At 48.0% G+C, this 54,314-nt stretch carries 43 protein-coding genes (1 of these 43 only partly in view); 28 read left to right on the forward strand and 15 right to left on the reverse strand.

Annotated elements, in window-relative coordinates; genetic code table 11:
* Nucleotides 1–628, forward strand: the 3' portion of a protein-coding gene (gene opuAB / locus AR442_RS00560) for a glycine/proline betaine ABC transporter permease subunit OpuAB (protein WP_003156639.1). Its footprint begins 221 nt before the window's first position; the window shows 628 of its 849 coding nt (coding positions 222–849); its start codon lies off the left edge, out of view; its stop codon occupies nucleotides 626–628.
* The gene (locus tag AR442_RS00565; protein WP_014416846.1) at nucleotides 628–1,509 is read left to right on the forward strand and encodes a glycine betaine ABC transporter substrate-binding protein; all 882 of its coding nucleotides are present in this window, start codon (nucleotides 628–630) and stop codon (nucleotides 1,507–1,509) included. Before opuAB ends, AR442_RS00565 begins: the two co-directional genes overlap by 1 nt.
* Nucleotides 1,510–1,544: 35 nt before the next feature.
* Here the strand turns inward: AR442_RS00565 and AR442_RS00570 are convergent, their stop codons facing one another.
* The gene (locus AR442_RS00570; protein WP_053285442.1) at nucleotides 1,545–2,666 is read right to left on the reverse strand and encodes a M20 peptidase aminoacylase family protein; all 1,122 of its coding nucleotides are present in this window, start codon (nucleotides 2,664–2,666) and stop codon (nucleotides 1,545–1,547) included.
* Between the two features lie 135 nt (nucleotides 2,667–2,801).
* On the opposite strand from AR442_RS00570, the gene AR442_RS00575 reads away from it, so the two are divergent.
* The 4 genes from AR442_RS00575 (at nucleotide 2,802) to AR442_RS00590 (ending at nucleotide 8,251) form a co-directional block, all read left to right on the forward strand.
* On the forward strand, nucleotides 2,802–4,235 hold the full coding sequence (locus AR442_RS00575) for a YfcC family protein (RefSeq protein ID WP_014416848.1): 1,434 nt from the start codon (nucleotides 2,802–2,804) through the stop codon (nucleotides 4,233–4,235).
* A gap of 91 nt (nucleotides 4,236–4,326) precedes the next feature.
* A complete protein-coding gene (locus AR442_RS00580; protein ID WP_014416849.1) occupies nucleotides 4,327–4,815 on the forward strand; it encodes a DUF6773 family protein in 489 nt (162 codons plus the stop codon).
* Between the two features lie 232 nt (nucleotides 4,816–5,047).
* A complete protein-coding gene (gene amyE / locus AR442_RS00585) occupies nucleotides 5,048–7,027 on the forward strand; it encodes an alpha-amylase (protein WP_014416850.1) in 1,980 nt (659 codons plus the stop codon).
* 270 nt (nucleotides 7,028–7,297) lie between these two features.
* Nucleotides 7,298–8,251: an L-lactate dehydrogenase gene (locus AR442_RS00590; protein ID WP_014416851.1), complete on the forward strand. Its 954-nt coding sequence runs from the start codon at nucleotides 7,298–7,300 to the stop codon at nucleotides 8,249–8,251.
* Between the two features lie 41 nt (nucleotides 8,252–8,292).
* On the opposite strand, the gene AR442_RS00595 is transcribed toward AR442_RS00590, so the two are convergent.
* Nucleotides 8,293–9,825 (reverse strand): MDR family MFS transporter, encoded by a 1,533-nt coding sequence (locus tag AR442_RS00595; protein WP_003156627.1) that lies wholly within the window; start codon nucleotides 9,823–9,825, stop codon nucleotides 8,293–8,295.
* 113 nt (nucleotides 9,826–9,938) lie between these two features.
* Between AR442_RS00595 and AR442_RS00600 the strand changes: the two genes are divergently transcribed.
* From AR442_RS00600 to AR442_RS00610, 3 genes are all read left to right on the forward strand, one after another.
* Nucleotides 9,939–10,400, forward strand: a complete 462-nt coding sequence (locus tag AR442_RS00600) for a MarR family transcriptional regulator (protein WP_014416852.1) — start codon at nucleotides 9,939–9,941, stop codon at nucleotides 10,398–10,400.
* A gap of 63 nt (nucleotides 10,401–10,463) precedes the next feature.
* Complete coding sequence (locus AR442_RS00605; protein ID WP_007409057.1) at nucleotides 10,464–11,093, forward strand: LysE family translocator; 630 nt, start codon at nucleotides 10,464–10,466, stop codon at nucleotides 11,091–11,093.
* Nucleotides 11,094–11,157: 64 nt separating this feature from the next.
* Nucleotides 11,158–11,919: a YqcI/YcgG family protein gene (locus AR442_RS00610; protein ID WP_014416853.1), complete on the forward strand. Its 762-nt coding sequence runs from the start codon at nucleotides 11,158–11,160 to the stop codon at nucleotides 11,917–11,919.
* Between the two features lies 1 nt (nucleotide 11,920).
* Here the strand turns inward: AR442_RS00610 and AR442_RS00615 are convergent, their stop codons facing one another.
* Nucleotides 11,921–13,249 (reverse strand): amino acid permease, encoded by a 1,329-nt coding sequence (locus tag AR442_RS00615; protein ID WP_014416854.1) that lies wholly within the window; start codon nucleotides 13,247–13,249, stop codon nucleotides 11,921–11,923.
* A 124-nt stretch (nucleotides 13,250–13,373) separates the two neighbouring features.
* Between AR442_RS00615 and AR442_RS00620 the strand changes: the two genes are divergently transcribed.
* Together AR442_RS00620 and nadE are read left to right on the forward strand one after the other, a co-directional pair.
* Complete coding sequence (locus AR442_RS00620; protein ID WP_014416855.1) at nucleotides 13,374–13,970, forward strand: DUF1989 domain-containing protein; 597 nt, start codon at nucleotides 13,374–13,376, stop codon at nucleotides 13,968–13,970.
* 134 nt (nucleotides 13,971–14,104) lie between these two features.
* On the forward strand, nucleotides 14,105–14,923 hold the full coding sequence (gene nadE, locus AR442_RS00625) for an ammonia-dependent NAD(+) synthetase (protein ID WP_014416856.1): 819 nt from the start codon (nucleotides 14,105–14,107) through the stop codon (nucleotides 14,921–14,923).
* Between the two features lie 49 nt (nucleotides 14,924–14,972).
* On the opposite strand, the gene AR442_RS00630 is transcribed toward nadE, so the two are convergent.
* From AR442_RS00630 to AR442_RS00640, 3 genes are all read right to left on the reverse strand, one after another.
* Nucleotides 14,973–15,251, reverse strand: coding sequence for an antimicrobial peptide LCI (locus AR442_RS00630; protein WP_007609269.1), 279 nt, complete (start codon nucleotides 15,249–15,251; stop codon nucleotides 14,973–14,975).
* Between the two features lie 178 nt (nucleotides 15,252–15,429).
* A complete protein-coding gene (tmrB, locus tag AR442_RS00635; RefSeq protein ID WP_032863978.1) occupies nucleotides 15,430–16,023 on the reverse strand; it encodes a tunicamycin resistance ATP-binding TmrB in 594 nt (197 codons plus the stop codon).
* Between the two features lie 53 nt (nucleotides 16,024–16,076).
* Entirely contained in the window at nucleotides 16,077–16,865 is a 789-nt protein-coding gene (locus AR442_RS00640) for a sugar phosphate isomerase/epimerase family protein (RefSeq protein WP_014416858.1), read from the reverse strand.
* Between the two features lie 217 nt (nucleotides 16,866–17,082).
* Here AR442_RS00640 and AR442_RS00645 point away from each other — a divergent pair, with 217 nt between their 5' ends.
* From AR442_RS00645 to AR442_RS00685, 9 genes are all read left to right on the forward strand, one after another.
* Nucleotides 17,083–18,393: an MFS transporter gene (locus AR442_RS00645; RefSeq protein ID WP_014416859.1), complete on the forward strand. Its 1,311-nt coding sequence runs from the start codon at nucleotides 17,083–17,085 to the stop codon at nucleotides 18,391–18,393.
* A 125-nt stretch (nucleotides 18,394–18,518) separates the two neighbouring features.
* A complete protein-coding gene (locus tag AR442_RS00650) occupies nucleotides 18,519–19,079 on the forward strand; it encodes a shikimate kinase (RefSeq protein ID WP_003156609.1) in 561 nt (186 codons plus the stop codon).
* A 140-nt stretch (nucleotides 19,080–19,219) separates the two neighbouring features.
* Nucleotides 19,220–20,176, forward strand: coding sequence for a cephalosporin C deacetylase (cah, locus tag AR442_RS00655; RefSeq protein ID WP_032863980.1), 957 nt, complete (start codon nucleotides 19,220–19,222; stop codon nucleotides 20,174–20,176).
* Between the two features lie 65 nt (nucleotides 20,177–20,241).
* Complete coding sequence (locus AR442_RS00660; RefSeq protein ID WP_014416861.1) at nucleotides 20,242–21,027, forward strand: nucleotidyltransferase domain-containing protein; 786 nt, start codon at nucleotides 20,242–20,244, stop codon at nucleotides 21,025–21,027.
* 187 nt (nucleotides 21,028–21,214) lie between these two features.
* On the forward strand, nucleotides 21,215–22,126 hold the full coding sequence (locus AR442_RS00665; RefSeq protein ID WP_087920787.1) for a proline dehydrogenase family protein: 912 nt from the start codon (nucleotides 21,215–21,217) through the stop codon (nucleotides 22,124–22,126).
* Nucleotides 22,127–22,143: 17 nt separating this feature from the next.
* A complete protein-coding gene (gene pruA, locus AR442_RS00670; RefSeq protein WP_003156602.1) occupies nucleotides 22,144–23,691 on the forward strand; it encodes an L-glutamate gamma-semialdehyde dehydrogenase in 1,548 nt (515 codons plus the stop codon).
* 91 nt (nucleotides 23,692–23,782) lie between these two features.
* Nucleotides 23,783–25,237 (forward strand): sodium/proline symporter PutP, encoded by a 1,455-nt coding sequence (gene putP, locus AR442_RS00675; protein ID WP_014416862.1) that lies wholly within the window; start codon nucleotides 23,783–23,785, stop codon nucleotides 25,235–25,237.
* Nucleotides 25,238–25,394: 157 nt separating this feature from the next.
* Nucleotides 25,395–26,630, forward strand: a complete 1,236-nt coding sequence (putR, locus tag AR442_RS00680) for a proline utilization transcriptional regulator PutR (RefSeq protein WP_003156600.1) — start codon at nucleotides 25,395–25,397, stop codon at nucleotides 26,628–26,630.
* A gap of 198 nt (nucleotides 26,631–26,828) precedes the next feature.
* Nucleotides 26,829–27,839, forward strand: a complete 1,011-nt coding sequence (locus AR442_RS00685) for an NAD(P)/FAD-dependent oxidoreductase (RefSeq protein ID WP_014416863.1) — start codon at nucleotides 26,829–26,831, stop codon at nucleotides 27,837–27,839.
* Between the two features lie 54 nt (nucleotides 27,840–27,893).
* Here the strand turns inward: AR442_RS00685 and cobA are convergent, their stop codons facing one another.
* The 5 genes from cobA to nirB form a co-directional block, all read right to left on the reverse strand.
* Complete coding sequence (cobA, locus tag AR442_RS00690) at nucleotides 27,894–29,333, reverse strand: uroporphyrinogen-III C-methyltransferase (protein WP_014416864.1); 1,440 nt, start codon at nucleotides 29,331–29,333, stop codon at nucleotides 27,894–27,896.
* Between the two features lie 66 nt (nucleotides 29,334–29,399).
* Nucleotides 29,400–29,720, reverse strand: coding sequence for a nitrite reductase small subunit NirD (gene nirD, locus AR442_RS00695; protein WP_014416865.1), 321 nt, complete (start codon nucleotides 29,718–29,720; stop codon nucleotides 29,400–29,402).
* Between the two features lie 20 nt (nucleotides 29,721–29,740).
* Nucleotides 29,741–32,158 (reverse strand): NADPH-nitrite reductase, encoded by a 2,418-nt coding sequence (gene nasD / locus AR442_RS00700; protein WP_014416866.1) that lies wholly within the window; start codon nucleotides 32,156–32,158, stop codon nucleotides 29,741–29,743.
* Between the two features lie 119 nt (nucleotides 32,159–32,277).
* On the reverse strand, nucleotides 32,278–34,410 hold the full coding sequence (gene nasC / locus AR442_RS00705) for an assimilatory nitrate reductase catalytic subunit NasC (RefSeq protein WP_053285441.1): 2,133 nt from the start codon (nucleotides 34,408–34,410) through the stop codon (nucleotides 32,278–32,280).
* A complete protein-coding gene (nirB, locus tag AR442_RS00710) occupies nucleotides 34,403–36,730 on the reverse strand; it encodes a nitrite reductase large subunit NirB (protein WP_053285440.1) in 2,328 nt (775 codons plus the stop codon). Before nirB ends, nasC begins: the two co-directional genes overlap by 8 nt.
* 181 nt (nucleotides 36,731–36,911) lie before the next feature.
* Between nirB and AR442_RS00715 the strand changes: the two genes are divergently transcribed.
* The 6 genes from AR442_RS00715 (at nucleotide 36,912) to AR442_RS00740 (ending at nucleotide 43,094) form a co-directional block, all read left to right on the forward strand.
* A complete protein-coding gene (locus tag AR442_RS00715) occupies nucleotides 36,912–38,117 on the forward strand; it encodes an MFS transporter (protein ID WP_014416869.1) in 1,206 nt (401 codons plus the stop codon).
* A gap of 189 nt (nucleotides 38,118–38,306) precedes the next feature.
* Nucleotides 38,307–39,509: a GTP-binding protein gene (locus tag AR442_RS00720; protein WP_014416870.1), complete on the forward strand. Its 1,203-nt coding sequence runs from the start codon at nucleotides 38,307–38,309 to the stop codon at nucleotides 39,507–39,509.
* A gap of 64 nt (nucleotides 39,510–39,573) precedes the next feature.
* Nucleotides 39,574–40,710 carry a zinc-dependent alcohol dehydrogenase gene (locus tag AR442_RS00725; RefSeq protein WP_007609290.1) on the forward strand — a complete coding sequence of 379 codons (1,137 nt, stop codon included), beginning with the start codon at nucleotides 39,574–39,576 and terminating at the stop codon, nucleotides 40,708–40,710.
* Nucleotides 40,711–40,724: 14 nt separating this feature from the next.
* On the forward strand, nucleotides 40,725–41,159 hold the full coding sequence (locus AR442_RS00730; RefSeq protein WP_014416871.1) for an RDD family protein: 435 nt from the start codon (nucleotides 40,725–40,727) through the stop codon (nucleotides 41,157–41,159).
* Nucleotides 41,160–41,275: 116 nt separating this feature from the next.
* Nucleotides 41,276–41,554, forward strand: coding sequence for a YckD family protein (locus tag AR442_RS00735; RefSeq protein ID WP_263612330.1), 279 nt, complete (start codon nucleotides 41,276–41,278; stop codon nucleotides 41,552–41,554).
* 103 nt (nucleotides 41,555–41,657) lie between these two features.
* Nucleotides 41,658–43,094, forward strand: coding sequence for a glycoside hydrolase family 1 protein (locus AR442_RS00740; protein ID WP_014416872.1), 1,437 nt, complete (start codon nucleotides 41,658–41,660; stop codon nucleotides 43,092–43,094).
* 40 nt (nucleotides 43,095–43,134) lie between these two features.
* On the opposite strand, the gene AR442_RS00745 is transcribed toward AR442_RS00740, so the two are convergent.
* From AR442_RS00745 to hxlA, 4 genes are all read right to left on the reverse strand, one after another.
* Complete coding sequence (locus AR442_RS00745; RefSeq protein ID WP_014416873.1) at nucleotides 43,135–43,533, reverse strand: competence protein ComJ; 399 nt, start codon at nucleotides 43,531–43,533, stop codon at nucleotides 43,135–43,137.
* 20 nt (nucleotides 43,534–43,553) lie between these two features.
* Entirely contained in the window at nucleotides 43,554–43,991 is a 438-nt protein-coding gene (locus AR442_RS00750) for a NucA/NucB deoxyribonuclease domain-containing protein (RefSeq protein ID WP_003156588.1), read from the reverse strand.
* Between the two features lie 330 nt (nucleotides 43,992–44,321).
* Nucleotides 44,322–44,879 carry a 6-phospho-3-hexuloisomerase gene (gene hxlB / locus AR442_RS00755; protein ID WP_014416874.1) on the reverse strand — a complete coding sequence of 186 codons (558 nt, stop codon included), beginning with the start codon at nucleotides 44,877–44,879 and terminating at the stop codon, nucleotides 44,322–44,324.
* Nucleotides 44,876–45,511, reverse strand: coding sequence for a 3-hexulose-6-phosphate synthase (gene hxlA / locus AR442_RS00760; RefSeq protein ID WP_014416875.1), 636 nt, complete (start codon nucleotides 45,509–45,511; stop codon nucleotides 44,876–44,878). Before hxlA ends, hxlB begins: the two co-directional genes overlap by 4 nt.
* 231 nt (nucleotides 45,512–45,742) lie before the next feature.
* Here hxlA and hxlR point away from each other — a divergent pair, with 231 nt between their 5' ends.
* Nucleotides 45,743–46,105, forward strand: a complete 363-nt coding sequence (hxlR, locus tag AR442_RS00765; protein WP_007409352.1) for a transcriptional activator HxlR — start codon at nucleotides 45,743–45,745, stop codon at nucleotides 46,103–46,105.
* A gap of 591 nt (nucleotides 46,106–46,696) precedes the next feature.
* The coding region (gene srfAA / locus AR442_RS00775) for a surfactin non-ribosomal peptide synthetase SrfAA (protein ID WP_060557604.1) at nucleotides 46,697–54,314 on the forward strand (7,618 nt) is incomplete at its 3' end.

Here is a 54,314-nt window from a genome sequence, read left to right on the forward strand (position 1 = left end):
GTTAATCGGATTCCTTGTTATTGATTATTTGGGTTATTGGTCGCCGATGCTGCAAACGTTGGCGCTTGTCGTCACATCTGTTTTGATTTCCATTATTATCGGGGTTCCGATCGGCATATGGGCGTCTCAGAAAGAAACGGTCCGCCGCATTGTCACACCGATTCTGGATTTAATGCAGACCATGCCGGCTTTCGTATATCTGCTGCCTGCGATTTTCTTCTTTAATATCGGGGTTGTGCCAGGCGTCGTGGCATCTGTTATTTTCGCAATGCCTCCGACGATCCGCATGACGGTTCTCGGTATTAAACAAGTTCCGGCTGATTTGATCGAAGCGACGGAAGCATTCGGTTCAACGACGTCTCAGCGTCTGTTCAAGGTGCAGCTTCCGCTTGCCACAAAAACGATTCTTGCCGGTATTAACCAAAGCATCATGCTTGCTTTATCAATGGTCGTTATCGCGGCCATGGTCGGTGCGCCGGGTCTCGGTTCTGAAGTATACAGCGCCGTGACACAGTTGAAAACCGGTGTCGGAGTGGAAGCGGGTATCGCGATCGTCATCGTAGCGATTACACTCGACCGTATCACGCAAAACATTAAAGTGAAGAAGAAGAGCAGGGGGAATGCCTGATGCTTAAGAAAATCATCGGTGTCGGCGTTACCGCTGCGCTGGCTCTTTCTTTGGCTGCCTGCGGTTCGCAGACTGATGGTAAGGCAACGGCTGCGGACCAGGTGAACAAAACCATTATCGGTATTGATCCGGGATCGGGGATCATGGCCCTGACGGATGAGGCCGTGAACGATTACGGATTGAAAGACTGGAATGTCGTCACGGCGTCAAGTGCTGCCATGACGGCGACATTGAAGAAATCATATGACCGGAAAAAGCCGATCATCGTAACGGGCTGGACGCCGCACTGGATGTTCTCCAGATACAAGCTGAAGTTCCTTGATGATCCGAAAAAAACGTACGGAACTGCCGAGCAGATTCATACGATTACAAGAACCGGCTTCAGTAAGGAACAGCCTAACGCGGCCAAAGTTCTCAGCCAGTTCAAATGGACGCAGGACGATATGGGAGAAGTCATGATTGCCGTTGAGGAAGGCGAAAAGCCGGCCAAAGCCGCTGCTGAATATGTGAAAAAACATAAAGATCAAGTAGCTCAATGGACAAAAGGCGCTCATAAAGTAAAAGGTGATAAAATCAACCTGGCTTATGTGGCGTGGGACAGTGAAATCGCAAGTACGAACGTGGTCGGAAAAGTATTTCAAGACCTCGGCTATGACGTGAAGCTGACGCAAGTGGAGGCAGGACCGATGTGGACTGCGATTGCGACAGGCAGCGCGGATGCGTCATTGTCTGCTTGGCTTCCGAATACCCATAAGGCATATGCGTCTAAATATAAAGGCAAATATGAAGATGTGGGAACGAGTCTGACAGGCGTCAAGATGGGTCTGGTCGTTCCTCAGTATATGAAAAACGTCAATTCAATTGAAGATTTGAAGAAGTAATGAAAAAAAGCAGCCCTGTAACGGGCTGCTTTTTTTTATGCTTCAAACGATTTGAGGACGGCGGCCGTTAATATCTCAACGCCAGTAAAGATGGCGCTTCGGTCAAATATCATTTGGGGATGGTGAAGTCCCGGCTCCAGACCGCATCCCAGGCCGAGCATCGTCGTTTTCAAGTTCGGCACCTTTAACCCGTAAAAATGAAAATCCTCTCCACCGGTTGTCACAAGAGGTTCATCCACATGTTCTTCTCCGAGAATGCCGCTTATCGCAGATGCCATGATGGCTTCCGCCTCCTTGTTTCGCTCGGCTGCCGGGAGGCTGTGTTCTTTTTGCAGTTCAATTTTTGCGCCGAATGCGGCAGCCGCCGCCTCACAGGCTCTTTCGGTTTCGGCGGTTAATTTCTCCATGGCGGCATTGGTTTGTGCGCGGAGATCAAGGCTGAACGATGCTTTTCCCGGAATGATATTGGAACTCTCTCCGCCTGCCTGAAGCTTTGTCATCTTCACGGAATGCGGGATGCCGGGATCAAGATGAATGAAGCTGAGTTTTTGGACGAGAAGAGCGGCGATTTCGATACTGTTAAGGCCGAGATGCGGTCTTGCGCCGTGGGCTTCTTCTCCGATAATCAGGCCTTCTATATGCTGGCTTGAGCCATGCAGAATGGACGGTGCGCATCGGCCGTTTGCCGTTTCCTGTACGGGGCGCACGTGCACGCCGTATAGGAAGTCAACATCATCCAGTACGCCTTTTTCAATCATTTTCAGCGCTCCGCCGCCTTTTTCTTCCGCCGGCTGAAAAATAAAGCGGATGGTGCCCTTCGGAAGTTTCGGCTGACTCTTTAAAAGCATCATCGTGCCGAGCGCCATCGTCATATGTGAATCATGTCCGCATGAATGGTTCGCCTGAAAGACACCGTCCACTTCCTGCCACAGCGCGTCAATATCCGCCCGGACAGCCACAACGGGCGAGCCTTCTCCGATTTCGCCGACAACACCGGTACAATCATCAAACGTGCGGGTCCGGCAGCCGGCCGCTTTCAGTTTTTCAGTCAGATATTCAGTTGTTTGATATTCTTTCCAGCTTACTTCGGGATTGGCGTGCAGGTGGTCAAAAATATCCATAATGACTTGCTTTTCATGCTCTGTGAGTCTGTTCATGCCGTAAGTCCTCCTTCAAAAGCTGTCTGTTTTTTATTTTTGATATTGAAAACAGGCAATCGGTCTGTATATAATATAGCACACATATCTGTATTTTCTGAATAGTTTATAAATTTAAAGCGGGATGGTGATGGTATGGCTGTTCCCAAGGCCGAACCTGTATTGAAAAAGAAGAAATTGTTTGTGATGCCTGATGCTTATGTGCTGCTGTTCATTGCCGCTTTACTATGCGCGATAGCATCGTACATCGTTCCCGCGGGGGAATTTGACAGGGTGACAAAGGGCAGTGTGACGTCCGCCGTCCCGGGAAGCTATCATTCTTTGAACCAGTCTCCGGTCAGCCCGATCGCTTTTTTTACCGCGATTCAGGAAGGGATGACAAGTTCCGCGCCGATTATTTTTTTAATCCTGTTTACAGGCGGCACCATTGCGATTTTGGAGAAAACGGGCGCCATCAATGGATTGATCAATAATGTCATCAGTACGTTCCGCACAAAACAGCTGCTGTTTATTGCGATTGTCGGATCTCTATTTTCGATCCTCGGTACAACCGGCATCGTCGTTAATTCCGTGATCGGCTTTATTCCGATCGGCCTGATTGTCGCCCGTTCGCTGAAATGGGACGCCGTGGCCGGAGCGGCAGTCATTTATATCGGCTGTTATGCCGGGTTTAACGCGACGATTTTATCACCTTCACCGCTCGGGTTATCACAAAGCATCGCGGAGCTGCCGCTGTTTTCCGGCATCGGCCTGCGGATTGCCGTCTACATTTGTTTTCTGCTATCATCTATTTTATATATTTATCGGTATACGAGAAAACTCAGAAAAGCAAAGGAAGCCAGTCTGCTGGGGAACGATTGGTTTCCGGCGGCAGGTTCACTCCCGCAGGTTTCTGAGCCGGAGGACAAGCATGTCCCGTTTACTGTCCGCCATAAACTGATTCTGGCTGTTGCGGCTTTGTCGCTTGCCGGCTTTTTATACGGCGCGCTTACTCTTGGCTGGTCTGATTCAGAGATGGCCGCTGTGTTCATTTTTATCTCAATCGTGTCCGGCCTGATTGCGGGAATGGCGGCAAATGATATCGCAAAAACGTTTATTACAGGCTGTCAGGGGCTCGTTTATGGTGCGCTGATCGTCGGAATGGCGAGAAGCATTTCCGTTATCCTGGAACATGGAAAGCTGCTTGATACGGTAGTCAATGGACTTGCGTCACTGCTACACGGTTTCAGCCCGATGGCAGGCGCAATCGGAATGTATATTTCCAGCGCCCTGCTTCATTTTCTGATTTCATCGGGCTCAGGGGAGGCGGTCGTATTTATTCCGATCTTGGCGCCGCTTGCCGATCTGATGGGCATCACGAGACAGGTCGCGGTTGAAGCGGTCATGCTCGGAGAAGGCGTCGTAAACTGTGTCAATCCGACTTCCGGCGTGCTGATGGCCGTACTGGCTGCCAGCGGCATTCCGTACGTAAAGTGGCTTCGCTTCATGATTCCGCTGGCGCTGATTTGGTTTGTCATCGGCCTCGTGTTTATCTGCATAGGCGTCCTGATCAATTGGGGTCCTTATTAACATTTTTGTCAATGATATTTCGGTTTATCATTATGAATCGGCAAGATATAATGGGAGTTGTAAGCCATTCTTAATAGTACGGGAGGAAGTCATGAATCAGCGTCGGAACGGACTTTCAAACGTGAATGGAAAGAGTGAGAGTGTGAAAGAGAAAGAACGAATGATTTGGTCAGAAGTCGGAATGCTTGTGGGCACACTGTCTTTGCTTGATATCATCGTACGCGGACTTGTTCTGAACTGTCCGTTTAGGGAATGGGCCGGAAGCTTGGCGGTTTTCTTCATTATAATTGTTTATTATTGTATCAGGGCGGGAGCGTCGGGAATGCTCATGCCGAGAATAGACACCAAAGAAGAACTGAAAAAGCGGGTGAAGCAGCAGCGGATAGATTCAATTGCAGTCACTTTTGCGGCAGCGGCGCTTACGATGTACGACAGGGGGTTTCCCCATACATTCTTTGCTTGGCTGAAAATGATCTTTCTTTTTATCGTCTGCGGAGGCATTCTGTTTCTGCTTCGGTATGTCATTGTGAAGCTGTCTTACAGAAGAGCGATAAAAGAAATAAAAAAGAAATCATCTTGATGGTGGTTTCTTTTTTTGTTTATAAGAGAAAAGTCTTTTTATTTGATAGGAATAAAGATTTGAATTCACTCTGCCGCGTTGCTTTGATAGAGAGTGTGTGATAAGTTCAAATGTAAGCGTTAACAGAATTCTCCAGTCTTCACAACAATTGAAAGGAGGAAGCTGAAGAAAGAGTAAGAGGAATTTTTGACTCCGCAGTCAGTCTTCAAAAATCAAATAAGGAGTGTCAAAAATGTTTAAAAAACGATTCAAAACCTCTTTACTGCCGTTATTCGCCGGATTTTTACTGCTGTTTCATTTGGTTTTGTCAGGCCCGGCGGCTGCAAACGCTGAAACTGCACACAAATCGAATGAGGTGACCGATTCATCGGTCAAAAACGGGACCATCCTTCATGCATGGAATTGGTCATTCAATACGTTAACAGAAAATATGAAAGAGATTCGTGATGCGGGTTATGCAGCCATTCAGACGTCTCCGATTAACCAAGTAAAGGAAGGGAACCAAGGAGATAAAAGCATGTCGAACTGGTACTGGCTCTATCAGCCGACATCGTACCAAATCGGCAACCGTTACTTAGGCACTGAACAAGAATTTAAGGACATGTGTGCAGCCGCGGAAAAATATGGCGTAAAAGTCATTGTCGATGCGGTTGTCAATCATACCACCAGCGATTATGGCGCGATTTCTGACGAGATTAAGCGTATTCCAAACTGGACCCATGGAAACACACAAATTAAAAATTGGTCGGACCGATGGGACATCACTCAAAATGCATTGCTTGGGCTGTATGATTGGAATACTCAGAATACTGAGGTGCAAGCCTACCTGAAAGGTTTCTTGGAAAGAGCATTGAATGACGGAGCAGACGGGTTCCGCTATGATGCCGCCAAGCATATAGAGCTTCCGGATGATGGGAATTACGGCAGCCAATTTTGGCCGAATATCACAAATACATCGGCGGAGTTCCAATACGGAGAAATCCTGCAAGACAGCGCGTCCAGAGATACTGCTTATGCGAATTATATGAATGTGACGGCTTCTAACTATGGGCATTCCATCAGATCCGCTTTAAAGAACCGTAATCTGAGTGTGTCGAATATCTCCCATTATGCATCTGATGTATCTGCGGACAAGTTAGTCACATGGGTGGAATCACATGATACGTATGCCAATGATGATGAAGAGTCTACATGGATGAGTGATGACGATATTCGTTTAGGCTGGGCAGTGATTGGTTCGCGCTCAGGAAGCACGCCTCTTTTCTTTTCCAGGCCTGAGGGCGGAGGAAATGGTGTAAGATTTCCCGGAAAAAGTCAAATAGGAGATCGCGGGAGCGCCTTATTTAAAGATCAGGCGATCACTGCGGTCAACCAATTTCACAATGAAATGGCCGGGCAGCCTGAGGAACTCTCAAATCCGAATGGGAACAATCAAATATTTATGAATCAGCGCGGCTCAAAAGGCGTTGTGCTGGCAAATGCAGGATCATCTTCTGTCACCATCAATACTTCAACGAAATTACCTGACGGCAGGTATGATAATAGGGCCGGCGCCGGTTCATTTCAAGTAGCGAACGGCAAACTGACAGGTACGATCAATGCCAGATCCGCGGCTGTTCTTTATCCTGATGATATTGGAAATGCGCCTCATGTCTTTCTTGAGAATTACCAAACAGAGGCAGTCCATTCTTTCAATGATCAGCTGACGGTCACCCTGCGTGCAAATGCGAAAACAGCAAAAGCCGTTTACCAAATCAATAATGGGCAGGAGACAGCATTTAAGGATGGAGACCGATTAACGATCGGGAAAGAAGATCCAATCGGCACGACATACAACGTCAAGTTAACCGGAACGAACGGCGAGGGTGCATCGAGAACCCAAGAATACACGTTTGTCAAAAAAGACCCGTCTCAAACCAACATCATTGGCTATCAAAATCCGGATCATTGGGGCCAGGTAAATGCTTATATCTATAAACATGATGGAGGTGGGGCCATAGAATTAACCGGATCGTGGCCGGGGAAAGCCATGACTAAGAATGCAGATGGAATTTACACGCTGACGCTGCCTGCGAATGCGGATACGGCCGACGCAAAAGTGATTTTTAACAATGGCAGCGCCCAAGTGCCCGGACAGAACCAGCCCGGCTTTGATTATGTGCAGAATGGTTTGTATAACAACTCTGGTTTGAATGGTTATCTTACGCATTAATGGATAGGGCCATCATCACATCAGCGTGCCGACAAACCCTCGCTTCTGAGAAAGGGACAGCGCGTCTTCAATCACGCTGAAAAGATGACAACATCCTAAAACGGTTCCGTTTTAGGATGTTGTCAACAATCTGGAAACCATCATCGATATTTTTTTGTCCAAAAATCAAACTTTTCTCTTGCAAAAGTTTGTGAAGTGTTGCACAATATAAATGTGAAATACTTCACAAGATAAAAACAGACACCACGAAACACTGGAGGATGAGCATACATGATGAACGAACGAGTGAACAAAGTAGCATTAATCGGAGCAGGTTTTGTTGGAAGCAGTTATGCATTTGCGTTAATTAACCAAGGGATCACAGATGAGCTTGTGATCATTGATGTAAATAGAGAAAAAGCCATGGGAGATGTCATGGATTTAAATCACGGAAAGGCATTTGCGCCTCATCCGGTCAAAACGTCTTACGGCACATATGAGGATTGCAAGGATGCCGATATCGTGTGCATCTGTGCAGGGGCCAATCAAAAACCGGGCGAAACGAGACTTGAGCTGGTCGAAAAAAATCTCGCCATTTTTAAAAGCATTGTCGGTGAAGTAATGGCAAGCGGATTTGACGGCATCTTCCTCGTTGCCACAAACCCGGTCGACATTCTCACTTATGCGACATGGACATTCAGCGGGCTTCCGAAAGAACGCGTCATCGGCAGCGGCACGACACTGGATTCTGCGCGATTCCGTTATATGCTGAGTGAATACTTCGGAGCCGCTCCGCAAAACGTACACGCCCACATTATCGGCGAGCACGGCGATACCGAGCTTCCTGTATGGAGTCACGCCAATATCGGCGGAGTGCCGGTGCAGCAATTGCTGGAGAAAAATGCAGCTTACAAACAGGACGAGCTGGATCAGATCGTTGACGATGTGAAAAACGCGGCCTACCATATTATCGAGAAAAAAGGCGCGACATATTACGGAGTGGCGATGAGCCTCGCCCGCATCACAAAAGCGATTTTGCGTAATGAAAACAGCATTTTAACCGTCAGCACATATCTGGACGGCCAATACGGTGTAAACGACGTCTTTATCGGCGTTCCGGCTGTCGTCAATCGGAACGGCATCGCAGGTGTGACGGAACTTGAGCTGAATGAAACAGAACAGGCTCAATTCAGCCGCAGCGCAAACGTGCTGAAAGATATTCTCGCTCCGCATTTCGCAGAGTAAACAAAAAAGCAGTACATGACAAACGCCATGTACTGCTTTTTTTAATTCGCTTTTTTCGCCATTTCCTGAGAGGTTTTTACTCTCGCTTTTCCCATAAACAAAATGGTAACGGCGGCAATGACGATCGGCGCCAGCGCAAGCGTAAATACATATGTGATGCTTTGCGACATGGCGTCAATAATGCGATCCAGAATGTGCGGCGGAATATGAGCGCGCGTGCCTGCCTGGAAAATCTCCTGCGGATTTCCGATGTTCTGCATCGCGCCGCCCGCTCCTTTCATGCCGCTGAATGAATCTGTGAGCTTATTGGTAAACACATTCGTCTGGATGGTTCCGAAAATCGTCACACCGAGCGTCATGCCGAATGATCTCAAAAACGAGTTTGTTGAGTTGGCGCTTCCGCGGTAACGCGGCTCCAGATCGTTCATGGACGCAGCCGGCAGCAGTGAGAAGTTAAAGCCGACGCCGAATCCGGAGATCAGCATGAATACCGTCAGCATCGTACGCGCCGTATCCGGTGTCATATTGGAAAGCAGCAGCATTCCGATAAAGAAAGCGACCACGGAAATCAGCATTAAATTGCGGAACCGCACTTTCGTCTGGAAAATTCCGCCGATCATACTTCCGATAACAGAACCGATCATCATCGGCGTCAAAATAAAGCCCGCGCTTGTCGCGGTGCTTCCGTACACAGCCTGAACGAAGATCGGGATAAACACCGCTAAAATGACGAACGTGGCTCCGTAAAGGAATGCCAGAATCTGTGCCGTAGCAAATAAACGGTTTTTAAACATCCAAAATGAGATAATCGGTTCTTCCGCTTTTCTTTCCACAATAAAAAAGGCGATAAAGAACACGGCGAATACAGCGAACAGACCGATGATCTGCACGGAGTTCCAATCATACGTTTTTCCGCCGAGCTCAAGAGCGAACATCAGACCGACAATGGAAACCACCAGCGTGATTGCGCCGGCCCAGTCGATTTTCTGCTTCTTGTGTTCAAGGGACTCTTTATAATAACGCAGAATGAAAAACAATGATAAAATACCGATCGGCACGTTGATGTAAAACACCCAGTGCCAGCTGATGGAGTCGGTAATGAGCGCGCCTAAAAGCGGCCCGAGAACGCTGGACAGGCCGAAAACGGCACCGAACATGCCCGACATTTTTCCGCGTTTTTCCGGCGGAAATAAATCAAAAATGATCGTGAAGGCGATCGGCATCAGCGCGCCTCCCCCGATTCCCTGAATGACGCGGTAAATAATGAGCTGATCCATTGTTTGGGCGATTCCGCATAATGCAGATCCGATTAAGAAAAGAATAAGACCGAATAAAAAGAAACGCTTGCGTCCGTACATATCGGACAGTTTTCCGTAAATCGGCATACCGGCCATAACGGCTACCATGTATGATGCCGTCACCCACGCGAACTTATCGAAACTTCCGAGGTCCGCCACGATATTTCCCATCGCAGTGGCAACGATTGTGTTATCCATAGCCGACATTAAAATGCCCAGCAAAAGACCGATGACGACAAACTTCGTCGAGGCGTCCTTCGCGGCTGTTTGTTCCATGCTTTTTCCTCCCATACTTACTTTTGATCATTAAATTTGCTATGATCATATTAGATTTGCCGAAAATTATCTTGATCGTCAAGATAAATTGATTTTATAGGGAGGCCTGTCAGTTGTCAACAAGAAATACCAGAAGCGAGACGGAGGAAACCGCCATACAGTTATTCCGGAAGATGGCCACAAGGACGATCCTTTTTCATCAGGCGGCCGCTCAATCTCTCGGTCTGTTTCCGACCGATTTGAAATCAGCTGATATCTTAAATGAAGCAGGCCCGATGACCGCAGGCGAGCTTGGGAAAAAAACCGGCCTCAGCACAGGTTCGGTAACGGCGCTCATTGACCGGCTCGAAAAAGCGGGATATGTCATGAGGAAAAAAGACCCCGAAGACAAACGGCGGGTGATCATCGTGCCGCTGACAGCAGGAAAAGCGAATGTGAAACAATTGTTCAGCTCCTTATCCCGGTCTACGATCAGCCTTTGCCGGCAATATAAAGAAGAAGAATTGCAGCTGATATTCGATTTTTTAGGAAAAGCGACGGACATGATGGAAGACGAGCTTGAGAAATTAAAATAATGTATCATAGCACGGCCCATTCATGAATAACTTGTACAAGTTGCATGAATGAGGGGGAAGCCAATGAACATCTTTTTAAGCTATATCGTTCTCGGGCTGTCATTGTCAGCACCTGTCGGCCCGGTCAATGCGGCGCAAATTGACAAAGGCATCAAAAACGGCTTTTGGCATGCATGGATTTTCGGTCTTGGCGCCATGGCCGCGGACGGGCTGTATATGATTCTGATCTATTTCGGGCTGTCTCAATTTTTGACCGCTCCTTTTGTAAAAACGTTTTTGTGGCTCTTCGGTTTTTTCGTGCTGACCTATACGGGAGTCGAAACGTTAAAAAATATCAGGGAAGCCATGAATGTCAGAAGCGGAAAAGGAAAACCGGCTTTTTACAAAACATTCGGCGCGGGATTTTTTATTTCTCTTTCCAATCCGCTGAGCATTTTATTCTGGCTCGGCATATACGGGAGCATTCTCGCCAAAACCGCTGAATCCTTCGATGCAAATCAGCTTTTGATTTACAGCTCCGGCATTCTTCTCGGCATTTTGATCTGGGATTTCTGCATGGCGGTCGCCGCGAGCACTTTCAGAAATCTCCTTCATGAAAAAGCGCTCCGCTGGCTGACGGGAGCGGCGGGTGTGTCTTTGATCGTTTTCGGGTTTTATTTCGGATGGCAGGGGATTCAAATGCTCATCTCATAAATAGAAGAGTCACCCATCGCCTATCTCCGTCATAACGTATCATGACGATACTGGAGGTGGGCCGATGGCAAGCGGGCTGTACACAAAAAGTTGCCTTGAGGAAAAGTTATTGGATCTGCCAAATTGGCAGAGAATCGCTTTTGAGCTTCTATCAGAAAAAGTAGGCGATAAAGCGGATACGTTTCCGTGCATTCCCGGACGTCAGGGATTTTTGACAGATCAGCTCCGGATATCCTTTGCGGGTGATCCCCGCGAAGAGGGAACCCCGGAGGAAGTGGGGATGCTGCTGTCAGAGTACGGAAAGATCTCAAGGGATACCGGAAGATACGCGTCGCTGCTTGTGATTTTTGATACGCCTGAGGATTTAGCTGAGCATTATTCCATTGAGGCGTATGAAGAGCTGTTCTGGTCTTTTTTAAACCGGCTGAGCGGCTGCGACCCGAATGACTGGCCGGAAGATATGCCGGAAGACCCTGAACATTATAAATGGGAGTTCTGCTTTGCCGGCGAGCCGTATTTTATTCTGTGCGCGACGCCTGCGCATGAAGCGAGACAAAGCAGAAGCTTCCCTTTTTTTATGCTGGCGTTTCAGCCGAGATGGATTTTCGAAGGATTAAATGATTCAACCGCGTTCGGACGAAACATGAGCCGGCTGATCAGAAAACGCTTAGAGGCGTATGATGAAGCCCCTCTTCATCCCCGATTGGGGTGGTACGGAGGAAAAGACAATTTAGAATGGAAGCAATATTTCCTCCGTGATGATGAGACGCAAGTGTCAAAGTGTCCCTTTTCTTATTTGAAAAGACTGTTTAAACCGACGAAATAAGCTATGATCCGGCAGGGCTGTGTCCCTGCTTTTTTTGTACGATCCATGTCACGATCGCAATGACGGCGAGAAAACAAAGGCTGACCAGAAAACCGGGCCGGCTCGATTTCTCAAACAGCGTCCCGGAGACGGCCGCGACGATCAGCACAAGGGCGATAACAATCTGTGCGGTTCCCATCTTTGTCGTTTCGAGCAGTTTCTTGCCCGAGAACAAAATGAACAGCCACGTATAAAGAAGCATGAGGCCCGCCGCGGTTGTCATGTGTTCATATATGTTTTTTGGCAGCACCAGTGACAGGATGATGGAGACGATGAGTCCGGCAAACGTCAATCCGAGCGCAGGCCAGCAGATTTTTTTGTTTTCCTTTAACCTGAAGCATTTCGGCGCATCCCCGTCATCGGCCATTGTACAAAGCAATGTCGTCACGGCAAACAGCGAGGCGACGAGCGTGGAAAATCCCGCAATAATAAAAATCCCGTTAAAAATATCAAGAATGATATCTAAATGAAAACCCTTCAGCGATGTAATAAACGGGCTGTCCTGTTCGGTGAATTTGCCCAGCGGCACTAACAGCAGCGCCAGGCCGAGAGAAATGACGTAAATGACCGCAAGTACGGCAAGCATCAGCCGGCCTGATTTTGAGGCTTCCTCCGGTTTTTTCAAGTGTACGGTCATCAGCCCCAAGACTTCAATTCCTCCGAAGGCGTAAAACGCATAAATCAGTCCCGTCCATAACCCCATCGCTCCGTGCGGGAACAAATCCTTTGATTCGTTCGGCACCTGCACATCCGGTTTATGAGAAAATATACCGCACAGCGCCAATATGGCGATGACGATAAACATAAAAATCGCCGCCGTCTTGACAACAGCGAGCACATTTTCCGTTTTTTGAAAAACGGACAGCCCCGTAAATATAATCAAAAGACCGAGCACCGCATAGATGGAGGCGAAAATCCACAGCGGCACATTCGGAAACCAATGCTTCGTAAACAGCGAGATCGCTGTCAGCTGGCTTCCCGTGATCAGCATCTCGGACGACCAGTACACCCATCCGTTGCTGAAACCGGCCCAAGTGCCGAAAGCCTTTCTCGCATAAGCGCAAAAAGACCCCTTTTCGGGCTGTTTAGCCGAAAGCTTCGCAAGCTGCTCAAAGACAAAATAGGTGCCAAGCCCGGCAATAAGAAATGAGATCAGCGCGGAATATCCGCTTTTGACAATAGCGATGCTGGACCCGAGAAAAAAGCCCGTCCCGATTGTGCAGCCGACGCCGATTAAGGAGAGCTGCCACCAAGCGAGATTTCCTTTAGGCTGGTCCTGTGATTTACTCATGAAGTTCAACCCCTTTATCAAAGCTTAGATTGCGGCCGTCAGAAGGGGAATATACATCCAATAAATTGCTTTACATGAAACAAACGGCCGGAGTTCATAATAGAAGAAAAAAAGGAGCAGTCTGATGACACAGCAATTTATCGTACCGCCGAAAAAAGGGCTTGGTCTAAAGGTTCACAAAGGGCAGATTATAAAAGTTGTCGATGTGGAAGGACAGCAGGTGGCTGACTTCACGGCGTATCATGCCAAGGACTTTTATGAACATCTTGATCAGGGCGCGACGATTGATGCCAACCAGTCCATTCATGTAAAAACGGGTGATCATATTTATTCGAATTTATACAAGCCGATGCTGACGCTGATTGAGGATACAGTCGGCAAGCATGACCTGCTGCTTCCCGCCTGCCGTCCGGATATGAACAGGCTTTTATACGGAAAGCATAAAGACGAGCTCCAGGATACGTGCTATGACAATATGAGCGGGGCGCTTGAGCCGTTCGGGGTGCCGCGGCCGCATATGCATTACCCATTTGCCATCTTTATGAACACGGTGCTCGATGAGAAGGGGAACTTATCAGTCGAAACGCCTCTTTCTGACGCGGGTGATTATGTACGGCTCCGTGCGGAAATGGATCTCCTCGTCGCGTTTTCATCCTGTCCGATCGAAAAAGGAAAATGCAACGGAGACAGCATCACGGCGCTGCGGGTGGAAATCAGCTGATCCCGGTGTATTTGATTCACTTAAAATCCGCACCTGTGCTATATTTAACAGAGAGTCGTACATAGTGGCATGATTCATTTTCAGCATGAACGGGAAATGAATCATAAAGAAACAATGCAGGAGGAGTGATTGGGATGAGCATCCAGAAACAAATTATGAATGATCTCCATGTAAAGCCCTCAATTGATCCGAAACAAGAAATTGAGGACAGAGTGAACTTTCTGAAACAATATTTGAAAAAAACAGGTGCCAAAGGCTTTGTGCTCGGCATCAGCGGGGGGCAGGATTCCACGCTTGCGGGACGCCTCGCCCAATTGGCGGCTGAAAGCATCAGAGAAGAAGGCGGAAACGCTGAATTTATCGCCGTCCGCCTTCCGCACGGCACACAGCAGGATGAGGATGACGCCCAAATGGCGCTCAAATTCATTAAGCCTGATAAATCTTGGACGTTTGATATTAAGTCCGCTGTCAGCGCGTTCGCCGATCAGTACAAAAAAGACACGGGCGATCAGCTGTCTGACTTTAACAAAGGAAATGTAAAGGCCAGAATGAGAATGATCGCTCAATATGCCATTGGCGGACAAGAGGGGCTGCTTGTCATCGGAACCGACCATGCGGCCGAGGCGGTGACCGGTTTCTTCACGAAATACGGTGACGGCGGAGCTGATCTGCTGCCGCTGACCGGATTAACGAAACGCCAGGGCAGACGTTTATTAGAAGAGCTCGGCGCGCCGGAACGCCTGTATTTGAAATTACCGACGGCCGATCTGCTTGATGAAAAACCGCAGCAGACTGATGAGACCGAACTGGGCATCACATACAATGACATTGATGATTATTTAGAAGGCAAGGACGTTTCTTCCGAAGTGATTGAGGCGCTGGAAAAACGCTACCTCAGTACGGAGCATAAGCGCCAGGTGCCGGCATCAATGTTTGATGATTGGTGGAAATAGAATGAAAAAACCTCCCTTTTGAAAGGGAGGTTTTTTGTTTATTTCATTTTTATTTATCTACACTTTCATAAATCCCTACCCAATACCCTTTGCTGCTGTCATAGTATTTGCTTTTAAAAATCCACTTTGTTCCATCTAAAACGAAAGAAGCAGCGAAGTTGCCGTTAGGGCTTTGAACGAGTTTGATGGCATTAATGCCGGCATCTGCTTTCGTTGAGATTGGGCTATTTTCCACGGATGCTGTTGGTGATGCGGCAAAGGCAGGAGCGGCAGACATCAGTAAGGCAAGAGACAGCGCAGAACCGGTTAACACTTTTTTGAATTTCATTTCGAGCACTCCCTTTTCAAATGAAATGTATTACAGTGTTAATAATTAGATGATTATCCATAAAATACCTTCTATGTTTCTAAAATTTTTTTCTTCATTTGAAAAACATTCCTTCAGAGGGACTTTTTATTTATTGATCCATTTGCATGGGTCAGGGACATGTTTTCAAAACGTTTTTTTATTTGATGCGGATATGATTCAGCTTCACCATCAATCTGTCGGTGAATCTTCGAAGGCTGCCTCTCGAATCAGGCTCAAGAGGCAGATTTGCTTGGGCAGCGATCGTTTCTGCGACCTGCTGAATAGACATTTGGTCTGTATGGAGATGTTCTGTGAAGAGGCTGTCAGACAGGCTGTTGATGCAGCGGTCGATTTGTTTTGCGGCCCAGGAGTTTTTTCCTTCCGCTCTGGTGCGCAGGCGTTTCAGCAATGTTTCCTTTGAAGCCAGCAGGGTAAAGTGGTGAATGGTCCGGCCATCCTGTCTCAGTCTGCTGATCATGTCATGGAAGTATTGATCGTTCGTAATGGTCATGGGCACAATGATGATGCCCTGATATGTATCTGACAAATAGGAAAGCATGCTGTAATTGAATTCCCGCCACAGAGGGTAGCTTTGAAAGTCATCTTCAGCGATATCCGGCGGTATCATCGAACGCATCGCAAACCCCATCTTTTCAGGATCATATACGTAAGACGGTTTCAGTCTTCTGTGCAGTTCAAACGCTGTTTGTGTTTTTCCGGAACCGAAAGCCCCATTTATCCAAATGATCATCATGTATCCCCCTTTTTCTATATGATACAAAAAAAGACCCTTCGATCGAAGAGTCAGCGGGAAAAAACAGACGTATATTCGCGGAGCGATTCCTTTATATGCGTAAAGGCATGTTCTCCAAAATACTCAAGAGAAACAAAACCGTCATATTGTCTGTTCATCAGCTCTTTTAAAAATGCTTTTTGATCGAGATCTCCTTGAAAAATCGGAGTTGGCTTGCTGAGATACCAGTTGTCAAAATTCCAGTGATAGTTTTTGAGATGAATGTGGCTGACGGTATGATACAGTTTTTCTAAAGCGGGCATTTGGTCAACGTGATTGACGTGTAGGTTGGAGCCGTCAAAAATGGTGCGGACCCGCGGATGTCCGACACCCTCCAAAAATGCCAGCGCCGCCTCCGGTGTATCCGCGTACGTGTCGTAATGAATCTCAAGCCCGATATCGACTTCATAGTCATCTGCGAGCCGTGCCGCCTGCTGAAATTGATCAACCGCACGCTGCCACTTTTCCGGTGACGTCCGATGCGAAGGAAGATTGCCGGCAAAGACTCTGATCAAGGGACTGTGCAGCTGTCGTGCCGCGCTTAATGCCCTTTGAACATCCTTTAACGCCTGCCTTTCATCCTGAGTGGCGAAGTCAGTGTACAAACTGACGGCAGGCACCCCGATGCCTTCCTCCTGAAGCTGCTGATCAAGCCTGTCGAGCGGGCCGATTTCCTCTATATATTGTTTAGCGTGTCCGTACCACAGTTCGATTCCGTCAAAGGAGTGCTCCTTCGAGAAAGAAATGATGTCGAAAATATGCTTTTTTTTAAATCCTGTCGTGCAAAAACTCAGTTTCATCGGTAATCCTCCTGTAACTGTCTATCATATGTGTACTTTTTCCCCGGGTGTGATACGGATAAACAGGTGAAAAGGGCAGACACTTTTATAAGCGGGGTGTGTCTGCATCAGGTCAGTGCGGCACACAAATTGTTTAGCGCTTTTTTGCGTCAAAGTATTAAATAATTGACCGAAGTGTTGTACAATTAATTTCATTCGAGTAAGGGGGGAGAAGCCATTGAAAAATGAAACGGAGCTGACGGACTTCAGTCCCGTCCGCAATAAACCGACTCGCGCTCGTTATGTGATACTGATTCTTTTGTTTTTTATCACTGCGATTAATTATATAGACCGTGCCAGTGTATCTATCGCCGCCCCGTCCATTCAGACATCGCTGAACATAAGCCCCGCGCTTTTGGGCGTCGTCTTTTCCGCATTCAGCTGGACTTATACGGGAATGCAGATTCCCGGCGGGCTCATTTTGGACAAATTCGGGTCAAAACGGACGTACGGCGTTTCTTTATTGATCTGGTCTGTTTTCACCGGAGTGCAGGCTTTTGCGGCCAGTTTCGGATTTTTATTCGGCTGCCGCCTGATGATCGGGCTGGCTGAATCGCCTGCGTTTCCGGCAAACAACCGGATTGTCACGACATGGTTTCCAAGGCGGGAACGCGCCTTTGCGACGGGTGCTTATACGGCGGGGGAATATGTGGGGCTGGCGTTCGCCACACCGGTTTTATTCTGGGTGTTAACGGCATTTGACTGGCGCGCCGTCTTTATTTCCTCAGGGGTGCTCGGGCTTGTTTTCTCCATTTTCTGGTTCAAAATGTATCACGAGCCGAATCGGTGCCGGAAAGTGAACCGGGAGGAGCTTGATTATATTAGAGAAGGCGGCGGACTGACAGAGGTGTCAGAATCAGCCGGCAGGATCACGTGGCCGGATTTCGTCCAGCTTCTTAAATACCGCAAGCTTGTCGGCTTGTATATCGGCCAGTTCGCCGTAGCCTCCACGCTGTTCTTCTTTTTGACATGGTTTCCGACTTATCTGGCGGAGGCAAAGCACATGGCTTTCTTAAAAGTCGGCTTCGCCGCATCAATTCCGTATATCGCTGCCTTTTTCGGCGTATTGTTCGGCGGATATTGGTCTGACGGAATGATGAAACGGGGCGTGTCGGTGAACGTTGCCCGGAAAACGCCCGTCATCCTCGGTCTTCTGCTGACAGGCTCCATCGTGCTCGCGAATGTTACGGATTCTGCTCCTGCGGTTTTGACGATCTTATCCATTGCTTCTTTTGCGCAGGGCATGTCCAATATATCCTGGACGATGCTGAGTGAGGTGGCGCCAAGCGAAACAATCGGATTGGCAGGAGGCGTGTTTAACTTTTTTGCCAATATGGCCGGTATTATCACCCCGCTTATCATCGGGTTTATCGTCTCTGCGACCGGTTCATATAACGGAGCGATTCTGTTTGTCGGCGCTGTCGCATTTATCGGGGCATTTTCTTATATTTTCATTGTCGGAAAGGTGGAACGCATTACGCTCCGATAGAAAGAAAAACTCATCTCTTCTTATAAAGGATGGGTTTTCTTTCATTGCATTATCTCTATATTTCAATATTGAGTTATCATATAATAAACATAACTTTTTCATTTCTTAGGAGGATTTCGCCGAAGATGAACGCAAAACGTGCCATTCCCGTAAGAGAAAGAAATATCGTACTGATCGGATTCATGGGTGTCGGAAAGACAACAATCGGCCAGCTGGTCGCTAAGAAATTATACAGAGACTTCATTGATATTGATCTGCAGATTGAGAAAGATTTCAATATGTCCATCCCTGAAATGTTTGAGAAAAAAGGTGAAGCCTTTTTCCGTCAGACTGAAAAGGACTATATATTAGATATCTGCCGCAATACGAAATTCAAGATCGTGTCTCTTGGGGGCGGTTCGTTTAAACAAGAGGAAATCAGACAGTGCTGCCTTGAAAACTGTCTCGTGCTCCATCTTGATTTATCATGGGAGAATTGGAAGCAGCGGGCTGATCTGCTGATTGAAAGCCGTCCCGTTCTGCATAACCGTTCCATGGATGAAATGCAGCAGCTCTTTAACGAGCGCCAAAGCATCTATGATAAACATAATTCAAAAGTGGCGACGGATAATCTGGAACCGGAAGAAATAGCCGATTATATCGTAGAAACGTTAAAAATCGGCTGGGACCTGTATCAGCCGATGTAAAAAGAGCCGTGACGCTGTGAGCGCACGGCTTTTTTGTTTTTAAACAAACGTTTATTAAAATGTTTAGAAAATGAGTGTAAAATCGTGTTAAGATAGAGTCAGAAAATTAAATCTTATAAAACAAAGGAGAATAATCGGATATGCAATTATACGACTTGCCGCTCGACCAACTGCAAACCTATAAACCAAATAAAACCGCTCCTCATGACTTTTCGGATTTTTGGGCATCATCATTACATGAGCTTGCAAAGGAAGAGGCAAAGCCTGAATTGAAGGCTGAAAGCTACCCGGCTGACGGCGTGAAAGTATTCCGGCTGACATACCGTAGCTTCGGCAAGGCGGAAATTGAGGGATGGTACGCCGTTCCCGACCGGGAAGGACCGCATCCGGCCATCGTGAAATATCACGGCTATAACGCGAGCTATGACGGGGATATACATGACATCGTAAATTGGGCGCTTCACGGATATGCCGCGTTCGGCATGCTTGTCCGCGGTCAGCACAGCAGCACAGATACAAGCGTCTCACCGCACGGACACGTTCCCGGCTGGATGACAAAAGGGATTTTAGATAAAGATACATATTATTACCGCGGCGTGTACTTAGACGCCGTCCGGGCTTTGGAAGTCATCAGCGGCTTTGATGAAGTGGATGAAACAAGGATCGCTGTCATCGGCGGGAGCCAGGGAGGCGGACTTTCAATCGCCGCGGCGGCACTATCTGACATTCCGAGAGCGGTTGCGGCCGATTATCCTTATTTAAGTAATTTTGAGCGGGCCATTGATGTCGCCCTTGATGAGCCGTATCTTGAGATTAACTCCTTTTTCAGAAAGAACGGCAGCCCTGAAACGGAGAAGGCCGCGATGAATACACTGGCCTATTTTGATATCATGAATCTGGCGGACCGCGTAAAAGTTCCGGTGCTCATGTCCATCGGGCTGATTGACCCCGTGACTCCGCCGTCGACGGTGTTTGCCGCTTACAATCATCTGGAAACGGAAAAAGAATTGAAGGTTTACCGGTATTTCGGACATGAATACATACCTTCTTTCCATACGGAAAAGCTGGCCTTTCTGAAAGCGCATCTGAAAGGCTGACAGCAGCGCAAAGCCCAAGTAATTGGGCTTTTTTCAGGAATGATCACGGAAAAGGACGGATACAGATGGAACAAAGGATCATCGAAGAATTAAAACGGATTGAAGCACAGCATGGCGTCAAGGTGCTTTGCGCCGTTGAATCAGGGAGCCGCGCATGGGGATTTCCGTCAAGCGACAGCGATTACGATGTACGGTTTCTCTATGTGCCGAAAAAAGAATGGTACTTTTCGATCGAACCGCATAGGGATGTCATAGAAGAGCCGATTCATGACATGCTTGACATCAGCGGCTGGGAACTGAGAAAAGCGCTTAGGCTTTTTAAAAAATCAAATCCGCCTCTTTTGGAATGGCTCTCTTCTGAGATGATCTATTATGAAGCTTTCTCAGCGGCTGAAAAGCTTCGAAAACTGAAAAACCGCGCCTTTTCGCCTGAAGCCGGCATCTATCATTATCTCAATATGGCAAAACGGAATGAAAAAACGGAACTGCGGGGCAGTGAAGTGAAGATTAAAAAGTATTTTTACGTTCTGCGTCCTCTCCTTGCCTGCAGATGGATTGAAACATTCGGCTCCGTACCGCCGATGTCATTTCCCGTACTGGCCGATGCCTTATTGACGGATGAAGCGCTCATTTCTGAAATCAATACACTGCTTACAAGGAAAAAAAGCGGTCAGGAGCTGGCTCCGGAACCGAGAAATACGATCATTCATGCATTTATAGAAGAAGAAATAGAACGCATCGGGCACTATGTCAAAACGATCAAAACGCCGAAACCTGACATAACGGAGGAACTGAATCGGCTATTGATTCAGACCGTCGAAGAGGCGTGGGAGGAAAAAGGCGGAAATTGACGATTGCCGTCATTTCCGTCCGCCTTTTTTCGGCATAATCCGCCTGCTATCTAAGAAGCTGATTGTGGTAAAACCACAAAAATTTATCAGAATCTTTGTATTTTTAGAATATTGTGAGAGGATGTTTTGTCCATTTACAATAGACTCATACAAATACTTCTTAGATTGCGGGGTGTTAAGGTTGGAAGTGATTACAAGAGATTTTTTCTTATTTTTATCCAAGAGCAGCTTTCTCAATAAGATGGCGCGAAGCTGGGGAAGCCGTGTGGCAGCCGGCAAAATCATCGGAGGAATGGATTTCCGCAGTTCTATCCCGACAATCCGACATTTGAACAGCCAGGGGCTGTCAGTTACTGTCGATCATTTGGGGGAATTTGTCAACAGCGGTGATGTCGCGAAAGAACGCACCGAGGAGTGCATGCAGACCATCGCCTTAATCGCTGATGAACAGCTGAATTCCCAAGTGTCATTAAAAATGACGTCTTTAGGTCTTGATATAGATCTCGATCTCGTCTATGAAAATATGACGAAAATCCTCCAAACGGCTGAAAAACATAAAGTCATGGTGACGATTGACATGGAAGATGAAACGAGATGCCAGAAAACGCTGGATATCTTTAAAGACTTCCGGAGCCGGTATGAATATGTAAGCACCGTGGTGCAGGCTTATCTGTACAGAACGGAGAAGGATCTTGATGACCTCAGCCCGCTGAATCCGTTTCTGCGGCTTGTCAAAGGGGCCTATAAAGAATCGGAAAAGGTGGCCTATCCTGAAAAAAGCGACGTCGATGAAAATTATAAAAGACTCATCCGCAAACAGCTTTTAAAAGGACATTATACGGCAGTTGCCACGCATGATGACAAAATGATCGAGTTTACAAAACAGCTTGCCAAAGAGCACGGCATTCCAAACGACCGTTTTGAGTTTCAGATGCTGTACGGCATGCGCTCGCAAACCCAGCTCAGCCTGGTGGAAGAAGGGTACCGCATGAGAGTCTACCTGCCTTACGGGGATGACTGGTACGGCTATTTCATGAGACGGCTCGCCGAACGCCCCTCAAACATCGCATTCGCCTTTAAAGGGATGACTAAGAAGTAAAAAAGGGAGAGATGACAATGACTACACCTTATAAACACGAACCATTCACGAATTTCCAAGATCAATCGAACGTTGAAGAATTTAAGAAAGCGCTTGCGACGGTAAATGAGTATCTGGGAAAAGATTATCCGCTCGTCATCAACGGTGAAAAGGTAGAGACGGAAGCGAAAATCGTTTCAATCAATCCGGCTGATAAAGAAGAAGTCGTCGGAAAAGTGTCAAAGGCGTCTCAGGAGCACGCGGAGCAGGCGATTGAAGCAGCTGCGAAAGCGTTCGAAGAGTGGAGATACACCTCCCCTGAAGAAAGAGCGGCCGTTTTGTTCCGCGCAGCTGCCAAAGTCCGCCGCAGAAAGCACGAATTCTCCGCCCTGCTCGTCAAGGAAGCGGGAAAACCTTGGAACGAAGCTGATGCGGATACGGCGGAAGCCATCGACTTTATGGAATACTACGCGCGCCAAATGGTTGAATTGGCAAAAGGCAAGCCGGTCAACAGCCGCGAAGGCGAGAAAAACCAATATGTCTACACACCGACCGGCGTAACGGTCGTCATTCCACCATGGAACTTCCTCTTTGCGATTATGGCGGGGACGACGGTGGCACCGATCGTAACGGGCAACACGGTCGTTCTTAAACCGGCAAGCGCGACACCGGTCATCGCGGCGAAATTCGTAGAAGTGCTTGAGGAATCAGGTCTTCCGAAGGGCGTTGTCAACTTTGTGCCGGGAAGCGGAGCGGAAGTGGGAGACTACCTCGTCGATCACCCGAAAACAAGCATCATTACGTTTACGGGATCACGTGAAGTCGGTACGAGAATTTTCGAACGTGCGGCGAAAGTGCAGCCGGGACAGCAGCATCTGAAACGCGTCATTGCAGAAATGGGCGGTAAAGATACGGTTGTCGTTGATGAAGATGCGGACATTGAATTGGCGGCTCAATCCATCTTTACATCAGCATTCGGCTTCGCGGGACAAAAATGTTCTGCAGGTTCACGTGCAGTTGTCCATGAAAAAGTGTATGATCAAGTATTAGAGCGCGTCATCGAAATCACTGAATCAAAAGTGACGGCAAGCCCTGACAGCGCTGACGTGTATATGGGACCTGTCATCGACCAAGGTTCTTACGACAAGATCATGAGCTACATTGAAATCGGAAAAGAAGAAGGCCGTTTAGTAAGCGGCGGCACCGGAGATGATTCAAAAGGCTACTTTATCAAGCCGACGATCTTCGCTGACCTTGATCCGAAAGCCAGACTCATGCAGGAAGAAATTTTCGGGCCTGTCGTGGCGTTTTCTAAAGTGTCAAACTTTGATGAAGCTTTAGAAGTGGCAAATAATACTGAATATGGTCTGACAGGCGCGGTCATTACAAATAACCGCAAACATATTGAACGGGCGAAACAGGAATTCCATGTCGGCAACCTGTACTTCAACCGCAATTGTACGGGAGCGATTGTCGGCTACCATCCGTTCGGAGGCTTCAAAATGTCCGGCACTGATTCAAAAGCGGGCGGCCCGGATTATTTGGCCCTCCACATGCAGGCGAAAACAATCAGTGAAATGTTTTAAGAGGGACTGAATGGGCATCCTCCTCGCGGGGGGTGTCCATTTCACCATAAACATATAAAGCGGAGGAGGAAATGCCATAGCAAACATTCAGTTGATTATTTCCATTTGTATTTATATGGCGGGTATGCTGTTTATCGGTTATTTCGCCTACAGACGGACGTCAAATCTGACGGATTACATGCTCGGGGGGCGTTCTTTAGGCCCTGCCGTCACAGCGCTCAGCGCGGGAGCGGCGGATATGAGCGGATGGCTCTTGATGGGGCTTCCGGGTGCTATGTTCTCGACAGGATTAAGCGGCGCTTGGATTGTGCTCGGGCTTGTGCTCGGGGCGTGGGCGAACTGGCTTTTCGTGGCGCCGAGACTGAGAACGTATACCGAAAAAGCGGGGAATTCCATCACCATTCCGGGTTTCCTTGAAAATCGTTTCGGTGATCATACGAAGCTTCTCAGACTGTTTTCGGGTCTTGTCATTCTCGTCTTTTTCACATTTTACGTATCATCCGGCATGGTCTCAGGAGGCGTCTTATTCAACAGCATTTTAGGGTTGAATTACCACACGGGACTGTGGGTCGTGACAGGCGTCGTTGTCGCCTACACCTTGTTCGGGGGCTTTTTGGCGGTAAGCTGGACGGACTTTGTTCAAGGGATCATTATGTTTGCGGCGCTTATTCTCGTGCCGATTGTGACGATTTTCCATACGGGCGGCCCGGGGGAAACCGTTGCCGATATCCGTTCCGTCAACCCGGAACTGTTTAACATGTTCAAAGGGACGACCGTCCTTGGCATTATTTCTTTATTTGCGTGGGGGCTCGGCTATTTCGGGCAGCCGCATATTATTGTGCGCTTTATGGCGATCACATCTGTGAAAGAAATCAAACGCGCCAGACGGATCGGAATGGGATGGATGATTTTGTCTGCACTAGGCGCGCTGTTTACGGGTCTTGCGGGAATCGCGTATTACCACCAGCACGGACTGAAGCTGGCTGATCCGGAAACCATTTTTATTCAGCTCGGCAACATTCTGTTCCACCCGATTATTACGGGATTTCTCATTTCTGCGATTTTAGCGGCCATTATGAGTACGATTTCGTCTCAGCTGCTCGTTACGTCCAGTTCTTTAGTGGAGGACTTGTATAAGTCCATGTTCAGGCGTTCGGCTTCTGATAAGGAACTCGTATTTCTGGGGAGAATGGCAGTGCTTGCGGTGTCAATCATCGCTTTGGTGCTCGCCTGGGAGAAAAACAACACGATACTTGGTCTTGTCAGCTATGCATGGGCGGGATTCGGCGCGTCATTCGGGCCGGTCGTACTGCTCAGTTTATTTTGGAAACGGATGACGAAATGGGGGGCACTCGCCGGCATGATTGCGGGAGCGATTACCGTAATCATTTGGGCGAATGCCGGTCTTTCAGACTTTTTGTACGAAATCATTCCGGGCTTTGCTGTAAGCCTTGCCGCTGTATTTGTCGTCAGCTTATTGACACAGGCTCCGTCAAAAGATGTCACAGATCAGTTTCATGATTACCGTGATACACTTTCTCAATAAAAGCAAGGAACGAGAGGAAGAAGGGACCGCCCTTTTTCCTCTTTTCACGATACAGGCTTTCGGATCGTTCCGTTTTGGGAATATGTGAATTTTTTTCTATACAAAAAGTCACCCCGCAGAGTATGATAAAGATAAAAAGAGCATAGGAGAAATAGGTATGGAAGAGCTTTTAGAGAGAGTTTTTTCATTTACGGACATTGATAAATTAATTGATTTCATCAGTTATGAATTGCAGAAGCCCGTTATTCTGGAAAGCGCGGATTTCTTTTTGCTTGCCTATAATTCTTATTACATTAATCACTTCGACTCCGCCAACCAGCAGACGATATTTTCAAAAAAATGCCCCGTGCAGATTTTTGAAAGGTTTCTGAAAGACGGGGTGATCGAAAAGCTGAAAACCGTTCCTGAACCGTTCCGTGTCGAAAAAATAGACAGTATCGGACTGAATCAGAGAGTGGTTGTAAGCGCAAAACATAAAGGGGAAGTGATGGGCTACATCTGGATTCAGGAGCTCGACCGAAACTTGACGGACGAGGAGCTCGATTTTTTATATGAAACTTCATTCCATGTCGGAAAAATCATCTATAAAACGAACCGGCTGAAACAGGAAAAAGAAGAGAGAGCGGAAGACCTGGTGAAACGGGCGATCTTTCAGCAATTCTCCTCTGAAAAGGAGTTCAGGCGGGAAGCGGAAAAGATGAACGCCGTGCTGCCGTCGGTTTTTTCAGTAGTCGTCCTGCACGCCGCAAATGGGGATGGGGAGGCAGTCGAAGATGTGAAGGAAAATATCAAATCGTACTTGAATTTGCGGGATAAAGTCAGTCACGTCTTAACCATTGATTCCAATATTGTCATCGTCGTCGCAAGCTTCTCGCAAAAAAGCTCCGGCACTTCGGCAGCATCTGAATTCATCCACAAACTGCTGACTCATTTTCACTTTCAGAAGATCCCCACTCCCATCTATATCGGAATCGGCAATGAATACAGCAGCATCCTGAAGCTCGGCAAAAGTTATATAGAGGCCCTTGAAGTCATAAAGGCCGCCGAAATTACCGGAAACCAGGAAAATATCCCGTATGAATACAGTAAGCTCGGGATTTACCGCTATCTTGAAAGCATCGAAGAAAAAAACGCCTCACTGGAATATGTAAACGATGATTTAGCGTTATTAAAAGCCAAAGACAGAGAAAGCAGTACCGAACTGCTGAAAACGTTAGAAATCTATCTCCTCAATAACTGCAAAACAAAACCAGCCGCAGAACAGCTTTTTATTCATCAAAACACATTGAACTACCGTATCAAACAGATTCTTGACATGACATCAATTAATTTAAACGACTTCAGGACAAGGTGCCAGCTGTATCTCGATATTATGCTGATGAAAAAGAGATAAAAAAGAAACCAGTCGCCGTACTGGTTTCAGTTTTAATACCTTCCCGCTTATCAATCTCAGAACCTCACTTCTGAATCACTCCTTTCCCGCAAGATGAGAAATGAATAAACACTGCTCCTCAATATGTGTTATACTTTCATTGATATTGATTCTCAATTAAAAATTTATGAAGTATAGATATAAACGGGAGGCACAACGATGGCGGAAAATCATGAGGTGTACGACGTCACGATTATAGGCGGAGGCCCGATCGGCCTGTTTGCGGCTTTTTATTGCGGGATGCGCGAGCTGAAAACGAAAGTGATCGAGTTTTTACCGCGGCTCGGGGGGAAGGTGTCTATGTTTTTCCCTGAAAAAATCATCCGTGATATCGGCGGAATACCCGGGATTGCCGGGGAACAGCTGATTAAGCAGCTGAAGGAACAGGCTGCGACATTTGAGCCGGATATCGTGTTGAATCAGCGGGTGACCGGATTTGAACGGCTGGATGACGGAACCATTGTGCTGGAAAGTTCCGAAGGGGAAAAGCACTATACACGCACGGTGATTTTGGCCGTCGGCATGGGGACGCTTGAGGTCAATGAACTTGACAGCGCGGATGCGAGCCGTTATTCGGGAAAGAACCTTCATTATAAGGTGGAGAAGCTTGATGCGTTTCAGGGGAAGCATGTCGTGATTTCCGGAGGGGGAGATACCGCGGTTGACTGGGCGAATGAGCTGGAACCGATTGCGGCGTCTGTTACCGTCTTGCACCGCAGGGAGGAGTTCGGCGGTTTGGAAAGCAGCGTGGCGAAAATGAAGCGGTCTTCCGTGCGGGTGCTTGCGCCGTATCGTCTGAAGCATCTCAACGGCACCGGAGAACGAATCGAGAGCGTCACCATTTGCCAAACTGAGTCCGGACTTTCTGAAGTCATCAAGCTTGATGAGCTCATTATCAACCACGGGTTTAAAATTGATCTCGGTCCGATGAAGGACTGGGGGCTTGAGATAGAAGAAGGCAGGATTAAAGCTGACAGACATATGCGGACGAATCTTCCGGGCGTGTTTGTCGCCGGTGACGCCGCCCATTATGAAAGCAAGCTCAGATTGATTGCGGGCGGTTTCACGGAGGGGCCGACCGCCGTGAACAGCGCCAAAGCCTATTTGGACCCGCAGGCGGAACAGATGGCGATGTATTCGACTCACCATAAAAAATTGGTGACACAATAAAAAAGGCTGACCCCCGATGTTGAGTCTGGGGGGTCAGAAAAGCATTCCGGCGTATCAGCTGTGAACGAGCATGTCTTTCATTTCATTTCGTATAAACGCAAATAACTGCTCCTGGTTTTTCACAGCGGTAAACCCGCAGCCGGCGGGGACGTCTTCGCCCATGCAGATGACGGGAGGGCGGTTTGCCGACGGATCCGGTGATATGCCGATTTGTTTTCCGGCGCTGATCAAATGCTGAGCGGATTCTTTGCCCGTACAGATAATCATTTGCAGAGGAGACTCACTGATCGTGCGTTCGATCATGGAAGTGAACCGCTCATCTGCGATATGTTCATGGGTGATATAAAGCGGGCATGATTTTGAGTCTGACAAGTTTTCTGCTGCTTGACGGCTTCCTACAATGAGCGAATGCGGAGAATCAATTTGACATTCGGATAGGAGAAAGCCCCGTTTTGTCAGTTCCGTCTTTGCGGCCTCAGTTGCTGCATTCAGGCTTGCGGTCACCCGGCGGATGTCGATCTGCTTGAAAGCCAGTGTATCAAAGAATTCGCATACCGCAAGGCGCGATGTGAAAAATAGTTGTTCAAAGGTGCTGATCTGATTCAGGATGTTTTCGTTTGCGGGCATTTTTTTAACGATCCGCTTCGGCCATTCAATAACATCGGCGCCATACTCGCGCAGCTTGTCTGTCAATGTATGTTCTTCATCGCCATGAGTGACAACCATGATATGCCGCCCGATGAACGGTTTGCTTTCAAACCAGCTGTGTGTTTGAAAATTGACAATATCACCGATGACGATAATGGCAGGGTTGGTGATGTTTTGGCTTTGAACTTTTTCATGGATGTCCTGAAGCGTTCCTTTAACGCTCCGCTGCCGCCCCCACGTCCCCCATTGAATGACGAGTACGGGAACGGAAGGGGATTTTCCGTACTCCGTAAGCTGCCGGCATATAAATGACAGATTTTTAACGCCCATGTAAAACACAAGCGTTTGAACGCTTCGGGCAAGCCCTTCCCAGTCGAGATTCGGCCTGCCTTGCAATGATGTATCATGAGCGGTGATCATCGCGAAGGACGAAGCGAAATCACGATGGGTGACGGGGACTCCCGCATACAGCGGCGCTGCGATACCCGAGGTGATGCCGGGCACCATTTCGTAGCGGATGCCGTGCCGATGAAGCGCCTCTGCTTCTTCGCCGACTCTGCCGAACACACTTGGGTCTCCGCCTTTCAAGCGGACGACGGTGCAGCCCTCCGCCGCTTTTTCAATCAGCAGGGCATTTATCTCAGACTGTTTCATAAAATGGCGGTCGGGCAGCTTTCCGCAATAAATGAACCGGCAGTCCGGTGAGGCATATTCAAGAAACTTTGGGTTTGCGAGCCGGTCATACAAAATGATATCCGCTTTCTCCAGAGCCTGTTTTCCTTTTACGGTGATCAGCCCCGGGTCTCCTGGGCCGGCACCGACAAAATATACGATTCCGTTTTTCATGATGGCGTCATCCCTTCAGCAATTTAAAAAATGAAGGACCACTTGAAAAAGTGATCCGGTCTTTGCTCAATACAGGAGGTATACATTCTCTCCTTCAATCAGTGTTTCGTATGTTTTGACACAGCCATGATCCGGCTCTTGGACTTTTCCGTCTTCTAAGGAGATTTTCCAGTCATGCATCGGGCAGAAGACGTATTCTCCGCTGACGATGCCTTCAGCCAGGACGCCCCCTTTATGGGGACAGCGGTTTTCGACGGCGCGGACGCTCCCGTCAGAAAGCTTAAATACGGCAAGCTCTTTATCTTCTATATATACGGTTTTTCCTAACTCCTCGGGTAATTCGTTTACTTTGCCTATGCAAATCTTTGTCATATCTTTATTAACCATGTCCGTTCCCCCTTATTGTTTTATGAAGTCGTGACGACATTCTCGAATAGATCTTTAGATGCTTTTTTATCTTTAAGGAAGTATTGCCACGGATCTTTGTGAACAGAGAGTGTTTCATTCATTCTGTCGTTGAGCTCCTGCCGTTTTTCCGGATCGTTTAATACGGATTGGACATGAGATAAACCGACGCGCTCAAGCCATGCGGATGTCCGCTCCAGATAGTTTGCCGTTTCTCTGTAGTACTGAAGGTAAGCCCCCGCATATTCTAAGACTTCTTCATTCGTTTTTACTTTCATCAGCAAATCACCGGCGCGCAAATGGGTTCCGCCGTTTCCGCCGACATAAAGCTCCCAGCCTCCGTCGATGCCGACAACGCCAAGGTCCTTAATGCCTGATTCCGCACAGTTCCGAGGGCAGGCGGACACGGCCATTTTGACCTTATGAGGCGTATTGAGCCCTTCGAATTTTTTCTCAAGCGCAATGCCCAGTGCCATGGAGTCTTGCGTGCCGAAGCGGCAGAATTGTTCGCCTACGCACGTTTTTACCGTGCGGAGTGTTTTTCCGTACGCGTAGCCTGACGGCATATCAAGCTCGGCCCATACTTTCGGCAGGTCTTCTTTTTTGACGCCGATGAGATCAATCCGCTGGCCGCCGGTCATTTTAACGAGCGGGATCTCATATTTGTCGACGACATCGGCGATCTTGCGGAGATCCTGAGAGTTGGTTACGCCGCCGTACATCCGGGGAACGACTGAGTATGTTCCGTCTTTTTGAATATTGGCGTGCATCCGTTCGTTCACAAAACGGGATGTTCTGTCATCCTCGTATGTAGCCGGATTAATCATGCCTAAGTAGTAGTTGAGGGCAGGACGGCATTTGGAGCAGCCCTCCGGCGTTTTCCAGCCGAGCACGTTCATGATTTCTCTTGTATGGGACAGCCCTTTGGTCCTGATTTCTTCTACGACTTCATCTCTCGACAGTGATGTGCAGCCGCAAATCGCTTCTTTTTGCGCGGACGCGTCAAATTCTGAGCCCAGTGTATATTGAAGAATGTCTTCCACGAGCGGTTTACAGCCTCCGCAGGAACGGGATGCCCCGGTGCATGCTTTGATTTCGTCCGTTGATGTGCAGCCTTTTTCCTGAATGGCTTGAATAATCGCGCCTTTTGAAACGCCGTTGCATCCGCAGATGATTTCATCGTCGCTCATCGCCGCGGTCATGCTTGCGCCTGCTTCCTGATCAAGAGGCTGTAAGATTGATATTTTGGAGGTTTCAGAGATATCGGCTTCTTTTTGAATCATTGAAAACAGGCGGCTGCCCTCGCTGCTGTCTCCGAACAAAACAGCGCCGACAATTTGATTGCCCCTCAGGACGATTTTTTTATAAATGCCGTCCTGCTCATCGAACACTTTAATCGCTTTTTTGTCCTCTGATTCGTTAAAGTCACCGGCAGAGAAGACTTCGACGCCTGATACCTTTAATTGAGTGGAGAGAACGGAGCCTTCATACGGTTTTGTTTCAATGCCGCAAATATGCTTTGCGAGCACTTTTGCCTGTTCATAGAGCGGCGCCACAAGACCGTATGCGATTCCGCGGTGCTCGGCACATTCACCGACCGCGTAAATGTGCGGAATGTCAGTCTGCATATAATCATTAACAATGATTCCGCGGTTTACCGGAATGCCGCTTTCTGTGCCAAGCTGTGTATTCGGGCGGATGCCGACCGCCATGACGACCAGGTCAGCTTCGATGCTTGTGCCGTCTTTGAAGCGTACCCCTTCGACACGGTCAGTACCGAGAATTTCTTCTGTTTGCTTTTCAAGGAAAAAGGTCATGCCTTGTTTTTCTAATTCGTTTTGCAGCAGGCGTCCCGCCGCTGCGTCAAGCTGGCGCTCCATCAGGAATGGGGCGAGGTGGATGACAGACACGTCCATTCCGAGATTCAGCAGTCCGCGTGCGGCTTCCAAACCCAGCAGTCCTCCGCCGATGACGGCTGCTTTTTTATATTGTTTTGACGCGGCGAGCATCGTGTCGGTATCTTTTATGTCCCGGAATGCCGTGACGCCTTGTTTGTCTGCGCCCGGAATCGGAAGGATAAAAGGGACAGAGCCTGTCGCCAGGATGAGTTCATCGTAAGGCTGGATTCTGTCTGCATCGGTGATGACGGTTTTGTTTTCCGTGTCGACTTTGATGACTGTTTCACCGGTATACAGCTGAATGTTGTTTTCTTTGTACCAGTTCCAATCGTTTAACGTAATGTCTTGAATGTCGGTATCGCCTTGCAGCACTTTTGACAGAAGGATTCGGTTATAGTTGGGATGAGGTTCGGCCCCGAATATTGTAATCTCAAATTCGTCTTTTGAAACACGCAGTATTTCTTCAATCGCTCTTACCCCGGCCATTCCATTTCCAACAAGGACTAGCTGTTTTTTTCCCATCAGATGATCCGCTCCTTATCTTTGTTTTTTTTAGCGTAGCACAGCAAAAACAAATATTTAAGATGCATGTTATGAAATGTAACAAAAAATACTAAAAAATCTAAAAATTTTATGAAAAATTATATAGGGCTGATTCGTACCGCGCACATCTTAAAACCGGGCATTTTACAGTCCGGGTCCAAGGCTTCACCAATTAAATCGTTGACGTTTTGCGTGTCAGACCAATGGATGGGGACAAACAACGTGTCTTTTCGTACGTTCTCCGACCATCTGCTCCGGACCGTGATGCTGCCCCGGGGGGATTCTATCTTCACGAGAACACGGTCTTCGATATGATAGTCGGCCGCCGTTTTTGGGTGGATTTCCACAAAGGATTCGAAATGTCTTGCAGCCAAGGCAGAGCTTTTTCTCGTTTGGACGCCTGTTAAGTAGTGAGACATGACTCTGCCTGTCGTTAAATAAAGCGGATAATCGGCTGTCGGCTTCTCTTTCGGGATGGCCGGTTCGTTTGGAATCACACTTAATGCCGCTTTTTGATCCGGATGAGCAAATGATTCTGTAAACAAGCGCCCGGTTCCGGGATGATCAGATTCCGGACACGGCCAATGAATGCCGCCTTCACGTCTGAGCCTGTCGTATGAGATGCCTGAATAATCGGCAATCCCGCCTCGGCTCGCTTCTCTCAATTCATTAAAAATATCCTCCGCTGACGTATAAGAAAAGTAGCGGCCCTTGCCGAGAGCGGATGCGAGATCACAAATGATCTGCCAATCATGCTTTGCTTCGCCGGGACATGGCCGGCTCGCTTCTCTTAATGTCACGCGGCCTTCTACATTTGTCATCGTGCCTTCATCTTCTAAGTAAGAGGAGGCGGGTAAAATCACATCCGCGAATGCCGCGGTCTCAGAAATAAATAAGTCAACTGCGACAAAAAATCTCAGTTTCTTGATTGCCTGCTTGACGAAATTCGCATTTGGGCCGGAAACAGCCGGATTGGAACACATGAGAAACAGTCCTTTGATGTCGCCGCTATCTATTTTTTCTATCATTTCATAGGCTGAGACGCCTTTTCGCGGCAGCTCATCCTGATGAATCCCCCACACCTTCGCAATATGCGCCCGGTGTTCTTCAATTTCGATAGAACGGTAGCCCGGAAGCTGATCCGCTTTTTGGCCGTGTTCTCTCGCGCCTTGTCCGTTGCCTTGACCGGTAATCGCCCCGTAACCTGAGAAGGGCTTGCCGATTTTTCCGGTGATCAGCACCATATTTAAGAAAGCTTTCACCGCCGCGGTACCGTCAGTCTGCTGTTCGATCCCCCGCGCTGTAAACAGCATGCCGGATGTTTCCTTGGCAAACTTCACGGCGGCCTTTCGCATATGCTCCAAAGGAACACTTGTCTGCTCGGAGATCTCTTCCAGATCCAAAGCGTCGGTATGCCGTTTGAGCTTATCGAATCCGTTTGTGCGTGTGCGGATAAAGTCTTTGTCTGTAAGCTGTTCGTCAATGCAGATTTTGACGAGTCCGTTTGCCAGGGCGGCGTCTGTGCCGGGCTTGATTTTCAGGTGAAGATCGGCTATTTTGGTCGTCGCCGTTTCCCGGGGATCAATGGCGATAATGTAAGCCCCGTTTTCTTTCGCTTTATCAAAATACGGCATGATCGTCGGCTGGCATTCCGCGATATTGGTGCCTGCCAGGATGATGACACGTGTATGCGGAATGTCCGATAATGGATTCGTCAGGCCCCTGTCCGCGCCGAATGTCTGGCCGGCCGCCGTTGCTGCGGCAGACATACAGAGCCGCCCGTTGTAATCGATGTATTTCGTCTGTAAGCCGACCCGTGCGAACTTTCCAAGCAGATAGGCTTCTTCATTTGTAATTGAGGCGCTCCCATAGACGGCCATCGCATCATTGCCGTGTTCGGTTTGGATCAGATTGATTTGTTCCTTTATGCGATTCAGTGCTTCAGCCCAAGAGACAGGCACAAATTCACCGTTTTTTTTAAGCAGGGGGCGTGTAATGCGGGAAGAGTGCACGGCATGCTGATGGGCATTCATGCCTTTTGTACATAAACGGCCATGTGTCGTCGGATTATCAATGCCGATTGCAGTGTATTTCTTCCGTGCCGCGAAGGTTTGTTCCGTAAGCTGCATTTTGCATTGCATGCTGCAGAACGGGCATTGCGTCTCATATGTTTTTTCCGATTGGACATCTTGCAGTTTGTCACGGAAATAACGGAGCATCGGTTCAGTCAAAAAGCTTCATCCTTTCGTATGGCGTTTTCCCGGCAGACAGGTTTTGCAGCAGGGATATGTCTGAACGGAGATTTTTCAGAAGCTGTGTCCGCATATCTTCTTCAAACAGCATTTCTCTGATATGGACGAGGCCGAGTCTGTCAACCCATTGATAAATCGCTTCGTTGTAGTGAGCCGTTTCGCGATAATATTGAATAAGGCCTTTCATCATAGCGGCGGTACTGTCTTCGTTATTCGTCACACAAAAAAGGCTGCCGGCGCGGGCTTGTTTTCCGCGGACGCCCCCGATATAAATTTCCCAGCAAGTTTGTGTCTGAAGCACGCCGATATCCTGAATGTAAGCATCGCTGCAATTGTTTTCACATGACAAGCTGACGGATACATAAGCGGGGACGGCAAGTGTGTCGGTATCTCGTTCAATCCTGCTTGCCAGCTCTTGAAAGGAGCGATGCTGTCCGCACGTACATGCTTTGATTTGAATCGTCCAGCGGTGCCGGGGGGAGAAAACCGGCATGTTCAGTGCTTTTCTGATGCTTGCAAGGTCATTTGGCCTGATTCCGGAAAGCTTCAGCCGGTGACTGTCAGTAATTGAAACGCCGGGGATGCCGTATGTTTCAATGACGTTTGCGATGTTTTTGAGCTCTCCCGCACTTGTCAGTCCGCCGTACATTTGCGGAATCAGGGTGCATGTCTCTTCTGCCGATATTTCATTGAACTGCATAAAATCAGGCCGCATCCTTTCCAGGTAGTAGTGAAGCGCCGGAATACAAATGCGGCAGCCGTTTTCTGTTTTCCAGCCGATCACTTCCATCACCTCGGCGGTATCAGTGAATGGACGGCGCCGAAGTTCGGCGATGACTTCTTCTTCCGTCAAATCGGTGCAGCCGCAAAACGAAGGCTGGCGGGAAGGTTTTGTGTAATCATCGCTTGCCATATACTTCAGCAAGTCTTCGACGAGCGGTCTGCATCCCCCGCAAGACCCGGACGCTTTTGTCATGTGCTTCACTTCCTCCGCGGTTTTTAAGCCATATTTGTTCACCGCTTCTTCAATGGAGCCCTTGGTCACTGAGCTGCATTGGCAAATGGTTTCATGGAGAGGCATGGATTCAAAGGATATACCGCCTTGATCGGGTTCCATGAGCTGTTTTTTCACGATGGAAATGTCCCTTTGCTTCACAAGACTGTCGAGAAGCCGATGTTTACCGCGCGTGTCCCCGAATAAAATAAAGCCGGCCGGTTTATCGTCCTCAAAGAGCGCTTTTTTGTAGATGCCTGCATGCTCGTCATGGAGCAATATGCCGGCTGTGTGTTCATCCTCGTGCACCTTTCCTGCCGACCATACATCAATACCGGCTATTTTTAAGGCCGCAGATTGTGCAAAGCCTTGAAACCCTTCGCACGGAACGCCGCATAGATGCTGTGCGAGCACTTTTCCCTGTTCATAAAGCGGTGCAGCCAATCCGTATACAATCCCGTCATGCTCCGCGCATTCACCGACGGCATACACATTCGGTTTGTTCGTCTGCATGAATTGATTGACGATGATTCCTCGGTTCACTGAAAGTCCGGCAGATGCAGCCAATCGGATATTGGGCCTCACACCGGCGGCCATGACAATCAGGTCTGCTTCTATGGAAGAACCGTCTTTGAAACGGATGCCTTCCGCCCGTGAGTTTCCTGTAATGGATGCCGTGTCTTTCTCTAAAAGAAAGACTAAGCCTTTTCGCTCCAGTTCTTTCTGCAGCAGATGGGATGCCGTTTGATCAAGCTGTTTTTGCATAATGGCGGAAGAGTGGTGAATGACGCTGACGTCCATGCCGAGCTGCCGTAAGCCGACGGCCGCTTCAAGACCTAATAAACCGGCGCCGATGACCGCCGCCTTTTGATACCGGCCGGCCGCATTGATAAGGGATTGGCAGTCTTCTATTGTCCGAAAGCCGTACACACCTTCTTTCTCTGCTCCGGGTATGGGGAGAATATAAGGAGAGGAGCCAGTTGCCGCGATGAAATGATCGTAAGTCATGCTGCGCTTCCGATCCGTTGTGACAACCTGCCGTTCTGTATCAATGTGTACAACCGTTTCTCCCGTGTAAAGCGTAATTCCGTTTTTTTCGTACCATTCGCGGCTATTCAGCGTAATGTCATCAAGCGAAACCTCACCTTGTAAAACGGAGGATAAGAGAATGCGATTGTAATTGGGATGAGGTTCGGTTCCGAAAATAACAATCTCAAACATGTCACGGTTCATCTTTAAAATGTGTTCAATACAGCGGATTCCGGCCATTCCGTTCCCTGCAACAATTAATCGTTGTTTCTTCATTCGGCAAACCTCCTTTGCAGCTGCCTGTAAGTTTTGCTTCTCTATGAGAAATTATGGCACATTGCCTGATTAACGCATTAAATGTGTCGCATTATCTTACACATGTCTTTTCCGGTGAATGCCGGTCATATATTCTTGATTCAGCAATTTGAAATGATAGAAGACCGGAAAGGAGAATGTTATGAAGCTGTCGGAATTAAAAACAAGCGGCCATCCGCTCACTCTGCTCTGTTCCTTCTTATATTTTGATGTGAGTTTTATGATTTGGGTCATGCTGGGGGCGCTCGGCGTTTATATTTCTCAGGATTTCGGGTTATCTTCTTTTGAAAAAGGATTTGTCGTGGCTCTTCCGATCTTATCAGGATCTGTGTTTCGGATCATTTTAGGTGTGTTAACGGACAGGATCGGTCCGAAGAAAACAGCCGTGATCGGGATGCTGATTACAATGATCCCGCTGCTTTGGGGGGCATTCGGCGGCCGTTCTTTGACTGAGCTGTATGCGATCGGCATTCTGCTGGGCGTGGCGGGCGCAAGTTTTGCTGTCGCGCTTCCGATGGCGAGCCGGTGGTATCCGCCTCACTTGCAGGGGCTTGCGATGGGGATAGCAGGTGCCGGCAACAGCGGCACTTTGTTTGCGACATTGTTCGGTCCCCGCCTCGCAGAACAGTTTGGGTGGCACAGTGTAATGGGAATTGCGCTTCTTCCGTTGATGATCGTTTTTATACTGTTTATCGTCATGGCGAAGGACTCTCCTGCACAGCCCGCACCGCAGCCGCTTAAAAACTATCTTCACGTTTTCAGGCAGAAGGAGACATGGTGTTTCTGTCTTTTGTACGGCGTCACTTTCGGAGGTTTTGTGGGATTATCAAGTTTTTTGGCGATTTTTTTCGTTGATCAATATCAATTGTCAAAAATCCATGCCGGTGATTTCGTCACAATATGTGTTGCAGCGGGCAGTTTCTTTCGCCCTGCAGGAGGCTGGATTTCAGACCGTGCGGGAGGTGCGAAAGTTCTCGCTGTACTGTTTGTCATCGCGGCTCTGTGTATGGCGGGAGTCAGCAGCCTGCCTCCGCTTTCAACGGTGATCGTTCTGTTGTTTATCGGAATGATGGCGCTCGGTATGGGCAACGGAGCAGTATTTCAGCTTGTCCCTCAGCACTTTGCAAAAGAAATCGGAATGGTGACGGGAATCGTCGGAGCGGCCGGCGGCATAGGAGGTTTTTTCCTTCCCAATATTTTAGGATCATTGAAGCAGATGACGGGAACTTATGCGATCGGTTTTATCTCTTTTTCATGTATCGCATTGCTCGCATTTGTGCTTGTTCTGGCCGCAGGCTATTTTTGGAGAAAAAGCTATGGCACTGAAAACAGTCCTGCGGATGTTTAAGTTTGGGCGGAAGACACGTATGACAGCGTGTCTTTTTTATGATTGATTATTTTTCACTTGATTTTAAACGGAGAATATATCAGAATAAATAGTAACGGTTACGATTTATAACAATGTACATCATGATGAAAAAGGGGCAGGTGCGGGATATAAATCGTAATCATTCTATTTTGTCAGGAGGCTATTTATATGAAAAAAATTCCGGTTACAGTATTGAGCGGCTATCTTGGTGCCGGAAAGACGACCGTTTTGAATCATATTTTACAAAACCGCAACGGTTTAAAAATTGCCGTCATCGTCAATGACATGAGCGAAGTAAATATAGACGCGGGATTGGTGAAGCAGGGAGGCGGCTTGTCAAGGACGGATGAGAAACTCGTAGAATTATCCAACGGCTGTATCTGCTGCACGCTGCGTGAGGATCTATTAGTCGAAGTTGAGAAACTCGCGAAAGACGGCAGATTTGATTATATTGTGATTGAATCAACAGGGATCAGCGAACCGATTCCCGTTGCCCAGACATTTTCTTATATAGATGAAGAAATGGGCATTGATCTGACAACATTCTGCAGGCTGGACACAATGGTGACCGTGGTGGATGCAAACCGCTTCTGGCATGATTTCCAGTCCGGTGACAGCCTTCTTGACCGGAAGGAAGCGGCGGGAGAAGAGGATGAACGGGTGATTGCCGATTTATTAATTGACCAAATCGAGTTTTGTGATGTGCTCATTTTAAATAAATGCGACATGGTGGGCGAAAAAGAGCTTGAACAGCTGGAAACGGTCCTTCGCGCATTACAGCCCCGTGCCAGACTGATCCGGTCCGTCCGCGGAGAAGTGCCCGCCGAATACATATTGAATACCGGTTTATTTGAGTTTGAGGAAGCGAGTTCATCAGCAGGATGGATAAAGGAACTGACGGCAGGTCATGAAGCGCACACTCCGGAAACGGAAGAGTACGGCATCACTTCGTTTGTGTACTCGCGGCGTCTGCCGTTTCATACCGCTCGTTTTGACAGCTGGCTGCATCAATCAATCCCTGACAACATTGTGCGCGCAAAAGGAATTGCTTGGTGCGCAACCCGCAACAGCCTTGCGCTGCTGATGTCTCAGGCGGGTCCGGCGGTTTCGATTGAGCCTGTTTCTTATTGGGTGGCGGCAATGCCGAAACTTGAGCAGGAGCAGATCAAACAGCAGGAACCGGAGATTCTGGAAGATTGGGACGACCAATTCGGAGACCGTCATACGAACCTGGTGTTTATCGGAACAGATTTAGATGAAGCAGCCATTACAAAGGAATTGGATCAGTGCCTGCTCACGCCGTCTGAGTTCGATTCCGATTGGTCGCAGCTTGAAGATCCTTTTCAATGGGATATTCAGCGGGCCGAATAACATACCGGCCAAGTTTAGAAGCAGGTGAAAAGGGAAGGAGTGATGAAAAAGGAGCTGACCAAGTGTGAAAGCACTGACATACCAAGGAAAAGAACATATGGAAGTGAAAGAAGTCCCGGCACCCGCCATTCAAGATGAGAGAGATGTCATCGTTCGAATCACCGCAACCGGGATATGCGGTTCAGACCTTCATTTATATAAAAACGGAATACCCGCCGATCCGGGTTATATCGTCGGGCATGAGCCGATGGGAATCGTTGAAGAAACGGGCAGTCAAGTCAAAAAGCTGAAAAAAGGCGACCGGGTCGTGATTCCTTTTAACATCGGCTGCGGAGAATGTCATTATTGCAAGCACCAGATGGAAAGCCAGTGTGATGAATCAAATCCAAACCCTCATACAGATGCCGGCGGCTTATTCGGTTTCTCGGAGTTTAACGGTAATTATCCCGGCGGGCAGGCTGAATATTTACGTGTTCCTTATGCTGATTTCTCTTCTTTTCTGGTTCCGGCAGACAGTGAGCTTGAAGATGAGCAGGTGCTGCTTCTGTCAGATGTCATGCCGACCGCCTTTTGGAGCGTCCAGCACAGCGGAGTGAAAAAAGGGGATACAGTCGTTATTCTGGGATCAGGCCCGATCGGCTTAATGGCGCAAAAATTCGCGTGGAAAAAAGGAGCTAAACGGGTTATCGCAGTTGATCAAGTCCCGCACCGCCTTGAACATGCGAGACGCATAAACGGAGCAGAGACCTTCAATTTTTCAGAACATGATGAGATCGGGAAACTGCTGCATGAACAAACGTCAGGGGGCGCGGATGTAGTGATTGATTGTGTCGGAATGGACGGCACGCCGCTTTCAAAAGAAAAAACAGAGCAAAAACCGAATCAGTTCGGAACGATCAGTCCGATTCTTACAGCATCAGAAGCCGTTAAGAAGTTCGGAACCGTGCAGCTCACGGGCGCATACATTTCTGAAGCGGACGGCTTTCCGCTCGGCGATTTTTTCACACGCAACGTTTCTTTAAAAATGGGCCAGGCACCCGTTATTCATCTGATGCCGATGCTGTATCAAATGATCGAACAAAATGAAATTGATCCGACGGATATCATTACACACAAAATGAGTCTTGCGGAAGCTCCTGCTGCATATGATATATTTGACAAAAAAGAAGATGGCAACATTAAAGTGATTTTGAAGCCATAGCGAGGAGAAACACGATGAATATTTACAGACCGGCGGGATTTTGGATCAGATTGGGAGCCGTGGTACTCGACTATTTAATTACTTCAGTGCCTTTGGCGATTATTTTTATGCTGGCAACAGGAAAAGATCCGAATGAGAGCGCAATGATCAGCATTATTTTGACTCTTTATGGTATTTTGCTCCCTGTATACTGGAACGGTTATGTTATCGGCAAAAAGATCTGCGGTATCCGCATCGTCAAAAAAGACGGAACTCAGGTAGGCTTTCTCACTATGATTTTGAGAGTGCTTGTGGGCGGCCTGATATATGGCGTGACGTTTGGAATCGGTGTGATCGTGAGCGCATTCATGGTCGGAATGAGAGAAGACAGACGGTCAATCCACGATTTTGTAGCAGGAACGTATGTCACATACGCGCTGCCGGACGAATCGATTGAAAAGAGCGAATAATTTCGCTCTTTTTTTGCATAAAAAATGGATGGGGGAGCAACATATAACAAACGTTAAAGGAGGAAAGAGTCATGAAAAAAGCTGCATTGTCTTTAGCTGCGTTTTTCATTACAGCAATGGTTTTCACAATGCCGGCACACGCCGCCGGAACAAAAATGCCTTCAACAATGTCACTCACGGAACAGCAGAAAAAAGAAATTGAATCACTTGAAAAAGAAGTGCTCGAAAAACGAAAACATGTCATATCCAAATATGTTGAGTACGGGGTCCTGCCGAAAGAAAAAGCAGAACATATTAAACAGCATATGGACAGGCGCTTTAACATGATGAAACAAAATGGGTTTGTCCCGAAGCCTCCGCCTCATAAATTGGAAAAGCGGCATCATCATTCTTAAGCATCCGGCAAGCCGGATGCTTTTTTGTTTTTATCGGGATTGCTCTGAAACGCGTTTCATAACGTATGATATCAATATCATACGCATCAGGAGGATGAAACACATGATACATAAAAAACAGGGCCTGTTCCCTGATACATTTCTATGGGGGTCAGCCTCGGCTGCCTATCAGGTTGAAGGAGCCTGGAATAAAGACGGTAAAGGACCTTCAGTATGGGACTTATTCACGAAAATACCGGGTAAAACGTTTAAAGGCTCAAATGGCGATACAGCAGTCGGCCATTATGAGCGCTATAAAGAAGATATCGCCTTGATGGCAGAAATGGGTTTGAAAGCTTACCGATTTTCTGTCAGCTGGCCGAGAATTTTTCCGAATGGCAGAGGGGAAATTAACGAATCAGGGATCGCATTTTACGAAGACCTGATCGATGAATTGATTTCTAACGATATTGAGCCGGTGCTGACTCTTTATCATTGGGACTTGCCTCAGGCGCTGATGGATGAATACGGCGGCTTTGAATCAAGAAAAATTATTGATGATTTTAATGATTACTGCATTGCGTTATACAAAAGATTTGCCGGCAAGGTGAAATACTGGGTCACGTTAAATGAGCAGAATTATAATTTTCATAACGGGTTTATAACAGCTGCACATCCGCCCGGCGTAAAGGACAGAAAACGATTTTATGCAGCGAATCATATCGCATTTTTAGCTAATGCCAAAGCGATTGAATCCTTCAGACAATATGTTCCTGACGGTTTGATCGGCCCGAGCTTCGCTTATTCACCGGCTTATCCGCTTACAAGTCACCCTGAAGACATAACTGCATTTGAAAACGCAGAGGAATTTATGAACCATTGGTGGCTTGATATGTATTGCCGGGGGACTTATCCGCAAATTCCTTTCAATTATTTAAAGGAAAAGGGCTGGGCGCCCGCCATTGAAGCCGGGGATATGGAATTGCTTGCGAAAGGCAAGCCGGATTTTATCGGTGTTAATTATTATCAGACGATTACGTACGAAAGAAATCCTCTTGATGGTGTATCGGAGGGGAAAATGAACACGACTGGTCAGAAAGGGACAAACCAGGATACCGGTATACCGGGGCTGTTTAAAACGAAAAAGAATCCTAACCTCGTGACGAGTAATTGGGATTGGACGATTGACCCGATAGGTCTGCGCATCGGCCTTCGGCGTATAACGAGCCGCTATGAGCTGCCGGTTTTTATAACAGAAAACGGGCTGGGGGAATTCGATAAAATAGAAGAAGACGGCTCAATTCAGGATGACTACAGAATTGACTATTTACGCTCCCATCTTGAACAGTGCAGAGAGGCCATTAGTGATGGAGTTCATCTCATCGGCTACTGCAGCTGGTCATTCACGGATCTGTTAAGCTGGCTGAACGGCTATCAAAAACGCTACGGTTTTGTCTATATCAATCGAGATGAAGAAGATGAAAAAGATTTGAAACGGATCAGGAAAAAAAGTTTTTATTGGTATCAGAATGTAATTGAAACAAACGGTAAAAGTTTATAAAAGTTCCCTGAGAGAAATATGATTCTCTCAGGGATTTCTTTTACATTGCGGCTGCATCAATAATATACGTATCCGCATGAAGATCGGATATTTCGGCAGGCACTGAATAACAGGTAAGGCTGTATCGGCCTTTCGGAATATTAAAAGAAAGCCGCTTTGACATCACGCTTTCAATCTCAATTCCATCTTTTACAGCCTCAAAGGGAACAGTCGCTTTTTTCTCATAGGATGGTACCGGTTCACTTGTGTTAAGCCTGAGGACGATAAATGCCCTCGTATTTCTCCTTGCTTCAAATGAAACAGCTCCGTCAGCTTCCGCATATCCTTTTTCAATAGCTTCATCGGTCCAATCGATAACAGGCGGTTCTGAATCTTTTTGGAAGATTGTAAATTGATGATAAGAAATGGCCAGTTCTTGCGGTTTCCATGATTTAATCAATGCGCTGTTCCTCCTGTTTTTTACTTGATTTTAAATAATACTCTCGTTCCGTCGGGATCATTGGTAAGCTGGTGTCCGACCCAAGAGCCGGCTCCGCGGTTGTCTGCCGGAGAAATATATTCTACGGAGGCATTATTTCCGCCCTGTTTACAAACCGCCATCGGCCATTCATCCCTATCGTATCCCGTTTTGACAGGCACATGTTTAAGAGATTGCTCACGCCGCTTATGTACTCCGTCTCTGTCAATGGTGCATATGCTGGAATGTCCTTCTTTTATCGCGTCCTTAATATGCTTTGCTGTTTCCGGATATCGATCGGACGGAAATAGGATTACCTTGTCGTAATCACTCTTCTGAACGGTCTGCTCGTTATCTGAGAAAAGATCACCCTTGATCAGGGCCGCGACTGCTCCGGCAATGATGATAAGAACAAGCAGCAGTGCTTTTAATGTTTTCAAGAGTATCAATCACCTCCAGTTTTAAATTGCTGTTAAGCTGGTCCAAGAATAAAGCAGAATCGGCCGGCTGTAAAGCTGTTAAAATATATTTCTCAGCCGCAATTCAGCTGAATATCTGTAAAACCATCCGCACAAATCAACTTTATTCATTAAAAATTCGATCAGAAAGTGTTTTTTGCCGTTTCCTTATTCAGAAATGAACGGTTGCGGCCGTATCGTCAATTGACTTATTATAGCGATAAGCTCACCGGCGAGGTATCTTCGTCTGCGAGTGTCGTGCGAAACAGGACGATAAAAAGACGGCCATCTGATAAGAAGGCCGTCAGCAAATCATTCCAGATTCGCATGCTTTGTAAACATGTCTGCTGAATTCAATTCTTTTTTCTCCATGATTTTTAGAATAACCGCATCGTAGAACAGCAGAAGAGTTTGTTCGAATAAAGAACCCATCGGCTGAATCGTCTTTCTGTCTCCGCCGGTCTCTTCTTTAGGAGAGCCGGGAATCGTTATTGTAAGATCCGCAAGTTTGCCGAGACTTGAAGCGGGGTTAATCGTTAATGCAGTGATGATGCCGTTAAGGTTTTTGGCTTTTTCAGCCGTATGAAGCAGACTTTTTGTTTCGCCTGAGCCTGAGCCGATGATGACGAGACCGCCTTCTTGGAGGGGAGGGGTAAGCGTCTCACCGACGATGTAAGCGTTCAGGCCGATGTGCATCATCCTCATGGCGAACGCTTTAGCCATAAAGCCGGAACGTCCCGCTCCGGACGTGAAGATTTGATCTGCCGATAAAATCAGATCCGCAAGCTTGTCAGCTTCACTGTCGGCTATTAATGCTGCGGTGCGGGATATTTCATTTAGTATTTCATGTAAGTATTCAGTCGTTTTCATGATCCTTGTGTGATCAGCTGTTTCATTTTAGCAGCAGCATCCGCTTTATTGTCAGCTCCCGTAATGCCTCCGCCGACAATGATTAAATCTGGGTTTTGTTTGATGGCTTCAGGAAGCGTATCAAGTTTAATGCCTCCGGCAATTGCGGTTTTAGCGCTCTTGACCGCTTTTTTAATCGCCGTCAGTTCCTCGAATGAATTTTTTCCTTCTGCTTGAAGATCATAACCTGTGTGAACACAAATATAATCAACACCGAGTTGGTCAATTTCTTTTGCCCGTGTTTCAAGGTTTTTTACGTTAATCATGTCGACGAGGATTTTTTTCTGCTGTTTTTTTGCTTCGGCAACCGCCCCTTTGATTGTTGAGTCGTCTGTCGCCCCTAAAACGGTGATGATGTCGGCTCCCGCTTCTGCCGCTTTCATGATCTCGTAACCGCCTGCATCCATGATTTTAAGATCGGCAAGCACTTTCAAGTGAGGAAAGGCTGTTTTCATTTCCTGCACGGCTTTCAGTCCTTCATTAATGACAACGGGAGTGCCGATTTCTACAACATCTATATATTGTTCGACCTCTTTCACAAGTTCAATTGCTTCCGGGATATTTACTAAGTCTAATGCCAGCTGTAATTCCACTTTATATCCACTCCTCTTTTTCATGTATTTCCATTCTATAGAGTGCCCCGCATGTTGAGAAGTACGCACTTTGAAGTCTAATAGTTACTTTGAGGATACTGTCCCCGCAGGCAATGCGCTTTGTTTCAGCAAAACTGCGTGGTAGTATAAACTGACGAAAGTTGTGTGAAAAAGTAAGCGTGTATGAATAGATGATAACCGTACAAAAAGTAAGAGGAAGGAGAATTGTCCGTGAGCCGAATGGATGAGAAAACGTTTAATTGCGAAAAGGAATTGACGCTTGCCGTGATAGGCGGGAAGTGGAAAATGCTGATTATGTGGCACTTGGGAAAAGAAGGGACGAAGCGGTTTAATGAGCTGAAAGCTTTAATTCCGGATATTACGCACAAAATTCTTGTGAATCAGCTCAGGGAGCTGGAGCAGGATCTGATCGTTCACAGGGAAGTTTACCCTGTCGTCCCTCCGAAAGTGGAGTATTCTTTAACGGCGCAAGGAGAAAGCCTTATGCCGATTCTGGACGCCATGTATAAGTGGGGAAAAGATTATATGGAATTAATCAACATTGATAAAACTGCAATAAAGGAATCTTTTTGAAGTGCTCTATATAAAATAGAGTGCTTTTTTTGCGGTTTAATGAAATCATATTGCGAACATTCGGACTGTCTGTTTCGGTTCTTGCGCTGTTTTTCCGGGTCAGATTACGTACATAAATTTTTTTTATTTCTGCCATAACTGGATATTCGACAGATTTTCATTATAGTTTAAAGATTTTTAATTTTACGTAAATAATATTTTTGAAAATAAATTGCGGGATGCCGCAAAATACCCTCTGGATTTGTCGGATTTTTTTTCGGTGTGCCGCATGAAACTTTTCACCCATTTTTCGGTGATAAAAACAATATTTTCATATAAAGTGAACGTAAGTAGATATATAGAAATACATGCAGAAATAGGTAAACCTTTCGTGCTTACAATCAATGGCTTTTTGTCTTGATTTCTCATAAATTTGATGCCGTATTTCGGACTGCGCGGGTGAACGGATGACGGATTTCGGCGGTGATTGAATCGGGATCGTTTTTGGAGGTAAGTGGTTCTTTTGGCTTGAGAATGAGTTAGGGACATAGAGGGAGGCTGTTTCTAAGGGAGAATTGACAACTTTATCTTAAAAAGGGGAGGCGCACACATATGGAAATAACTTTTTATCCTTTAACAAATGCTCAAAAACGTATCTGGTATACAGAAAAATTCTATCCGAACACAAGCATTTCAAATCTAGCCGGTTTCGGGAAACTCATTTCTGAAGACGGCGTACAGGCTCATTACGTTGAGAAAGCGATACAGGAATTCGTCCGGCGGTATGAGTCGATGAGAATCCGTCTGCGGCTTGATGATGAGGGGGAGCCCGTTCAATATGTGAGCGAATACCGTCCGCTCTCTATCGGGCACACGGATATCAGGCAAGCCGGCTGCTCTGCGGACGAGCTGTCCAAATGGGGGCGTGAAGAAGCTGGCAAGCCTCTGGCGTTATATGATCAGGATTTATTCCGTTTTTCCGTGCACACGATCAGTGAAAATGAGGTCTGGTTTTACGCTAATGTGCATCACATTATTTCAGACGGGATTTCCATGACAATTCTGGGCAATGCGATTACTGATATTTATTTGGAGCTTTCAGGCGGGACAAGTGAGGAACAGACGGAGATTCCTTCTTTTATTGAGCACGTGCTGACAGAGCAGGAATATGTGCAGTCGAAGCGGTTTAAAAAGGATCGGGATTTTTGGAACGGGCAGTTTGAGACCGTGCCGGAGCTTGTGTCCCTGAAACGGAGCCAGGCAGATGCGGGTCTTAATGCGAAACGGTTTTCTCAAGAAATTCCTCACGACTTATATGGCCGCATTCATTCATTCTGCGAGGAGCATAAAGTCAGCGTACTGTCTCTGTTCCAGTCAGCTCTGATCACTTATCTCTACAAAGTGACCGGCCGTGATGACGTTGTCACGGGTACGTTTATGGGAAACCGGACGAATGCGAAAGAAAAGCAGATGCTCGGGATGTTCGTATCTACGGTGCCTGTGCGGACAAGCGTTGACGGAGGACAGTCGTTCTTGGAATTCGTTAAAGGCCGGATGAAGGATCTGATGAAAATTCTCCGCCACCAAAAGTATCCGTATAACCTGCTTGTCAATGATTTGCGCGCTTCGAAAAGTTCGCTGAGCAGATTGTTTACGGTGGCTCTGGAGTACCAGGTGATGCAGTGGCAGAAAAAAGAGAATCTGTCCTTCCTGACAGACCCTATTTTCAGCGGAAGCGGTACAAATGATATTTCAATTCATGTGAAGGAACGATGGGACACCGGGAAATTGACAATTGATTTTGACTATCGCAGCGACATTTTCAAGGGGGAAGAGATTGAATCTGTTTCTGAACGTTTGATCACGCTGATTGAAGATGCGATTTCATCTCCTGATCGCATAATTGATGAACTTACTCTTCTTTCTGAATCCGAGAAAGAGCGGCTGCTGAAACGGGCCTCCGGTAATCCGGTGAATTACCGCAAGGAGATGACGATTCCGGGGCTGTTTGAAGAGAAAGTGAAGTCACTGTCTGACAAACCCGCGGTTGTGTATGAAGGTCGAACATTGTCCTATCGCACATTGCATGAACAGTCAGGACGTATTGCCGGACGTCTTCTTCAAGCCGGGATATCAGCCGATTCTCCTGTCGCGGTGCTGCTTGGCCGTTCTGAGCGTGTCATTGCGGCAATATTGGGAATTTTGAAAGCGGGCGGCGCCTATGTGCCGATAGATCCTGACTTTCCGGCGGATCGGATTCAGTACATTTTGGAGGACAGCGGAGCGAAGGCTGTTCTGACGGAAGCCGGAATACAGGCGCCTGCAGCGGATGCCGAACGGATTGATTTTGACGAGGCTGTTCAGTATGAGACGGCTGCGGACGGTGTCAGCACACAATCAGACCGGCTGGCTTACATCATCTACACGTCAGGTACAACGGGGCGGCCGAAAGGCGTGATGATTGAGCACCGGCAAGTTCATCATCTGGTGCAATCACTGCAGCAGGAGATTTATCAATGCGGTGAGCAGACGTTAAGAATGGCGCTTTTGGCTCCGTTTCATTTTGATGCGTCCGTCAAACAGATATTCGCTTCGCTTCTTTTGGGACAGACGCTTTATATCGTGCCGAAAACGACTGTGACGAATGGCTCGGCACTGCTGGACTATTATCGTCAAAACCGGATTGAAGCCACTGACGGAACGCCTGCACATCTGCAGATGATGGTTGCGGCCGGAGATGTCAGCGGAATTGAACTCAGCCACATGCTCATTGGGGGAGAGGGCCTGTCCGCGGCTGTTGCTGAACAGCTGATGACGCTCTTTCATCAATCGGGCAGGACGCCGCGTCTGACGAATGTCTACGGGCCGACAGAAACGTGCGTAGATGCGTCCGTGCATCAGATGTCAGCCGATAACGGAATGAATCAACAGGCGGCGTACGTTCCGATCGGAAAACCGCTCGGCAACGCCCGTCTGTATATATTGGATAAGCACCAGCGGCTTCAGCCCGACGGCACGGCCGGTGAGCTGTATATCGCGGGTGATGGTGTAGGCCGCGGCTATTTAAATCTTCCGGATTTGACCGCAGAGAAGTTTTTGCAGGACCCGTTTAACGGAAGCGGCCGCATGTACCGCACGGGTGATATGGCGCGCTGGCTGCCGGACGGGACGATCGAATATATCGGCCGTGAAGATGATCAGGTGAAAGTCCGCGGCTACCGTATTGAGCTGGGAGAAATTGAAACGGTGCTCAGAAAAGCTCCGGGCGCGGCGCAGGCCGTCGTGCTGGCACGGCCGGATCAGCAGGGCAGCTTAGATGTCTGCGCATATATCGTTCAGGAAAAAGGAACCGAGTTTCACCCTGCCGAGTACAGGGAGTATGTGTCCAAGCACCTTCCTGATTACATGGTGCCCGCTTACTTTACAAAAACGGACGAAATTCCGCTCACGCCGAGCGGGAAGGCGGACCGCAAAAAGCTGTTTGCGCTTGATGTGCAGGCTGTCAGCTCATCCGAATATGCCGCGCCGAGAAATGAAACGGAGGAAATGCTCACCGTCATCTGGCAGGAAGTCCTCGGAATGGACAAGGCGGGCATTTATGATCATTTCTTCGAGTCAGGCGGTCATTCATTAAAGGCAATGACGCTTCTGACGAAAATTCATAAGCAAATGGGCGTTGAAATTCCGCTGCAATACTTGTTTGAGCATCCGACGATTGCGGCGCTTGCCGATTATGCGGAAAACCGAAACGAAGGACCGGCATTCAATGCAATTGAGCCGGCTGAGAAGCAGGCGAGCTATCCGCTTTCGCTCGCTCAGCAGCGGACTTATATCGCAAGCCAATTTGAAGACGCGGGAGTCGGATATAACATGCCGGCTGCGGCCATGATTGAGGGCGCTTTAGACCGTGAAAAGCTTGAGCGTGCATTTTCTGCCTTAATCAGCAGGCATGAAGCGCTCAGAACATCGTTTCAATCAGAGGACGGCACGCCGAGACAAGTGATTGGCGAGCATGTTCCGTTTCATATTGAAATGATCGAAGCGCGCGGAAGAACGAATGAACAGGTCATGAAGGACTTTGTGCGCCGTTTTGATTTATCTGAGGCGCCGCTGTTCAGAATCGGCCTGCAAACGCTCGGTCACAATCGTCATCTGCTGCTGTTTGATATGCATCACCTGATTTCTGACGGGGTGTCTATTTCCATCATGCTGAAGGAACTGGCTGACATCTACGGGGGAAATCAGCTGCCTGAATTGCGCATTCAATATAAAGATTATGCCGTATGGCAGGCGGAACGGGCGAAAGAAGGCTACAAGAAGGAGCGGGCGTACTGGAAAGAAGTCTTCAGCGGGGAACTGCCGGTGCTTCAGCTGCTCCCTGATTATCCGCGGCCGCAGGTGCAAAGCTTTGAAGGTGACCGCGTGTCCGTCAAGCTGTCGAAAATGCTGCGGGAACGGCTGCAGAAGCTTGCCGAGAAAAACGGAGCCACCCTTTACATGGTGCTGTTATCGGCATACTATACGCTGCTTTCTAAGTATTCAGGACAGGAAGACATCATTGTGGGAACACCATCAGCGGGAAGAAACCACTCTGATACCGAGGGGCTTATCGGGATGTTTGTCAACACGCTTGCGCTGCGAAGCTCCGTGAAGCAGGGTCAGACATTTGCCGGCTTGTTAGGTCATGTGCGCAAGCAGGTGCTGGATGCGTTTTCCCACCAGGATTATCCGTTTGAGTGGCTGACCGAGGAGCTGAACGTACCCCGGGACATGAGCAGGCATCCGATATTTGACACGATGTTCAGTCTGCAAAATGCTTCGGACGGAATTCCGGAGATCGGTAATCTGACGCTGGCTCTTTATGAAACAAACTTCAATATCGCCAAATTCGACCTGACCATGCAGGCCCGGGAAACAGCGGAAGGCATTGCGCTTGATTTGGATTATTGCACGAAGCTGTTTAAGCGCTCAACTGCGGATCGCATGCTTGCGCACTATGTCCGTCTGCTGGAGAGAGCGGCAGCTCAGCCGGATGCGAAAATCAGCGAATATGATCTGCTTTCTGAACGGGAGGCTTTGACTCAATTACAGCGGTTCAACCCGGAACGCACGGCATACCCGAAAGAGCAAACGATCGTGCAGATCTTTGAAGAACAAGCCCGAAAGAACCCTGACCGGACGGCTCTTCAGTTCGAAGGGGAAACCCTGTCGTATCAGCAGCTGAATGAACGCGCCAACAGACTTGCGCGGCATATTCTTTCGGTCGGAGGCGGCGGAAAAACCGCGGCTGTTCTGTGTGAACGGTCAATGGATATGATTGTTTCCATTATGGCTGTGTTAAAAGCGGGGTCCGCCTATGTGCCGATTGATCCTGAGCATCCGGTTCAGCGGATTCAGCATTTCTTCCGCGACAGCGGGGCGAATGTGCTCATGACTCAGCAAAGCCTCAAGCCGCTTGCGGAAAAGGCCGGTTTTCAAGGCGTCATTGTGCTTGCTGATGATGAGGCGAGCTATGAAAAGGACTCTCGCAATCCAGCATTGCCGTTTGATTCCAAAACGATTGCCAATCTCACTTATACATCAGGCACGACGGGAACGCCGAAAGGAAACATCGTCACACATGCCAACATTTTGCGGACGGTAAAAAACACGAACTATTTGACTGTTTCTGAAGAGGACACAGTGCTCGGTCTGTCAAACTACGTCTTTGACGCTTTTATGTTTGATATGTTCGGTTCGCTGTTAAACGGTGCAAAGCTTGTGATCGTCCCGAAAGATACGGTGCTGGATATGTCACGCCTGTCCCGTGTGATCAAACGGGAGAACGTCAGCATTCTGATGATTACGACGGCCCTGTTCCACCTGCTTGTTGATATGGAGCCGTCCTGTCTGACGACGCTTCGGAAAATCATGTTCGGGGGCGAAAGAGCGTCTGTAGAACATGTCAAAAAAGCGCTGGCGGCAGTCGGAAAAGGAAGACTGCTTCATATGTACGGCCCGTCGGAAAGCACGGTGTTTGCGACATACCATCCGGTGGATGTCATTGAAGAGGATACGCTCTCCGTTCCGATCGGGAAACCGGTCAGCAATACGGAAGTCTTTATTATGAACTCAGCCGGACGCATTCAGCCGGCGGGTATCGCGGGAGAGCTGTGCGTCAGCGGGGAAGGTCTCGTAGAAGGGTACTACAACCGTCCTGAACTGACGGAAGAAAAATTTGTAGAGCATCCGTTTAAGGAAGGTGAACGGATGTATAAAACGGGCGACTTGGCCAGATGGCTTCCGAATGGCGATATCGAGTTTATCGGACGTATCGATCATCAGGTGAAAATCCGCGGTCAGCGGATTGAGCTTGGCGAAATTGAGCATCAGCTCCAAAGCCATGACCAGATTCAGGAATGCATTGTGCTCGCTGTGGATCAGGGCGCGGGTGACAAACTTCTTTGCGCGTATGTTGTCGGCCTCCGAGAAATCTCTTCCCGGGAGCTGAGGGAGCATACGGCGAAGGATCTTCCGGCTTATATGATTCCGTCCGTCTTTATTCAATTGGATGAACTGCCTCTTACAGGGAACGGAAAAATCGACAGACGGGCGCTGCCGATGCCGGATGTGACCGCAGCGAATGCCGTGTCTTATACGGCGCCGCGCAACGAAACAGAACAAAAACTGGCGGATATTTGGGCTGAGGTGCTGCAAATGGAACGTGTCGGCGTCCATGATCAGTTCTTTGAGATCGGGGGCCACTCGTTAGCGGGGATGAAACTGCTGGCCCTTATCCAGAAGACATTCGGCGTGCAGCTTACCTTAAAGGATCTGTTCACTTCTCCGACGGCTGCGGGGCTGGCGCAGCTGATTGAAGGGGCTGAGCGGAAGGCGGCTGAGAGCATCACACCGGCGGCCGAGCGGGAAACGTATCCGGTTTCTTCACCGCAGAAGCGGATGTTCGTGCTTCAGCAGCTGGAAGGCGCTGAAACAAGCTATAACATGCCGTCTGTGCTCCGCTTAAAAGGAAAGCTTGATGCAGAAAAGCTGAAATCCGTCATGAAACAGCTGACAGAACGCCATGAAGCCTTCAGAACGACATTTGACATAAAGGATGGAGAAACGGTTCAGCGCATATGGGCGGAAGCTGATATCGACATGGAATATTATGAAGCCTCTGAAGAAGATGCTGAACGGATTATTCAGAGCTTTATCCGGCCGTTCCGCCTGGATCAGCTTCCTCTCGTCAGAACGGGACTGGTCAAGCTGGCTGAACATGACCACCTGCTGCTGTTTGATATGCACCATATCATTTCGGACGGCGCTTCAGTCGGCGTGCTGATAGATGAACTGTCCCGATTGTATGGCGGCGAAACGCTTGAGCCGCTGCGGATTCATTATAAAGACTATGCGGTATGGCAGCAGAAATTTATTCAATCAGAGCAGTACCGCAAGCAGGAGGAGCATTGGCTTCGGGAGCTTGACGGCGAGCTTCCGGTATTGACGCTGCCGGCTGATTACAGCCGTCCGGCCGTGCAAACCTTTGAAGGAGACAAGCTGGTCTTTTCTCTGACTGAGGAACAGACGTCGGCTCTTCGCAGTCTTGCGAAACAAACGGATTCTACCATGTACATGGTGCTGCTGGCGTCATACAGCGCCTTTCTCTCAAAACTGAGCGGACAGCATGACATCATTGTCGGCTCGCCGGTTGCGGGACGGTCACATGCGGATCTCACAAACGTCATCGGTGTTTTTGTGAATACACTCGCGCTTCGTACGTATCCGGAAGCGGACAAAACGTTCACGGACTATCTTAAAGAAGTGAAACAAACCGCTTTACATGCATTTGACGCGCAGGATTATCCGCTTGAAGACCTTCTGCAAAAGGTTGAGGTGCAGCGTGATACGAGCAGAAATCCGCTGTTTGATGCGGTATTCTCAATGCAAAATGCAAATGCGGAAAATCTGGTCATGGAAGGAATTGAGCTGAAGCACCATCCGTTTGACAGAAAAACAGCCAAGTTTGACCTGACAATGACGGCTGAGGACACAGACGAAGGCTTAACGTTTGTGCTTGAATATAACACCGCGCTGTTTAAACCGGAAACGGCAGAGACATGGAAGCATTACTGGCTTCAACTGTTAGAAGCCGCAGCGGAAAATCCGGCCGCGAAGCTTTCTGAGCTTTCATTGGTGAATAAAACAGAAAAACAAGCCCTCCTTGACGCATGGAAAGGAAAAACAATTT

Source organism: Bacillus velezensis (assembly GCF_001461825.1).
GTDB lineage: Bacteria > Bacillota > Bacilli > Bacillales > Bacillaceae > Bacillus > Bacillus velezensis.

Coding starts and splice junctions, on each gene's coding strand:
- AR442_RS00575 (WP_014416848.1), top strand. CDS start 2,802: ATGGCTGTTCCCAAGGCCGAACCTGTATTGAAAAAGAAGAAATTGTTT.
- AR442_RS00565 (WP_014416846.1), top strand. CDS start 628: ATGCTTAAGAAAATCATCGGTGTCGGCGTTACCGCTGCGCTGGCTCTT.
- tmrB (WP_032863978.1), bottom strand. CDS start 16,023: ATGATCATTTGGATAAATGGGGCTTTCGGTTCCGGAAAAACACAAACA.
- AR442_RS00730 (WP_014416871.1), top strand. CDS start 40,725: ATGAATATTTACAGACCGGCGGGATTTTGGATCAGATTGGGAGCCGTG.
- amyE (WP_014416850.1), top strand. CDS start 5,048: ATGTTTAAAAAACGATTCAAAACCTCTTTACTGCCGTTATTCGCCGGA.
- AR442_RS00740 (WP_014416872.1), top strand. CDS start 41,658: ATGATACATAAAAAACAGGGCCTGTTCCCTGATACATTTCTATGGGGG.
- AR442_RS00615 (WP_014416854.1), bottom strand. CDS start 13,249: ATGAGTAAATCACAGGACCAGCCTAAAGGAAATCTCGCTTGGTGGCAG.
- AR442_RS00580 (WP_014416849.1), top strand. CDS start 4,327: ATGAATCAGCGTCGGAACGGACTTTCAAACGTGAATGGAAAGAGTGAG.
- nasD (WP_014416866.1), bottom strand. CDS start 32,158: ATGGGAAAAAAACAGCTAGTCCTTGTTGGAAATGGAATGGCCGGGGTA.
- AR442_RS00715 (WP_014416869.1), top strand. CDS start 36,912: ATGAAGCTGTCGGAATTAAAAACAAGCGGCCATCCGCTCACTCTGCTC.
- nirD (WP_014416865.1), bottom strand. CDS start 29,720: ATGGTTAATAAAGATATGACAAAGATTTGCATAGGCAAAGTAAACGAA.
- AR442_RS00610 (WP_014416853.1), top strand. CDS start 11,158: ATGGCAAGCGGGCTGTACACAAAAAGTTGCCTTGAGGAAAAGTTATTG.
- AR442_RS00660 (WP_014416861.1), top strand. CDS start 20,242: ATGGAACAAAGGATCATCGAAGAATTAAAACGGATTGAAGCACAGCAT.
- pruA (WP_003156602.1), top strand. CDS start 22,144: ATGACTACACCTTATAAACACGAACCATTCACGAATTTCCAAGATCAA.
- cobA (WP_014416864.1), bottom strand. CDS start 29,333: ATGAAAAACGGAATCGTATATTTTGTCGGTGCCGGCCCAGGAGACCCG.
- AR442_RS00570 (WP_053285442.1), bottom strand. CDS start 2,666: ATGAACAGACTCACAGAGCATGAAAAGCAAGTCATTATGGATATTTTT.
- AR442_RS00720 (WP_014416870.1), top strand. CDS start 38,307: ATGAAAAAAATTCCGGTTACAGTATTGAGCGGCTATCTTGGTGCCGGA.
- nadE (WP_014416856.1), top strand. CDS start 14,105: ATGAGCATCCAGAAACAAATTATGAATGATCTCCATGTAAAGCCCTCA.
- AR442_RS00590 (WP_014416851.1), top strand. CDS start 7,298: ATGATGAACGAACGAGTGAACAAAGTAGCATTAATCGGAGCAGGTTTT.
- AR442_RS00685 (WP_014416863.1), top strand. CDS start 26,829: ATGGCGGAAAATCATGAGGTGTACGACGTCACGATTATAGGCGGAGGC.
- AR442_RS00640 (WP_014416858.1), bottom strand. CDS start 16,865: ATGAAACTGAGTTTTTGCACGACAGGATTTAAAAAAAAGCATATTTTC.
- AR442_RS00735 (WP_263612330.1), top strand. CDS start 41,276: ATGGTTTTCACAATGCCGGCACACGCCGCCGGAACAAAAATGCCTTCA.
- hxlB (WP_014416874.1), bottom strand. CDS start 44,879: ATGAAAACGACTGAATACTTACATGAAATACTAAATGAAATATCCCGC.
- putR (WP_003156600.1), top strand. CDS start 25,395: ATGGAAGAGCTTTTAGAGAGAGTTTTTTCATTTACGGACATTGATAAA.
- nirB (WP_053285440.1), bottom strand. CDS start 36,730: ATGAAGAAACAACGATTAATTGTTGCAGGGAACGGAATGGCCGGAATC.
- AR442_RS00605 (WP_007409057.1), top strand. CDS start 10,464: ATGAACATCTTTTTAAGCTATATCGTTCTCGGGCTGTCATTGTCAGCA.
- AR442_RS00650 (WP_003156609.1), top strand. CDS start 18,519: ATGAACGCAAAACGTGCCATTCCCGTAAGAGAAAGAAATATCGTACTG.
- AR442_RS00620 (WP_014416855.1), top strand. CDS start 13,374: ATGACACAGCAATTTATCGTACCGCCGAAAAAAGGGCTTGGTCTAAAG.
- cah (WP_032863980.1), top strand. CDS start 19,220: ATGCAATTATACGACTTGCCGCTCGACCAACTGCAAACCTATAAACCA.
- AR442_RS00630 (WP_007609269.1), bottom strand. CDS start 15,251: ATGAAATTCAAAAAAGTGTTAACCGGTTCTGCGCTGTCTCTTGCCTTA.
- AR442_RS00595 (WP_003156627.1), bottom strand. CDS start 9,825: ATGGAACAAACAGCCGCGAAGGACGCCTCGACGAAGTTTGTCGTCATC.